We start from the raw sequence: 56,097 nt of genomic DNA on the forward strand, positions 1-56,097 counted from the left end.
TGCGTAACTCTCACTTAAAACACCCAGCCACATAAGCAACCGAGCATCCGCAAGAACAACGCCGTCCACGCTTCCCTTTCTTCAATATCATATTGTCAATGAACACTCAGATCAAAAAACCCGAGTTCCGGAGCAAATCAAACAACCCGAAAGCCATTCAATCCAACCCCTTGGCCCTCCGAAGAGGCCTGAAGTGGAGCGCCTTATCGTCGAACCAAAGCTCGATGTCAACACTCAATTTTCAGTAATTTTGGACGAACGATCCGTCCGCCAGCGACGTTGCCGCCGTCGATGAACGTGGTTATAGGGGCCACCCCCAAAACCGTCAACGGCTAAATCCAAAAAAACAAAACTAAAAACAAATCAAACAAACACACTGTGGACAAACAACAAAACAAAACTCAAAAAACAACCAAAAACATACAAAAAATCAAATGGTTAAACAAAATTCATAAATCCAAAAAATAAAGAAAAATCAAAAAAACGCAAAGCCAACTAAAAACCTAAGAACCCAAACATAAACAAACACCAATCCTCCACGCGCCTAGATTGGCCAGGGTTTCGACCAAGACATGCTCACGCAAAGATATACCTGCTATCGCAAGCGCCGGCCGCAGCGCAGAGCCGGATGCCTACGCCGGAAGAAGAACTCACCAGATTGAGCCGTGCAAGTGTCGATACGTCCATCGTCATTCCCAACCGGGCCGTTGTATGATGCGCCTCAACCAGGACATCGACAACCATCACCAGAGCAGCGTCCTATGGCTGCGGCATCGCCGGGGAGACGTCGAAGTTCGGTGGCTCACTCGGGATCGCGGAAGGGTCGATCAATGCCGGGGTGATCGGGCCGCAAGCGTTTTATTCAGATACCGCTGTGAGGCTAACGGCGAATAGGAGGAGTTTTACGGTAGGGGCAGTGAAGGTGGTGTTGCATTACATGCTGCCGGTGTTACCGCAGGAGTGAGGTGCCGCAGAAAGAAACTGATTGCGCGGGCAGAGGGACTGCAAGCAGAAATTCACGGCGCTCTATACATTGTTAAGAAATGGAATCGCTAGCAAGCTAACTGTTTGCTCAAAATGAAACTTAGGATGGGGTTGGTGCAATACTTTTGCATCCACATAAGCAAAAGGCAGCAAAGGTGTTTATAAGGCCTATCCTTGCTGACCCTCCTATCGCAAGCCCGCATAAGTCAGTACCGTGATATCACCAGTTTCGCATTGTTGAGAACAATGTCGTTCGTGTTTATGTTTGGACGACGAATCTCCGGCACATGGCATCTCATGACACTCGAGGAAATCACTGCCCAATTGAATGGCTCGACCTTCTGGAAAGAATTCACTTTCTCCCAGAACCAGTTCTCTCCTCGTTCAGGCCAAGAAGCCGAACTGGCCGATAATATCGTCTGGCTAGGCCAGACACTTTTCGTTATCCAAATGAAGGAACGAGAACAGCCAACTGGTGATTCTGAGGCAGAAGGTCGCTGGTTTAAAAACAAGATCCGCGGCAAGGCAGTTAGCCAAATCAAAGATTCTCTTCGTTTTCTTGCCGAACACGAAAGTATCTGCATTTCCAATGACCGTGGACACCGCTTTGAGATTAGTAGCAAAGACTTTCTGCAAATTGAAAAGATCATCCTCTATACTGATGCCCCGGCGCTTCCTGACGAATGCAGGGCCATGCTTTATCACATTAGTGAAACTGCGGGCTTCATCCATCTCTTCGAACAGGCCAACTACAGTCAGGTCGTTAAAACTCTAGCGGTTCCCGAAGAAGTGCGACGCTATCTAGGATACCGTCGGAATGCCCTAAACGCGTGCACGGATGCAAATATAAAGGTTGTTGAGGCCGACCTCCTCGCTGCCTACATGTCAGACGAGGTGGTACCAACGCCGACATCACATAGGTTGTTGGATCGTCTATTCGACGATTCTCATCAGACTGACTTGTCACCGATCATGAACCGTCTTGCCGACCACATACAGCACCCAGACAGCAGCGATGATTACACGCGCATCCTGCTCGAATTCGCCAAATTGCCGAGATCAGCCTGGCGGGCAGCCAAAGAACGACTGGACTTGGCTATAGCGCAAGCCCGAAACGGTGAATTCAAACGCCCTTACTATTTCGCATTTCCACCGACCGATTGCTGTTTCATGTTTTCACCGATCCCCTCAGAAAGGCCTAGTACCGGTCTCGAGGGCGAAAGAACCAGGGTCACTGGCCTTAGCAACCTGACTGCTATCGCCAAATACCTCCTGAAAACATCCAAGGGTGTTGGTGTCCTCGTCTCAAAAGATGGTGATCATTTCCATCTCGATTGGTGCCTGATCGATCAAGCTTGGGAATACGATCCCGATCTCGATGCTCATCTCGAAAAAAGCAATCCATTTGGCGCTGTTGGTGAAAAGAAAATTGACGGATTTTATTTTTTCGACAGTTAAACCGAAGCGGAAATTCACCAGGGTCCAATCAAATTTTGAATTCAACGGCGTTAAGCGACCATTGATGCTCGAACGGTGATTAACTTCTCTGGGACGAAACTAGTCGTGCAACGATATTCAACAAGATGACATGTAAAGTTGCGCGTTATGCCAAACGAAGTTGCGCGCTACAGAACCGCTTTTCAATCTAGCGCCAGATGAAGTTTACCGTTTTGCCAAGAGCACTTACGCCCTACAGCAACCGTATAAACATTATTCATAATACTATATTTAGGGGAATGGTGCACCGGGGAGGATTCGAACCCCCGACCCCCAGATTCGTAGTCTGGTGCTCTATCCAGCTGAGCTACCGGTGCATATTGCCTGTAATCTTGATCAAAACCCCACCAAAACGGCTTACAGAGTTTTCCTCAGATCCGGCTCAGTTCTAAAGAGGCGACGTTGGTATCGCTCCGAACTGGTGGGACTTCTACTTTGCCCATTGGCGCATTGCAAGCACCGTTTTGTTTTTTTTGAGCCTTTGGACAATGATTGGAAAAACTGGCCGAAAGTCGCTGTTTTTTGCCTGTGAAAAACTTCTTCGGCAAACAGTATTCATTGCGCTCCCTCCCCTCGCAGCAAAGTCAGGGAACCGAAAGTCGCGCTAGGCAGCCCGATCCGGCAGCTCAATCCGGAAGCAAGCCCCCTGAACCGTTTCATCAAGGCGTATGCGACCACCGTGTGCTTTCAGAAGTTCAGCTGCAATCGCAAGCCCCAGGCCAACTCCGCCTTGCTTGGAGCCGCTGTGAAACGCACGGAACAAGGAAGTCTTGATATTTTCCGGAATACCCGGACCCGTGTCCTCAACCGAAATATGAACACAGGTCTTGTCGCGATGTGCGTCCAGAACAATGCGCCGAACCAAATTCCCTTCCCGCTCGCTCTCCAGGACCTGCAAAGCATTACGACACAAGTTCAGCAACACCCGGAAAATCTGCTCCGGATCCGCATCAATCTCCAGGTCCTGCGGAACCTTGTTTTCAAAAGACACGCTGTCATGCTCCGGCAGACCCAAGACATCGGCGACATCATCGCCGACACGAGACAGTGCCAATAACCTGCGCTTGGGCGCCTCCTCTTGCGCCTTGCCATAAGACATGACGGCTTGCGTATAGGAGACGGCCCGATCCAGTGTCGCAAGAATCTTCGGAGCGAGCCGCGAAACTGTCGGGTCGGGCACATGCTCCAGTCGCTCGAGGAACAGTTGGGCGGACGCAAGAAGATTGCGAAGGTCATGATTGATCTTGGAGACAGCCAGCCCCAAATCGGCCAGACGCTGTTTCTGCTGCAAGGCCCGTGACAAGGCCTTCTGCATTGCAGCCAGCCGCACCTCTGCATCGCCCAGCTCATCGCTGCGCCCTGAAAGACGCATGGTGCGGGCAACATCATCCGGCATCTCGGCAAAATGATCCATAGACTGGGTCAGCCGTTGAAGAGGCCGGACCAGAAGTGCTCTCAGGCTGATGTAGACCAGGGTCGCAGTGAAAATGGAAATCATCAAAGACAACGCCAGAATACGGCCTGAGAAGGCAAGCATGTCTTTTTGCAAAAGCCCGATTGGCAGAACCACATCCACCCGCTTGACAGCCCCCATCTGCCCGGCGCCAACGACGCGCATGAGTCCATCGCCGCGATAAGCAAGCACCTTGAAGCTATCAAGCACCGACATAAGCGGGGACATCTCAGCCATATCAACGACAAACTCGACCTCGAACGGCATTTCGCTCATGGCGATCATGCTGCGCCGTGTGCCCATATCCAGCGATATGGCGATCGCTCCCGTGGTTTGCAAAAGCTGTTCCTGCAAACGTGGGGCAATGGTGTTTGTCTCGCTGAGAACGGCCGCAGCAACCCCTGCTGTGGTCAGCCTGTCATTCAACCAGTTATTACGAAAATTGACGACGGAGGGAACGTAGATAAAAACTTCCGCCAACATCACAAAGACACCGGTCAGAAGCAACAATTTGCCAGATAAACCACCAAGGCTATGATGCCCGCGGTCATCTGGTTCAGCAGCTTGTCCAATTTCCTGCTCAGCGCAGCCCGATAGTTGATCAACCCCACCCATGGAGGGATCAACGCGTCCCTCCGGCAAACCTTCGTGCTTCATTCAAGCGTCTCTCAAACATTTCACTCTAGGTCATCAAATGATCGGGGCAGGAGCAAGGCAGACCAAGCCTCATCTCAACCGAACTGCCTTAATAGATACAACAAACGACGCACCCATGTGTTTTTCGGTGCCTCTGCATAGTAAGAGACCGCAGCACGGCGCACCAATTCTCCCAACGTTGGGTAAGGTGCCACAAATCCGGCCAGATCGCCCATTGTCATTTTTTGCGATAGTGCGAGAGACAAAAGATTAAGCATCTCTCCAGCCTGAGCCCCCACGATATCGCCCCCCAGAAGACGACCGCGAGGGCCCACGACCAGTCTCAATTGGCCAACACTCGCATCTTCTGCGCGCGCCCTGTCATTATCCGCATAATCAGCGGTCAAAACCCTTACCTTGTTGCCGTGCCGATCCCGAGCTTGCTGTTCACTCAAACCAACATGGCCCAACTCCGGCGACGTGTAAGTCACCCAAGGTATGATTGTCCGGTCTTCATGAACCGGCAATCTAAAGAGAATAGAACGGATCACCAGCCCGGCATGGTAGCCAGCGGCATGGGTGAACTGCAAACCACCGATGACATCTCCGATTGCGTAGATTTTCCTGTTGGTTGTACGAAGGCCGGCGTCGACTTTAATGCCGCCACCCTCAACGTCTATTCCGGCGAGTTCAAGACCGAGACTTCCAAAGTTCGGCTTGCGGCCCGCAGCGACCAGCAAATGACTCCCATTGACCGATGAGGTGCCGTCTTCGGTTTCGAAATGAACCTGAATCCCTTCACCAGACGACTCAACCGCATTGACTGCCGCACCTTCCAGAATCCGGACCCCTTCTGCCCTCAAAGCATCCAAAACGACAACAGCAAATTCAGGAAGATCCTTGGCCAAAGCTTTTTGCGCTTCAATCACGGTCACTTTGCTGCCCAGCCTCCGATGCGCCTGCGCCATTTCCAGACCAATTGGGCCCCCACCGATGACAATCAGATGCTCCGGAGCCTCTCGCAACTCGAACAAGGTTTCATTCGTCAGGAAATCGACGCCTGCCAGGCCAGGGATAGGCGGCACTGCGGGCGACGACCCTGTCGCAATGACAAAGCGTCGGGCGCGGATCTCTGTTTCACCCGCCAACACGCAGTCTGATGAGACGAACCGTGCCTCGTCTTGCAAGACCTTGACCCCCAGCCCTTCAAACCTCTCGACAGAATCATGAGGGGCGATGGCGGCGATCACCGCTTGCACATGGTCATTGGCTTTTGCGAACTTGACACCTTCAAATACACCTTCAAAGCCGATCTTTAGATCCGCGCCATGGGCTTTTGCCGACTTGGCGGCAGACAGCAGCGCCTTGGACGGAACACAGCCATAGTTCAGGCAATCACCGCCCATTTTGGCTTTTTCAACAAGCACAACATCAACGCCAAAGGCTGCAGCAGCAGCAGCGACCGAAAGACCCCCGGAGCCAGCGCCAATCACACAAATATCCGGCGTCAATACGTCAGGCATCTGTATTACCCTTTCAGTCGATGACTTTACGCAAAACGTCTAACAACCTCAGCTCAAGAACTCGGCGGACGGTTTCGCATTTTTTTGACCACGACGGGAATCAGAGAGGCAAAACCAAGGGCGAAAAATGCAGCCAGGAGCTCCGGCGTTATCAATGCCCCTATGTCTATCTGGCAAGTCCCCGCTGTGGCGCAACCCGGATTGGCCATTTCCTGAGCTGCAATTACGCTGTCCAGCCCCGATCCAATAATAGCAAAAGCATATGTGCCCGGGATGATCCCGATAAAGGTAGCCAGAATATAGGTGGCCAGTGGTACGTGAAAAATCGCAGGAGCGATGTTTACCAGCCAAAACGGGAAGATTGGCGTCAATCGCAAGAAAAGAAGATAGCTGAAGGCATTTTCGCAAAACCCCTCCGACAGTGTGGAGATGAAAGGTCCGGCCTTGCGTGTAATCGAAACGCCAATAGACGAGCGAGCTGCCAGGTAAATGACTGTGGCCCCCAGGGTGGCGGCAATAATTGTGGCTGTTCCGCCAAGAAACCAGCCAAACAGAAGTCCGCCAGCTATCGTCAACAAAGATGCGCCGGGAAAGGACAGCGCCACGGCAACAGCATAGATCAGGACATATCCACCAAGAGACAAAAGCAAATTGGCCTCAACAAAGTCTGCCAAAGCAAAACGATTGCGTATGAGCGCGGACAAGGTCAGCTGCTCATGCAACCCAAGCCCCCAGGCAACCACCGAGGCAGCCAGAATAACGAACACAGGAAGCCAACGACGCAACACATGGGCAAGCGATGCCGAAGTTTGACGCTCTGCCTCCTGGTCAGTGTGTTCCTTGCGCATACCCACTCTCCAAGCACCTGTATGCTGCCTTGTCAGCATATGGTTCGTTATCATAAGGCAGAACACTTATGATACAGATGTGAATAGAAAGAACTATCTAGAACAACGTTTCACCGACAAGTGAGAGAGCAGTGAATATACTGGTCACGACCTCACGAAAGAGTGTTGCTCGCAAGAATTTTCACTTCTTTAGTAGAAATCAGGAGAGTGTCGCAATCTAGCAGCATGAGATGGCGTCGTTGGTGGCCTGGACATATCGCAACAGTTAAGAAGGGTCATCCATGATGAACCCATAAGTGCCACAAAGGCCATCATCGTTCATGGACACAGGTGGCTGGCTCCCGTTAAACACCCCAAGATTGAGCGACCACATGCCATAGCTTTTGAATTGGAACACGACCAGATACGTCGGTGCGCCTTCTGGACCGCATAGCGTGTTTCCGTTCATCAATTCACCGGGATTGGAGCCAATCGAGAAAATTTGTGCTGGCAGGCTTTGACCCGAGACACCCCAAGCGCCTGTTGTTTCACCGAGAAGGCGCAACTTCATCTGCGTTCCATTGCCAAAGATCAACAAGGACTGTGACGCAATGATTGGCCCTGTTATGGCCATGGACGTGTTACTTTCAGGGTTAAATGCGCTTGGCAAATCGTTAATAGGCGAGGTTTGAGCAGTGGCTGTGGTTTGCACCAAAGCCATGACCGCGCAAAAAACGGTGGGGATTGCAAACCTCAAGGCATTCGAAAGCGTCATAGTCAGCTCCTGCATTCCAAGTCAAAGACAGCTGAGCAATGATAACCGAAACCCGGCAATACGCTAACTGCTAAAACGCAAGATGCTGCGTCTCATCAAAGAATTGCATTTAGCCAAGATTGATAAATAGTATAAAAACGTTGCCCCGTCAGTAAGGCCCAAGTTGCAGTCAACCCAATGAAAGCGGTTGCGAGGCAGAGCTGCAATCGGGTTCTCTGATTATTATATCGTGGCAGTCCTGTTTCTGCCCTTGCGACGTTGGCGAAACCGAGATATTTGATCGTGAACGCGTTGACTTGGAGGCCTGTCCCCCGTATAAGCGCGCTCGACCGGGACATGCATTCGGATCACGGCTCATTTTATGGGCTCGCCTCTTGTAAGGCGCTTTGGATGCTTCCTCCAAGAATTTCGTAAAACAAGGGCCGCGCTGTTTGCGTGGAATTGAACAATGAAGCGTACGTATCAACCGAGCCGCATCGTCCGCAAGCGTCGCCACGGCTTCCGTTCGCGCATGGCAACGGCAAATGGTCGTCAGGTTATTGCGCGTCGCCGGGCCAAGGGCCGCAAGCGCCTTAGCGCCTAATCATCCGGCTTAACGCATGCGGCGTTGCCGGTGATGACTGGTTTTTGCAAACAAAGCCTACGCCGCCGCTGATGAAAACTCTTAAAAAGCGCTCCGAGTTCCTAGCTATCGCCAAAGGCGGACGGGTGGGTCGGCGCGCTTTTTTGCTTCAGGGACTGAAGCGCGATACGGACGACGCCCCACGCGTCGGCTATACCGTGACCAAGAAGACCGGCAATTCTGCCGTGCGCAGCCGTATCAAGCGTCGACTGCGGGCTGCAGTTGCGGCGCTTGAGAGTGCGGACATTCCGCAAAAGGCCGATTTTGTTCTTGTTGGACGCGAAGCCGCTCTCTCCCTTCCCTTTCAAAATCTGGTATCGGACCTTAAATCCGGACTGTCGCTTGCGCTGGATCCGAAGTCAGGTCAGCGTCGCAGGACACCGCGCAAGCCAAGTGGCAAGCCGGTTCCAGAGACCGCATCGAGTAGAAAACAGGGGTAATTCCAGTTGTTCTCGGAAAATAAAAATACGATTCTCGCAGTCGTTCTGTCTCTGGTCGTCCTGCTGGGTTGGCAATATTTTATTGCCCAGCCACAGCTTGAACGTCAGCAAGCAGAAATGCAGGCTCAGCAGGAAGCCCAACAGGCAACTGCTGCTGCAAACGGCGATCCGCTCAAGCCTTCGCCGAATGCGGTCCCTGGACAGGCTCCAGCGAGCACTTCCGCTGCACCTACTGTCACACGTGAACAGGCACTGGCTGCCTCAGAGCGCGTCAGGATCGAAACGCCGAAACTCTCCGGTTCAATCAATCTGACAGGTGCACGGCTCGATGATCTTCGCCTGAAAGATTATCACGAGACAGTCGACAAGAGCAGCCCCACCATTGTTCTGCTCTCGCCGAAAGGCAGCCCGAAGCCTTACTACTCCGACCATGGCTGGGTTGCCGATCCGGGCGCGAACATTACCTTGCCGGAAGCAGACACGCTCTGGACCGTAAATGGCAACAGCGAACTCAGCCCGGAGACACCGGTCACGTTGAGCTTCGACAATGGCGAAGGCATCGTCTTCAATCGTACGTTCTCGCTGGATGAGAACTACATGTTCACGATTGAACAATCGGTCGAGAACTCCACAGGCGAAGACCTCACGCTATACCCTTATGGTTTGATTGCCCGCACAGGACAGCCCAAGACATCCGGCTTCTACATTCTCCATGAAGGCCTCCTCGGCGTCTTCGGCGAGAAGGGGTTGCAGGAGGTTGATTACTCCGACCTCGAAGAAGAAGGTCCGGTTCGTCCGGAAGCAGTCGATCAGGGATGGCTTGGTATTACCGACAAGTACTGGGCCGCAACGCTGATCCCGACACCAGGCGAAACGTTCCAGCCAAGCTTCAGCTACGCACCAGGCTCGCAGAACTTCCAGGCAGACTTCCTTGGAGAAGGCGTGACCATCGCGGCTGGCAGCACAGCTGGAACAAGCTCGTACCTGTTTGCTGGTGCAAAGCAGAAAGGCCTCCTGGATGCCTATGAAGAAACCATTGGCGTTTCCAAGTTCAACCTGCTGATCGACTGGGGTTGGTTCTACTTCCTGACCAAACCGATGTTCTGGGCGATCGACCATCTCTATCACCTGGTCGGCAACTTCGGCGTCGCGATCCTTCTGGTCACAGTCGGCGTGAAGATCCTGTTCTTCCCACTGGCGAACAAGTCTTACGTTTCCATGAGTAAGATGAAGCTCGTACAGCCACAAATGACCGAAATTCGCGAACGCCATGCGGATGACAAGGCCAAACAGCAACAAGCGCTGATGGAGCTTTACAAGAAGGAAAAGATCAATCCACTGGCAGGGTGTCTTCCGGTGGTGATTCAGATCCCGGTTTTCTTCTCCCTCTACAAGGTTCTTTTCGTCACCATTGAAATGCGTCATGCGCCATTCTTTGGCTGGATTCACGATCTGTCAGCCCCTGATCCAACGACCCTCTTCAACCTGTTCGGACTGATCCCGTGGGATCCACCACAGATGCTCATGCTCGGCGTCTGGCCGATTATCATGGGCATCACCATGTTCGTTCAGATGAAGATGAACCCGGCCCCGCCGGACCCAACACAGCAGATGATTTTCACCTGGATGCCAGTGATCTTCACCTTCATGCTCGCCTCTTTCCCAGCTGGTCTCGTGATTTACTGGGCGTGGAACAACACACTTTCGATTTCCCAACAGTGGGTGATCATGCGTCGTCAAGGCGTGAAGGTGGAACTGTTTGACAATCTGAGGTCAACCTTCAAACGAAAGAAGCCAGAGACTGAAGACAAGAGCTGACCCTCTTGAAAAGATCTGCTAAATGATCAGGGCCCTGAAATTCAGGGCCCTTTTCTATGTTCATCATCTGCAAGGAACCGCCGGGCAATGATCCACTAATCCCAGACCCGAACCGCAAGGCGATATCGCCGGTCGACGGGTCGTGAACAGAAAGACTGTTCGCTCATCCTAATCCTTGCCAAAACGTCTGCAGATGGAACATCCCATGCACGGTCCTAACCCTTCCGCTCGCTTTCCTTTCCCGGATGCGACCCACACGGTTTTCCTGAAGAATGTCATTTCCGGTTCGAATATAGAGGCCGGAGACTACAGCTACTATAATGACCCTGACCAAGCTGAACGCTTTCAGGAAAAATGCGTCCGGTACCACTTTGAGTTCATGGGCGACCGATTAAGCATCGGCAAATTCTGCGCGCTGGCGACCGGCGTGGAATTCATCATGAATGGCGCAAATCATGTCCTTGGCGGGTTTTCCACCTTCCCTTTCAGTATCTTCCAGGGCGGATGGGAAAAGGATTTCGATCCCGCAGATTTTCTCGTAGGTTCGCGAGGCGATACGGTGATCGGAAACGACGTGTGGATCGGGACAGGCGCAACGATCCTTCCTGGCGTCAAGATCGGAGATGGAGCCATCATTGGCGCCAAGGCAATTGTCTCTCGGGATGTGCCCGCCTATGCAATTGCAGTCGGAAACCCTGCCCAGGAAGTTAAATCACGCTACCCTGCCGAAGTGGTTGAAGAGCTGCTGCACATCGCCTGGTGGAATTGGCCAGTCGAAAAAATTACACAACACCTTAATGCCATCAGAGGCGGCGACCTCACCGCACTGCACGCTGCGGCCATTGAAGATTAACGAAACTCAAGCCGATCCAAAGCATCGTCTCACTCGACGCGGAGGGATTTGCCCGATAGAAGACATCTCATGAGCGACGAACCAAAATTCACCGAAGACCAGATTGAAGCCGGACGCCTGTTGTTCGCCAAACCCTGGGACTTCCGGACCAGCGTAACGGACATGGCAAACCTGCCGGACATCGGCGGTATTGAAATTGCCTTTGCCGGTCGGTCCAACGTTGGCAAATCAAGCCTGATCAATGCCCTGACTGGACGTAACGGCCTGGCCAGAACCTCCCGGACCCCCGGTCGGACACAGATGCTAAACTTCTTTTCGGCTGATGATGCGCCTTTGGCTATTGTCGATATGCCGGGCTATGGCTATGCGCAGGCGCCCAAAGATCTCGTCGACGCCTGGACAAAACTTGTCTTTTCCTATTTGCGTGGCCGTCCGACCCTGCGTCGCGTGTTCCTGCTGATTGACAGTCGGCATGGCATCAAGCCAATCGACACCCAGGCCATGGGACTGCTAGACAAGGCAGCTGTCACCTATCAGGTGGTGCTGACGAAGTCCGACAAGATCAAACCGCCTCAGCTCGAACGGCTGATGGAAGAGACGCTTGTGGCATTGGCGAAACGCCCCGCGGCATTTCCTGAAATCGTCGCGACCTCATCAGAAAAAGGCAAAGGCCTTGCCGAACTGCGCGCAGAGATCCTCCAGCTGGTGTTAAACTGAGTTTGGCGGACTGATTGAGCATCTCATCGAAAACAGCTATCAAGCGTATTCACGCATCGTGAATTAAAAGCGAGACTTCCCAGCCCATGGCCTCTTCGGAACAGCATAACCACGCTCATGTTATTGCCCAGGCACTGCCCTACATGCAGCGCTATGACGGCCGTACAGTTGTTGTTAAATACGGCGGTCATGCAATGGGAGACGCGGACTTGGGTCGTGCCTTTGCACGCGACATCACGCTTATGCGGCAGTCTGGCGTGCATCCCGTCGTGGTTCATGGCGGTGGGCCGCAAATCGGCAAGATGCTGACGCGGCTCGGGATTGTCAGCGAGTTCAAGGAAGGCCTGCGCGTCACCGACAAGGCGACTGTAGAGATCGTCGAGATGGTTCTTGCAGGCTCGATCAACAAGGAAATCGTTCAGGCCATCAATGCTGAGGGCGGGCGCGCTGTCGGCCTTTGCGGCAAGGACGGCAACATGGTGACGGCAGAAAAACTTCGCCGAACCATTGTTGATCCAGACTCCAACATTGAAAGCGTTTTGGACCTTGGCTTCGTTGGCGAACCGGCTGACGTCAATCCGACGGTCCTCAAGCTGGTGTTGAAAGAAGACCTGATCCCTGTAATCGCACCCGTCGCTCCTGGCCCCGATGGCGAGACCTATAATATCAATGCCGATACATTCGCAGGTGCCATTGCGGGCTCTTTGAATGCCAAACGGCTGTTGTTCCTGACTGACGTGCCTGGTGTTCTCGATAAAGAGGGCAATCTGATCAAGCAATTGACCGTTGCCAAGGCACGCGAATTGATTGCCAATGGCACGATCTCAGGCGGGATGATCCCAAAGGTAGAGACCTGCATCGAAGCGCTTGATCAGGGCGTCGAAGGCGTCGTCATTCTGGACGGTAAAGTCGCCCACGCTGTTCTTCTTGAGCTCTTCACCGACCATGGCGTCGGCACGCTGATCCGCCCGTGACCGGTAAGAGAACGACCTCCGAAGAAGGCCGTCACCTTCATGCGCAAGACCTGCGTGTGTTTCAGGGAGTCCAAGCTTGGGTTTTCGATCTCGACAACACGCTCTACCCTGCCGAGACCGACCTTTTCAGTCAAATCAACGAGCAAATTTCAAGCTATGTTGCCCGCCTGCTCAGCATCGGTAAGAAAGAAGCCCAAGTACAACAGAAAGCCTACTACCGTCAGTATGGTACGACCCTGCGCGGCCTGATGCTCGAGCATAAAATCAATCCGGATGACTTTCTAAAGCACGCGCATGACATTGATTATTCCACTGTGAAACCCAATCCGGCACTCGGAACATCGATTTCTGCACTGCCTGGCAAGAAGTACATTTTTACCAACGGTGACAAACCACATGCCGAGCGCACGGCTGCAGCTCTGGGAATTTCCGACCATTTCGAAGACATTTTCGACATTGTCGCCGCCGACCTGATCCCAAAACCCAGCCGTGAAACCTACGACATGTTCCTGAAACAGACCGGTGTTTCGCCGGTTAGGGCCGCCATGTTCGAGGATCTCCAGCGCAATCTCGACGTCCCGCGCAAACTGGGCATGCGTACAGTGTTGATCGTACCGTCAGGCACACGGGATGTATTCCGTGAAGACTGGGATCTTGAAGGTGGAGACCTGAAAGGCGGACAAAAGAGCTCCGTTGATTTTGTCACCGACGATCTGACAGGATTTCTAAAGGCCGTAAATGGTGCACTCAAGCCGCTATAAAATCAATCTCTGGCACCGTTTCCAATCCTCGCCTATATTGAGTTTAACTCAAACAACGGACTCGCGGGCCAGTGGCTTCCCTTCGCGCACTTCATGCATTTTCCCTTTTGGCCCGCTATGGCCGCGCTGCCCAGGCTGCTGAGCAATTGGGCGTTTCACCCTCGGCTTTGTCGCATCTCATGCGCAAGTTGGAGGGAGAGCTCGGCACGACGCTTGTTCTGCGTGATGGGCGCGGGTTGACGCTTACCGAAGAAGGCCAACGGCTGGCGCTGGGGATCGGCGATGCTTTTGAGCGCATCGATGGGGCCGTTGACAGTTTCAAGCGACGCAGCCGGACTGAATTGCGTATCAGCACCGTTTCCACATTCGCAACGCGCTGGCTCATTCCCCGACTTCCGGAGTTTCAGGCGATACAGCCGGACGTCGAAATCCTGCTGTCTGCCTCGACCCGCGTCATTGACCTGGAACGAGAGAACTATGACTGCACCATCCGGCTCGGAAAAGGCATCTGGCAAGGCGTTGACGCCTCTTTGCTCTGGCAGGAGCACCTGGCCGTAGCAATGGCCCCGGGACTGCTGCCAGCGGGTGGAGGTTTGACACAGGAAGCGCTGTCCAGCCTGCGCCTCCTCCACAGCACAAGCCGCAGAAACGACTGGCCACACTGGCTTGAGACTGTTGAGCTCAACCATGGCGATGCGAACTCCGGGACATTACTGGAAAGTCGCGACCTCGCCATACAGGCAGCCATTGCCGGAATGGGCGCACTGGTCATCGACCGCAGATTTGTTGATCAGGAAATCAAGGCAGGTCATCTCGTGATGCCGGATTGGCCCATCGTGGAACTGGAGACCGGATATTGGTTTGCCCGCTCGCCAAACCGACCTCTGTCACGACCTGTTGCTGCCTTCAGAGACTGGCTGCTAAGCGCTGCCAACTAAGGTCAGGTGCTCAATTCGAGAACAGGATAATCCCGATGACCGCAAGGATGATCAGGCAACAGCCGGTCACCTCAAAACGGTTCATGCGTTCCTTGAACACCAGCCAAGACACGGCGAACGTAAAAATCAGTTCAATTTGCGCCAAGGCACGCACGTAGGCGACCTGCTGCAAGGTCATGGCCGTAAACCAGCCAATGGAACCAAGCACACCAGCCAGCCCAACCCAGACAGATATCCGCCAATGACGAACCACCAATTCCAATTGCGCGGGTTCTTTGAAAGCCATCCAGCTGCCCATGACTATGGTCTGGAAGAATGTCACGCAGGCCAATGAAAACCCGGCTTGCATCAGGAAGCCAGGACCATCCAGTGACAGGGAGGCAGATCGATAAAAGGCTGCCGATGCGCCAAATAGCGCAGCGGACGCCAGTCCAATCAACGCCGGCTTTCCTATCAAGGCTGCGATGATCGCCTGCTTCGTTAGGGCTGAGCGTGCCAGCGAGATCACGATGACTCCAAACACCCCTAGTAAAATGCACAAGACTGCGAAGACCGTAAGCCCTTCGCCCAGAATAACGAGCCCAAACAAAGCCGCCTGAATTGGCTCCGTCTTGGAATAAGCCGTGCCCACTGCGAAGTTACGATATGAGAACAAATGCACCAGCAGGAACGTTGCCCCAATCTGGGCCAACCCTCCAATCGCCCCGGAGAGCAGGAACGTAGGGTTTATCGATGGCAGCGGCGCGCCGGTCATCAAGTGGATTCCTGCCACATAAAGAACCGCAAACGGAAAGCCATAGCCAAAGCGCACGAAGGTCGCTGCGGTCGTGCCGAACTTGCCCTTCATGTGCTTTTGCAAAGCCGAGCGCAGGTTCTGGCAAAACGCTGCAAAAATCGTGATCGGAATCCACAGTTCCATACTTATCTTTCCAGTCATGGAGTGCCCAAGCCAAGTGTTTAGTCTCGGGACTAAATTAAACAACACTCAAACACGGGTGACGGAGGGAGATAAACTCAACCATAATTGAGCCACCCTATCGAAGTCACGCTGGCGATGCCTTGAGGCAAGAGCTTTCACAAAGCTCCATCTTGACATCCTGAAGCCTGAAGGCTTAGGTCCGGCAACTGTTTTAACCTTGCCTTTCCGGAGACCATGAGCCTGATGACCCCTGATCTTGCCAAACTTGCCGAAACCATCGACGCAGCATTTGAGGATCGCGCAAATATCGACACACACACCACAGGTGATGTTCGTAATGCTGTCGAAACGACGCTGAACCTGCTCGACCGCGGCCAGCTGCGCGTTGCAGAAAAGAAAGATGGCGACTGGGTTGTGAACCAGTGGACCAAAAAGGCTGTTCTTCTGTCCTTCCGCCTGAATGCTATGGAAGTGATCAAGGGCGGTCCAGGCGATGCAACATGGTGGGACAAGGTTCCCTCCAAGTTCAATGGCTGGAGCGGCATCGATTTTGAAGAAGCTGGCTTCCGGGCGGTTCCGAACTGTATTGTGCGTCGCTCCGCATTCATCGGCAAAAACGCTGTGTTGATGCCCTCATTCGTCAACCTGGGTGCCTATGTCGATGAAGGCACGATGGTCGACACATGGGTGACCGTGGGCTCCTGTGCCCAGATCGGCAAGAATGTGCATCTGTCCGGCGGCGTCGGCATTGGCGGTGTTCTTGAGCCGCTCCAGGCTGGCCCGGTCATCATCGAAGACAATTGCTTCATCGGCGCACGGTCAGAAGTCGTTGAAGGCGTCATCGTCCGTGAAGGGGCCGTTCTGTCCATGGGCGTCTTCATCAGCGCGTCCACGAAGATCATCGACCGCAACACCGGCGAAATCTTCATCGGTGAAGTTCCAGCCTATTCTGTGGTCGTTCCAGGCAACATGCCCGGCAAGCCACTCCCGGACGGAACGCCCGGACCGAGCCTCTATTGCGCGGTTATCGTCAAGCGCGTAGATGCGCAGACGCGCTCCAAGACATCAATTAACGACCTGTTGCGCGACTAATAATACGCGCCTTGAAACATCGCTTATAGCCCCGCGCAGTTTAACTGCGCGGGGCTTTTTGTTGGTTTCAGATGAAACTCACATCTGGTAGCATAGCTGAAAACCGGTCCGCCAGCGCGGCCATGGCAACCTTGTGAACCATCTCGCCGGACAGGACACCACCGATCGGCGCTGGAAGAACCCGACTGGCGCAGGCGGACGCAATCACTGTTGCAGAAAACCCCAGATCCAAGCTTGCCCGAACCGGGCTCGACACACACATGTGGCTCATGAAACCACCAACGATAAGATTCTTCACTGAGTGCTGTTCCAGATCGGCAGTTTCTTGGAGATAACCAACTCACCACCAGCCGGTTTTCCCTCGACGCAAAACTGCCCATTGCCAGCCTCATCAATGATGACCCAGACCTTCAAATTCTTGATGAGGATTGTACCGCTACACGCTCGCTCTGGATCGTTTTTCACGAAAGTCACAGAGACCGAAAGGCCATCAGGATCGCAGCGGACTGGCTGGCCAAAATCCTGTCAAATGGGAGCTCAGAGGCCCCACATCCGACCAACCAGCTCACCAATCAAAAGTGATAAAACAATATCCAGGATGACAATCCCAATTGTCATGCTGAGATTGGCCTGAAGGGAAATTCGTGTCACCAAAAACCTGAACCAGATCACAACGATCAGCGACATCAAGGACAAAAGAACCATGATGCCTGGTGCAATGACGCCCATGAGATACAACAGCGACACACAGACATAGGGAACAGCCGCCAGAAGGCTGGTCCAGTTTCGCGCCACGATGAATGGAACATAGCCCTGGGCAATGCCCAACGGCCGCGCAAGGACAGCCAAAAGCAACGGCAAGGCCAGCCAATCCAGGCCAAGGCTGGTGAATTGCGCCAGCCAATAAGTGCCAACTGGAAACGTTTCCGAAATGAAATCAGTCTCATCCAGGAGAAGTTTTTTCTCAGCCAGTGAACTGATCACAAACAGTGGCACGAGAAGCAGGACCACCGCAAACGAGCGCCAAAACCCATTGATGGAGACGTCGAAGGCCCGCATCCCTTCCGGACGATTTCGGAACAGATACCAACTGCCTTGCAGGGCGCGCGCGATCTCCTGGCTGCTCAACATTTTTAAGCGCCTTTCGCAGCCTTGAAATAATCATCCAGAAAAACGCGATATATAGCGGCCAGACCATCGACATCCGACAGCGCCACGCATTCATCAACCTTGTGCATTGTCTTGCCAACGAGACCAAACTCGACAACGGGGCAATAGTTCTTGATGAAGCGCGCATCAGACGTCCCACCACCTGTGGTGAGCTCAGGCACACGGCCCATTTTGGCCTCCACCGCTGCACTCAGAGTTTTGATCAAGGCATCGTCGCGCGTCAGGAATGACTCGCTGGCATCCCGCCGATATTCGACCTCCCAATTCAGCGTTTTTGGCGCGGCATCTTCCAATGTACTGGTAATCTTGGCTTTCAACGTCTCTAACGTCCACTCGTCATTGTAGCGGATGTTGAAGCGGGCCTCTGCACGCGCGGGAATTATATTGAATGCAGGATTGCCAACATCAATGGTCACGATTTCCAGATTGCTCGGTTGAAAGCGATCATTGCCTTCATCAAATCTGACCGCATCAAGCTCACTCATCAACGCCATCAAACCAGGTACAGGATTGTTCGCATGTTCCGGATAGGCCACATGTCCCTGCATGCCGGTCACTGTCACAGTGCCGGACAGGGATCCCCTGCGTCCGACCTTGATCTGATCTCCAAGAGCTGCCGGATTGGTCGGCTCTCCGACGATGCAGGCATCGAACTTATGGCCCTGCCCTTCAGCCCATTCCAAAAGCTTTACCGTTCCGTTGACAGCAGGACCTTCTTCGTCCCCGGTAATCAGAAGAGAAATCGTGCCGCCAAACTCATCACCGCGAGATTTCAGGAAGTCCAGAGCTGCGGCTGCAAAACAGGCAATGCCTCCCTTCATGTCAACGGCACCACGACCGAACAAAATGCCCTCTGCAATGTCCCCCGAGAAAGGCCCATGGCTCCAGTCTGTTTCATTTCCAGGAGGCACGACATCTGTATGACCTGCGAAGACGAAATGCGGACTACCGGAACCGATGGAGGCAAACAGGTTCTCTACATCGGGCGTATCGTCATCGGAAAATGTCACCCGATCAACTGTAAAACCAGCGCCGCTCAGCAGTTCCTCCAAAAAGCCTAATGCCCCGCCTTCAGACGGTGTCACCGAAGGGCAGCGAATGAGATCGCGAGCAATCTGGATTGCGGAAGAATAGGTTTCAGACATGAGGCTTCTGGTCTTTCAGGCAGTGAAATCGATAAAACGCCAACCTGATCAGGTCTTGCGTCGATAGTAGCTGTTTGGGAACGGACCGAAACGATTGGGCCCTTGTTCGCTGGGCATGAAGCCCAATACGAACACAACGATAATATTGATCCCGGGGATAAAAATCAAAAGCGCCGTGAAGCCACTGATCCCGATATCCTGACATCGCTTGATCACCAGGGCCAATTCAACCCATTGAAGCACAAAGAAAAGAATTGGAAAAAGGGGATTGGATTCCACGAAGCCCTGAAGATTCAGATCATCAATGGCAACATCGGAATCCATCGACCCAAACCAAATGTTGATCGCAATTCCGATTACGATCCAGACGAGAAACAATACAAGCCAATAAGGCTCGCGCCCAACCCGTCCGATCGGGCTGGCAAGCAGCCATCCCAAGCCGGGTGTCACGTTTGCCTGGCTGTCATTTGAAGACATGAAAAATCCGTTCTCGGGTCGAAATGCAAAGCTCCTCCAGCAGTTAGTCACATGCGGCCATGGGATCAAGGTTTGAACAGCCCGAAAGAGCGTAGCTTTCCCGGAAATCCGCATTTCTTGCCTCAACATACCGGAAACTACGAATGCTCAAGCTCAACTGACCTGCCATGATGTTTCTTTTGTTCCCGTCGGGGTGAGGAAATCGGAGACATCAAATGGCTGAAGATAACGATAATACGAACGCTACAAGCCTTATTAAGCCAGCGGCGCCTCGCAAAGCACCGATAGTCCTGGAAATAACTTTGAATGATGTAATTGATGCCCTGTCTGCAGGCTTGCAGGACTTCCGCAAAGCCCCAGTCTACGGTCTGGCCTTCGGAGCGTTCTTCGCCATTGGCGGTATTCTGATTGTCCTGACCGCCGCAGCTTTCAACATGAGTTATCTCAGTTACCCACTGGCGGCCGGTTTCGTTCTTATAGGCCCGTTCGCAGCAGTCGGGATTTATGAGGTCAGCCGCCGCCTTGAGCGTAACGAAGCGCTCAGCTGGGGCACGATCTTTCGGACAATGTGGGACCAAAAAGGCCGCGAGCTGTCATGGATGGCCTTCGTGGTGCTCTTCATCCAAATCATGTGGATGTATCAGGTTCGGTTGCTGCTCGCTATTTTCATGGGGTTCCGGTCTTTCGCATCCTTTGGCGAGTTCATTTCCGAGATCGTCAACACACCGGAAGGCCTGATGTTCCTCGCAATCGGCCATGTGGTCGGGGCAATCCTATCGCTGATCTTGCTCTCTTTGACAGTCATCTCCTTCCCGCTTCTCCTGGAAGAAGACCGGGACTTCATCACCGCCATGATCACCAGCGTAAAGGCCGTTGTTGTCTCCCCCGTACCCATGATCAGTTGGGCCATCGTGGTCACGATCACATTGATCGTCTCGATCGCTCCCGCCTTTATCGGCCTTGTCGTAACACTGCCTGTTCTGGGCCACACAACATGGCACCTCTATCGTAAATGCGTGGTGCCGGAAGATGCAGGTTAGCCTTGTTCCTGGGCGGCCTTTAGGGCTTTTTCCGCCTGCTTTGCCAGATGATTTTCAGTGTCTTTGGCCTTGGACCGATAATCAACGGCGGTCAGATAAAGTCCATCAGCAGGCGCGACCGGACCACAGGCCTTGCGATCTCGTGCAGCCAAGGCATCGCGCACATCTTGCGGTGTCCATTTCCCTTCACCGACCAGTTTCAACGATCCGACCATGGACCGCACCTGATTGTGCAAGAAAGAGCGCGAAGAACACTCGGCGATCACGACCTGTCCCTCTCTTCGCACCGAGAAACTTTCCAACGTCTTTTCCGGGCTTTTTGCCTGACATTTGGTATGGCGAAACGTCGTAAAATCATGATGACCGATGAACTCTTGTGCAGCAATATGCATCGCCTCGGCATCCAGATCTGCCTTCACGTGCCAGGCGAGGCCCTTTTCAAAGGTCAGCTGCGCCCCGCGATTGAAAATCCGATAGCGGTAAGAGCGGCGTATGGCGGAGAAGCGGGCATCGAAGCCTTCATGCATCTTCTCACAATCCAGCAGAACGACCGGGTCAGGCTGAATGTGGAAATTCATCGCCTTCATGACCGTTTCTGCGGGCCAATCCTTTTCAAGGTCAGCGTGCCCGACCTGTCCTGTGGCATGTACGCCAGTATCAGTCCGGCCTGCCCCACCAACAGCAACAGCTTCACCGGTGAAGCCCTTGATTGCGCGTTCCAGGGCAGCCTGCACAGAAGGTCCATTTGACTGACGTTGCCAACCACAATAGGGCCTGCCGTCATATTCCACAGTGAACTTATAACGCGGCATATCGTGCCTTATTCGAATTCCTGAAACGGTGTCGCAAAGCCCACCTCGACCGGCAGGTCATTTTCGCCTGCATCGGTTAGCGCCAGTGCCATGAATGCATCGCCTGCATAGGGTGCCTTGACCTTCCGTGCCAGAGCAGGATCAAAACCGAACCTGGGATAATAGGCTGGCGGCCCCAGAACCAGAACAAGATCCTCACCCAGCCCCTTCAATGCTTCCAGTCCTGCCTTGATCATCGCCGACCCAACGCCTTGGCGCTGGAACTCAGGCAAGACCGAGATCGGCGCAAGGCAGCAAATGATCAAACCTTGCCCAGGACCAACATCGGCGGGTGTGACACGGCTGAAGGCCACATGCCCAACCACCTGCCCGTCTTTGCTCACCGCAACCAGCTCCAGAACAAGGGCCCCGCAATGACGAAGACGATACACAAGCCGCGCTTCAATCTCCTGGCCAAAAGCGACTGTGACAAGGCCTTTCACATCGGCTTCATCTGAAGAAACGAAAGCCCGAACCGTGAGCGTGCTCGCATCAATGATATTGTCCATGGCCTCGCCCCTCAGCCTCATATGAGGCAACATGTTCAGATCAGGATATCACCTGAAGACAGTTTCGCGCCGCGCAGGAAGTCCTGACCGCCAACCGGTTTCTTGCCAGCGCGCTGAACCTGAACAAGCTGGACCGAACCATCGCCGCAGGCAACGACTGGCCCGTTTCCATCGACAGTCAACACTTCGCCAACAGATCCGGCCTCGGTCGTCAGTTGACTGCGCAGAACCTTGACCCGCTCAGTCTTTCCGCCAAGTGTCATCTCGCACCATGCACCCGGAAAAGGTGACAGACCGCGAATATGATCATGCACCGCTTTAGCACTCTGCGACCAGTCAATACGTGTTTCAGCTTTTGTGAGTTTGCGGGCGTATGTGACGCCATCGTCTGTTTGAGGCGTTGCATTGAGTGACCCGCGGGACAAACCGGCCAGGGCGCGGATCATCAAATCACTGCCCAGCCCGGATAGCTGGTCATGAAGTTCCCCCGCAGTCATGTTTTCGCCAATCGACAAGGTTTCCGACATACAGACAGGGCCAGTGTCTAGGCCCTCTTCCATCTTCATCACCTGCACGGCGGTCTCAGCATCCCCTGCCATGATTGCGCGATTGATCGGAGCTGCTCCACGCCAGCGCGGCAAAAGCGATGCATGAAGGTTGAGGCATCCATCTGTCGGCGCTTCTAGCACCGCTTTGGGTAAGAGCAGACCATAAGCCACCACGACTGCGACATCAGCCTCCAGATCAGCAAATTTCTGCTGTTCCTCAGGGTCTTTCAAAGAGACCGGTGTGAAGACGGGGATTCCAAAAGACTCTGCCGCCCCGTGAACGGGAGTTTTTTTCAAATCCATGCCACGGCCAGCCGGGCGCGGTGGCTGAGAATAGCAAGCAACCACCTCGTAGCCATGGCCAACGATTTCCATCAAGGTGGGAACGGAGAACTCTGGAGTTCCCATGAAGACAATGCGTAGGGTCATGATGCTTCCGGCTGTCTTTAACTGAAGTGCGCCCTTATTGCGCGATCAGGCCAATCCGGGCAACAGGGCTTTAAGGCTTGAGACCATCATTTCCATGGCAATCGCGGCTAGAATCATCCCCATCAGCCGACTCATGACGCTGGTTGCGGTCTGACCGAGCAAGCGTTGTAGCAAGGGAGCCGCCAGAAACGTCACGCCAAGAAGGGCTATTGCAGCAGCAATAGCCGCGCCATATGCGATTTCCTGCGAAACAGACGTCGCCTGACCGCGAAAGATGATCAGTGTCGAAATCGTTCCTGGACCCAACAGAATAGGAACCGTCAATGGATAGATCGCCGGGTTATCCTGTGTCGCACTATGGGCCTTTTCAGCATCCGTGCCATGATGCGCCGCGCTCTGCTCACCGGAAATCAAATGCAAGGCAATCAGCAGGATCAAAAACCCGCCAGCAAGCCGGAAAGCACTAAGGGAAATACCGAAAACAGCCAGAATCTCATTGCCAACCAACGCGATGATCCCGCTACCAACGATCAAAGCAATGATGACGGTGATTGCCACAGCCCTTTGGCTGGCGGGTGTTCTACTCGAAGTCAGTGACAAAAACACGGGCAGGTTGGCAACCGGGTTCATGATTGCAAACAGAGCTGCAAACATCTTCAGGAAAAATGCCTGATCCATTCCGAGTTTCTCCTTGATGGCGCGTTGCGCCTAAACGGTGCCAGCCATTTTGGCCTGTTTCATAAATTTCTTCATCACCCTATCGCGCTTCAACTTGGACAGGTAATCAATAAACAGCTTGCCATCGAGATGATCCAACTCGTGCTGGATACATGTCGCCAGAAGGCCATCAGCTTCAAGCTTCTGCGCCGCACCGTGCTGATCCGTGAATTCGACATTAACCGCTTTCGGGCGCTCAACATCCTCAAAAAACTCCGGGATAGACAAACATCCTTCCTGATAGACGGATAATTCGTCGCTCCTCCAGGTAATCACCGGATTTATGAAGACCATTGGGTCATTGGCGTCTTCGTCCTGAGCCACATCAAGAACAAAGATACGCTTCAAAACCCCGATCTGGCTGGCTGCCAGGCCAATGCCCGGTGCTTCGTACATTGTCTCCAACATATCGTCGGCAAGACTACGAATACTAGCATCAACTGAAGCGATAGGTTTGCAAACCTCGCGCAGTTGCTGATTGGGTATGATGATGATGTCACGTTTCGTCATGGCAACGACATATGCAAAGCTGCGGCGAGGGTCAACGCGGATTAATGCAGTTCGACACTGTTTATTGGCCAATCAGACCAAGATTAACGGTAAATACTCCCTGACTGCCGCCAAATGCCTGTTCGCCCCCCGAGAAGCAAACTGCATCCAGGTCCGAATCGTTCTATGTTTGTTTCATGTACAGTGTCCTCTTCATTTTCAGTGGTCATGCCGTGACTGTTCTGGAAGCCTCCATCGCTGGCGGCCTCTTTCTCCTGGTTATGATCGCATGGCTTGTTCTGCGCACATTGGGTCAGATGCGCATTAGCGCCCGGGCTGACAAAGCAGCGACCAAGCGTATTTATGAGCTGGAAAGCCACCTGTCGATGTTGCTCAAATCCCAAGGCGAAATGACAGGGCGCATGCAAACAATGGCAGAGGTTTTTGGCTCCCGCCAATCGGACATGATGCGCGCTGTCAACGACCGGCTTGATGGCATGGGACACAAGCTGGGCACGTCCATGGCCAACACCACAAAACAAACCCACGACGGCTTGCGCCAATTGCATGAGCGACTTGCTGTCATCGACAGGGCCCAGCGCACGATTACTGACTTGTCCACTCAAGTGGTGGAGCTGCAATCAATCCTGTCCAACAAGCAGACACGCGGTGCATTTGGTCAGGGACGGATGGAGGCCATCATCCAGGATCAATTACCCCCCAGCGGTTATGACTTTCAGGCAACTCTTTCGACCGGCACACGCCCTGACTGCCTGGTTCACATGCCCAATGGCGCGCCATCACTTGCTATCGATGCAAAATTTCCGCTTGAAGGTTTCAATCTGCTGCGCAATGCCAAGACTGACGAACAACTAAAGTCGGCACAGGCTCAATTTCGCCGGGATTTTACAAAGCATATCCAAGACATTCGAGACAAATATCTGATCCCCGGCGAGACCCAGGACACAGCCTTTCTTTTCGTTCCGTCCGAAAGTGTATTTGCCGAACTGAATGAAGGTTTCGAAGACCTTGTTCAAAAGGCCCACAGAGCCCGCGTCGTGATCGTTTCGCCAACCCTCTTAATGCTCTCGATCCAGGTGATTCAGGCCGTTTTGCGTGATGCCCGCATGCGCGAACAAGCTCATCTCATTCAGGCAGAAGTCGCCCATCTCACAGCAGATGTCGGGCGTCTCAACGACCGTGTACTCAAGTTACAGACCCATTTCGGCCAAGCGAACAGGGACATCGACCAGATCCTTGTTTCGACCGACAAGATCAGTAAGCGCAGCGCCAGAATTGAAGATCTCGATCTGGGGCAAATTGCGGGAGAAACAGCCCCAACTGAAACACTGCCACCCAGTGCTTGAAGTCCGAAGCGAGCTCAAGGTGTAGTGGTGTTGTCACATTAACTGCGCCGGGTCGCATGAAGGCGATTGTGTTCGCCGTTTAAGCGATGCTCGCATCGACCTTCCACGCGTCGAAAGCCTCCAGGCGGTGGTATCTGATCTGAACTGCGGAGCGGCGGCGGGCGGGAACGGGGAAGCGGTTGCGTACGGCTGAGTGGCAGGACACGTATCGTTGCAAGCCTTCCGGAGATCGGAATCCCTGCATGCATCGCTCTCGCTTTGTGAACGGCAAATGGCTGTTTTCGGAACGATTGTTCAGACCTTTGTGGGACCGGTGCTTGAGGCCGGGCGCCACCTCGCGTTTCGCCGCGCCGTACGATCTCAATTTGTCCGTCACGATCCGCCGGGGAATTCCGTGGCGCTTGATCAGCGACTTCAGAAGCCGTTTCGCAGCCCGTTTGTCACGTCTGGATTGCAAGATCTCGTCCAGAACCATCCCATCCTGATCCACAGCTCGCCAGAGCCAGAACACACGACCTGAGATCTCCACCCGGACTTCGTCCAGATGCCAAATGTCGCCGGGGTGCGCCGGGCGGCGGCGTAGATTTCGGGCGATGCCGGGACCGAACTTCACCATCCAGCGTCGAACGGTCTCGTATGAGACGTCGATCCCGCGCTCGAGCATCATCTCCTCGACTTCGCGCAGGCTCAGATTGAAACGGACGTAGAGCCAGACCGCGTGGGCGATAATTTCGGGCGGAAAGCGGTGGCGTTTGTAGCTGATAGGCGATGTCGACAGCCGGGTCACTATGCCGATTTCGGCAAGTTTGCAAATCTGCAACTGTTAACGTGACAACACCGATGTACCCGCGCCACGCCGTGCCGAACATGATCAGACTGGCCGAAGGTGGATTACTTCCCCTCGACGAGTTCGCCTTCGATACTTTCCGGCTCGAGGACGTGAACGCGGCGGTTGCCTGTGCGCGGCAAAATGCAGGCCCGTTCCGCATGACGGCCATTCACCCGACGTGAGCCCCAAGACCAACGTGCGATTCCCAACCGATTGGTGGCACCGTATTTGCCCCCTGTTCGTCACCAGGGCAGACGCCCTCCGGTGGCGAAGTACCCGCCGGTTTCGTCATCGTCATCCGATAGGGCCAGCCGGACGGCTTCGGCCGCGCCTTGCGGAATGGTCTGCCGTCCCCGGTGACCGTTGAGATCGGTTGCGGTAAAGCCGGGGTCAGCGGCGTTTACCCGGACACCGCTTTGCCGAAGTTCGGCTGCAAGCTGCACGGTAAGCATGTTCACTGCAGCCTTCGAGGCGTTGTAGCCGATCAGCTTGTAAGCGGAATATTCCCAGGACGGATCCGCGTTGAGCGTCAAGGAGCCAAGACCGCTGGAGAGGTTGATGATCCGCGCCGGGCGCGCCTTCTGCAAGAGCGGTAGCATGGCCTGGGTGACGGATAGGGTGCCCAGAAAGTTCGTTTCGAAAACGCGCCTGACCGCGTCGAGGTTGGCCTGTGCTGGGCTTGCGTCGCGGGGATCGGTGATACCGGCATTGTTGACCAGAATATTCAGCGATCCCTCGCGCGCGCCTATGTCCGCGGCGGCGCGTTGTGCCGATGCCGGGTCGGTCAGGTCGAGGTGCAGGTATCGCGCGACGATCCCCTCGGTCGCAAGGGTTCTGGCGGCCTTCTCCCCGCGTTCCGCGTCCCGGGCGCCGATGATGATCCGCAGCCCCGCTTGTCCGAGCTGGCGGGCGATTTCGAGCCCGATTCCCTTGTTGGCCCCGGTGACGAGGGCGCATAGTTCGGCAGATGATCGCATGACATTTCCTATCAAAGCGTGGTTGAAGTGCAAGTGCATGCGGGTATTATATGAACCATTCTTCAGGTTTGGAATTCGCATATGACGAGACCCTCCGGTGGCGCTCTAAGCGCCCGTAAACAGCCGCGTCAGGCGCGCGCGCACCTCACCGTTGACGCGATATTCGAGGCAACCATTCAGGTTTTGTTGTCGGAAGGTCTGTCGGCCCTGACAACCACCCGGGTGGCGGCAAGGGCCGGCGTCTCCGTAGGAAGCCTGTATCAGTATTTTCCGCAAAAGCAGGCTTTGCTGTTCGCCTTGCTGCAACGCCATCTCGAAGCCGTCTCTGACGCGGTTTGCGCGACCTGCGCGCAGTGTCGCGCCATGCCCCTTGACCAAATGTCAGACGCGCTGGTCCATGCCTATCTCGACGCGAAGACCAGGGATATCGCCGCCACGCGCGCGCTTTATGTTGTCGCGGCAGAGCTTGATACGGACGACCTTCTTGGCGCGGTTGCCCGGCGCAATCATTCCGCGATCCGCGATCTTCTGCTGAGCGCCGGAGACCGCCGCGTCCACCAACCTGACGCCGTCGCTTTCGCCCTTAGCGCGACACTCGCCGGGACGACGCGCGCGGTGTTGGCGCGTGACGCCACGCAGGGCGATCTTGCCGCGTTACGTGCGGAATTGCCCGTGCTGTGCCGGGCTTACCTGGTCGCACGGTCCGGTCCTCTTTGACGGGTGTAGTCTCTAATCTGGCAGGCTTACTCTGCGGACACTGCTCACTGCACCCCACTCATTTTTTGATATTCGATCAACTGCAATATCCAAGGGTTCAATTGCCACCGTCATCGTGTGGCCGTTGGCATGAAGAAGGCTGTTCTCCGCATTTATGATTCCGACATGCCCCTTCCAGAATACAAGATCTCCACGTTGAAGTTCTGCCAATGCATCAAACGACACCGCCTCCCCGACATCGACCTCCATGACATCACTGTCACGCTGAAGAGATATTCTGGCGACCTGCGCCGAAATCTGGACCAAGGCCGAACAATCAAGGCCAAGACTCGTGCGACCGCCCCACAGATATGGCGTCCCGATAAACTCTTCCGCAACAGACACCCAATCGCTTTCAGTTTGATCCATCAGAACCAGATGGCCCTTTACGACTGCAGATCCATCACTCAACAACGCATAGTCCAACCCACGGGTCGTCGCCTCGCCAACAACGACAACAGCCGACCCCATTGAGATTAAGCCGACCGGAGGGCGTTTGAGATCAGGCCCTGGATAGCGATAAGTTCTTAACGCTCGCACCCGGTGAGTCCCGTTGCGATGAGGAGCAAGGCAATCACTTCGAAACCAGCCAACATATCCATCTGTTTCCAGTTGCCCCCAAGCCCAGCCTTCGGCGGTCTCATCAAACACTTTAACAGTTTCTCCGTGGAGTGCCTGTGTATCAATGGCAACCTCCAGGTCAGGTTTTGGCCTTATGTCGATAAAATCCGCATGAATGGTTCTTAAGCTGCCCTCCACGAACCGGTCAGCGACAACCTTTCCCTCATAATCGATTGAGGCGAGATCAGGACGCACAGGATGGAAGCGTCGATCAAATATGTCAGCCATGGTTTGTCTGTTCCATTCAAAAACCGGTCGCGACCAGGTCAAAATCCCCAGTGCGGAAATCTATCGGGGCAATTCTTGAGCTTTTTCGACGACCAGATCGCCAAGCTGCTCCAAATATAATGCGCCGTCGACTGTCCGCGTAATGATCACATTGCGTTTGTCCGCCTCATCCCTCTTGCGAGACAGAAGGCGCATGCTTCCGAGCGTATCAAGTGCCCGCGTAATCGCGGGTTTAGTCACGTTCAGTTTAGCCGCCAAGCCTCTAACCGTATGAGGCGGCGGCTCAAGGTAGACTGACAACAGTATGGTCAGCTGACGAGCCGACAGATCCTGCTCGCTGTCCCGCACCAGAGTCAGGTTCACCTCGTGCAAAAGCTTCAATGCCTGGGAGGCGCGAATCTCAACCGCCATATCGAATACGTACCCCATCTGGTTTCATGGTTGCCATTCAACCATGAAACCGTTTCGGAGCCGTTATACTCAAGAAGAATATTTTTCAGCAATTACATCAAAGAGGCACCGGATGCCCTGTGCCTCTCCGCCCGAAGGCTTTCCTGGCCTCTCCGTCGGGGTCCATCCATAGATATCAAAATGCACCCAAGCTGTCGTGTTTTCAATAAAACGCGACAAGAAGAGAGCTGCTGTAATTGATCCGGCAAAACCTGCGCCTGACGTGTTGATGTGATTGATATCAGCGACCTTGCTATCAAGGTACTTCATGTAGGGCTGCCACAACGGCAAACGCCAAAGCGGATCGGCGCTTGCCTCAGACATCAACGCAATCTCATCTGCAAGCTCTTCATGATACGTATAGAACGGCGGCAAATCTGGCCCTAGGGCAACGCGTGCAGCCCCCGTCAAAGTTGCCATATCGACCAAAAGGTCTGGAGCTTCTTCATCCGCCAGTGACAATGCATCCGCAAGAACAAGCCGCCCTTCAGCATCCGTATTGCCAATCTCAACGGTCAAGCCTTTGCGGCTTGCCAGAATATCACTTGGACGGAATGCGGAGCCAGAAATGGAGTTTTCAACGCAGGGCACAATCACGCGCAAACGCACCGGCAAATTGGCTGCCATGATCATGGACGCAAGCCCCAGTACATTCGCAGCGCCGCCCATGTCTTTTTTCATCAAGCCCATGCCGTTGGACGGTTTGATGTTCAGGCCCCCCGTATCGAAAATAACGCCCTTGCCAACCAGCGTTACCTTAGGTGCATTTTCATCGCCCCACGAAAAATCAGCCAACCTCGGAGCCCGACTGCTTGCACGTCCGACCGCATGAACCATCGGAAAATCGCGCTCAAGAAGATCATCTCCAACAATAATCTCACCGGAACCATCATATGTGACGAACAACTCTTCAATGGCTGCGGCAAGTTCTTCGGGGCCAAGATCATTAGCGGGCGTGTTGATGAGATCGCGCGCCAATTCGACACCGTCCAGAATGAAATGCATTCGCTCAAGATCAACACTCTCTGGCGCAGCGAGCCGCGGCAAAGGTCTAGCTGGCTTTGTGTAACGGTCAAATCGATAGGAGCTAAGAGCAAAACCCAAAAGGCCTTGCTCAACATCAGGGAAGCCTGCGGCAAGGTGATAATCCGCTGCTGGCAGCGCACTCACGATCCCTCCGAGAGCAAAAGACGAGGGCAGTTCCTCTACAGGGGTACCATAAAGAACAGCTTGTCCCTGTTCACCCTCAACAGGAACCAACAGCACACTGCCAACCGCAGCGGAGAACCCATTCAGCGTTGCCCAATGCCGCGCGGTTGGCCCAAGGGCCTCCAACAAACTGTCCAAATTGGTTTCACTCGCAGCATAAATCGGAGTGGAAGATACTGCTTCATTCTGCCGGATGATCGACTGACGCACGGATGGCTCCTTCGGGAATTTATTAGACTTTACAGTTAAGCGCCTGTCTCTGACTTGGCAAGCAAGCCGCACTCCAAAGACAATTAACCTGACCCAATCGTAGCTGCAAAATGCAACTTTTAACAAAGCATTAGGGTTAACAAGCTATTTCATAAGAATAGATTTCAACGTCGCCCTCTTGCCTGGATTAGAGTCATGGCCCATCGCGCATCCAATCTGAAGCATAGGACCGCTCGGTTCATTCCGATCGCAGCCGCATTAAGTGTCCTCATGCTTGCGACTGGTTGCTCCTCTACAAAACAGGGAGCCATTGGAACTCATGCCTCGGCAACAGGGCAAGCTTATGCTGCACCAGGTTCATCTGAAGCACGGCGAGCCGTTTCCAGCTGGGGTGCACGATATGAAAAGAATCGACAGGATAAAAATGCAATCCTGGGATACGCAAGTGCCTTGCGCCAAAACGAACAAACGCCGCAGGCGATGGCTGTGCTCAGAAGCGGGGTCATCTCGCACCCGAGAGACCGCCAAATAGCCTCAGCCTACGGCAAGATACTCGCCATTGGCGGAAAGTTTGGCGAGGCCCTTAATGTGCTGCAGGGCGCGCAAAATCCGCAAACCCCGGATTGGAAACTCATGTCCGCAGAAGCAGCGGTCTATGATCAGATGGGCAATCACAAACGAGCTCAAGCCTTGTACAATCAGGCACTCAAGATCGAGCCAAACGAACCATCCATCTTGAACAACCTCGGGCTTTCGCACCTGCTGTCCAATCAACTGCCTGAAGCAGAATATACGCTTCGCAAAGCGGCTTCCCTGCCCGGCGCAGACAGCCGAGTTCGGCAGAACCTGGTTCTGGCCTTGGGTGTCCAAGGAAAATTTGCCGAAGCCGAGCAAATTGCCCGCAGTGAAATGGACCCAAGGCAAGCGGAAGCGAATATCGCCTACCTACGCCAGATGATGTCCAGCACACACGGTTGATTCAGACGCGCCTGCACCTAAAACAAGGAACGTACGGCCGAACTCCTGCTAGCCCTGTTTTCTGCCAGAATTTTCGATATTTTTCTACTGGAATGCATCCATGACCTGCATAACGGCAGGGCCAAGGATGACGAAGAACAGAACCGGCAGGAAGAATATAATCATAGGAACGGTCAACTTAGGCGGCAAAGAAGCTGCCTTCTTTTCAGCCTCCTGCATCCTCTGCTCTCGCGTATCATCCGACATCACACGAATAGCATTACCGACAGGTGTTCCGTAGCGTTCAGCCTGAATAAGAGCCATCGTGACGTTTCTCACCCCATCAACGCCTGTTCGAGTGCCTAGATTCTCATAGGCCAAACGCCGTTCGCCAAGATACGATAGCTCGGCATTCGTCAGTGTCAATTCTTCTGCAAGCGCAATAGACTGAACGCCAATTTCCTCGGCCACGCGAGCGAATGCTGCTTCAATCGACATGCCGGACTCGACACATATCAGCATGAGATCAAGTGCATCCGGCCAAGCCTGTTTGATTGACTGCTGACGATTTGTAATCTTGTTTTGCACATAGACGTTTGGCCCGAAGACACCGATCCCCCCGATGAACAAACATCCACATATCTTAGTTATAACCGGTATCGTGTCTGGCAAAATCAAGAAAGCGTAAAACAAACTGAAAAACAGAAGAATGACAGGAACTACAATACGTGCAAACAGAAAAGTATAAAGTGGACCTGTGCCCCTATATCCTGCCATGCGCAGCTTTTTCTTTGTATCACCGTCTGACAGCATTTCTATCAGATTTAACCGATCAACAATATTTTTGACATTTTCCTTTGGCTTTGCTCTCAAAGAACTACGCGGATCCTGCTTTTCCGTTGCAAGGCGCGCACGCTCACGCGCCCGTATTTTGTCCCGCTCCAAGGCTACCGTTTTCATACGCGATTTAAGACTGTCACGCTCGAAGAAAGGCATAATGATTGTGTAGAGCGTACCAGTGACCGCGACCACAGCTAGGACCGCTATCAGAAATTGGCTATCAACAAGAGCTTCCAGGTTCATTCCTCAATATCCCAACGATCACAGCCTAGAAGTCAAAATTTATCATCTTGCGCATGACCATGACGCCGCAAAACATCCAGAACAGCCCTCCGGCGATGATGATGTTCCCCGCCGTCCGAGTGAACAACAGGCTAATATAATCAGGCGCAATCGCGTACATAATGCCTGTAATAATAAACGGCAGAGATCCGATTATGGCTGCTGAAGACTTCGCTTCAGAGCTCAGAGCTTGAACTTTCCGTTTCAAGGTCTTTCGCCCACGCAACACCTTTGAAAGATTGCCCAGCGCTTCTGACAAACCACCGCCAGCCTTCTGCTGAATGGCAACGACAATGGCGAAGAAGTTGGCTTCGGCGACCGGCATCCGTTCAGGCATTCGTGCCACGGCATCTGTCAGACTGACGCCCATAACCTGTGTTTCAACAATCTTGCGAAACTCCGTGGAAACTGGCTCCGGGGCCTCCTTGGCAACGATCTTGATGCAATCACCCAGTGGCAGACCTGCTTTCACCCCACGAACGATGACATCAACAGCACCGGGCAATTCGTCAAGAAAAGCGGCAAAGCGTTTCTTACGTTTGTAATTGACGAACCAACGCGGAAAACCAAGTCCACCAGCAAATCCCAACGCCAATGCCACAATAAGGTTTTTGCTGAAGATAAGGCCAAGAAGTAGAAACACAATACCGCAGGCAATGCTAAAGAAAATGAAATGCTTGCGTTCCCAGTTGAGGCCAGCCTGTTCCATTCGAACATTTAAAGTAACATGGGTCTGCTTTTGGCTTTTTTTCTTCTGCCGTTCTTCAAATTCTTTCAACTGGTCTTGAACCGACCGCCGTCGCTTGTCCCCATCACGAACCTGGGTGCGAGCCTCAACTGACTGCGAACGAGTAGTGATCACAGTCATACGTTCATCGCGGCGCTTTGTTCCAGACAGTGCCGGTTGGAAAACGGCGTAAATTATGCCGCCAATACAAAGTGTCACCAACACGGCAACACCGACCGTCGCGGCTTCTGGTCCCTGTAAAAACTGCAGATCAAACATTGGAAAACTCACTCATCAGCATACTCAGGCATTTCTGATGCGTCTAAAGCTTGGGCAAGCCGGTTCTCTTCACCAAAATAACGCGCGCGCTCCCAAAACCGGGGGCGCCCAATTCCGGTTGATCTATGACGACCAATGATGCGTCCACTCGCGTCCTCTCCCATCATCTCGTAGAGGAAGACATCCTGAGTAATAATCACGTCCCCCTCCATTCCCATGACTTCGGTTACATGAGTGATCCGGCGAGACCCGTCTCTAAGCCGGGCAGCTTGAACCACCACATCAATGGAGGATACGATCATCTCTCTCAAGGTTCGCGATGGCAGCGAAAAACCACCCATAGTGATCATCGATTCAAGCCGCGACAAAGCCTCACGAGGCGAGTTCGCATGCAAAGTGCCCATGGAGCCATCATGACCGGTGTTCATGGCTTGCAGAAGGTCGAAAGCTTCTGGTCCACGCACCTCACCTACAATGATACGCTCCGGACGCATACGTAGACAGTTCTTAACGAGATCTCGCATTGTGATCTCACCTTCACCCTCAAGATTGGGCGGTCTCGTTTCCAACCGAACCACATGAGGCTGTTGAAGTTGAAGCTCGGCAGAATCCTCGCACGTTATGATACGCTCGGTGCTCTCAATATAAGCTGTCAGGCAATTAAGCAGCGTTGTCTTACCTGATCCTGTGCCACCCGAAATAAGAACATTGCAACGGGATCGTCCGATGATCTGCAAGATCGTCGAGCCTTCCGGAGTTATCGAGCCAAATTTGGTCAGCTGTTCTAGGGTAAGTTTGTCTTTCTTAAACTTACGAATCGTCAAAGCCGGACCATCGATGGCAAGCGGCGGCGCGATGACGTTTACACGAGACCCGTCTGGCAAACGGGCGTCACAAATCGGGCTTGAATCATCGACACGACGTCCCACCTGGCTGACGATTCGTTGGCAAATATTCATCAGCTGAGCGTTGTCGCGGAAATGAATTCCGGTCTGCTGCATCTTGCCCTCGGTCTCAATATATACCGTTTGAGAACCGTTCACCATGATGTCCGCAATGTCATCTCGTGCCAAGAGCGGCTCAAGAGGACCGTAACCCAAAACGTCGTTACAGATATCATCCAACAGGTCTTCCTGTTCGGAGATAGACATGACAACATTTTTAAGCGCAATGATATCGTTGACGACATCTCGGATTTCATCGCGAGCATCTTCAGGCCCTAGCCTGCTCAGTTGAGATAAATCAATCGCCTCGACAAGGGCGCCGAAAATTTGCCCCTTGGTTTCATAATAATCTTTGGACTTCCGGCGCTTGATCTCTTCCGGTGTTGCTTTTGGCGGTGCGGGCTTTTCTTCGACAGCAATAGTTGGGGCGTTCGACTTGACCTCGGGCTCAACTGATTGTGAGTCAGCCATTGACGGAACCGGCCCTAAAGGCTTTGCCGACGTCGCTCCAGAAGGCGATGTACCGCGTCTACCGAACATGGCGAACTGTTTCTCCGTTATGGAGTCGGCCTCAGGCCGACTTCCCAATCAACTTTGACAGAAGGGAATTCAAACCAGTGCGTTTCACCTTGTTTGCATCGCTCCGGCCCGACACTTGTTGTGCCAGTTCTGAAAACATCCCGCTGATTGCATGTTTTGAATCAAGTTCAGCAATCATCTGACCATTGTTGGCGGCGGTTCCGAAAAGTTGCGGGTCAAAAGGTATTATTATCGGCGCAGGCAGCCCGAGTGCTGTTGCGAATTCATCAGGCTTGATTTCAGGTCGCTTTGGCACATTAACCCGGTTCATCACCAATTGCGGCAAACGGTCATTTGGCCGCAACTGTTTCAGCATATCGACCACGTTCTTGGCATTACGCAAGTTGGCCAAGTCCGGCTCTGCAACGATGACAACCTCATCCGCGCTGACCAGAACATTTCTGGTCCAACCGTTCCAAGCGTGAGGTACATCCAGCACAATATAGGGGGTCGAGCTGCGCATCGTATCGACGAGGCCATCAAAAGCGCTTTCTTCATAATCATATGTGCGCTCAAGGGTCGCTGGCGCTGCCAGAAGGCTCAAGTTCTCAGTGCATTTAGATAAAATACGGTCGAGAAAGGTCTCATCCAGGCGCTCAGGTGCAGAAACCGCTTCATATACCCCCTGAAGAGGGTCCTGATTGAAATCAAGCCCTGCAGTTCCAAAAGGAAGATCCAAATCAGCAACAGCAACTTCATTCTCAAAGCTGTGGGCGAGGGCCCAAGCACTGTTATGTGCAACGGTTGACGCCCCACACCCGCCCTTTACGCCAAAAAACGCAATTGTCCGGCCAAGCGGTTCTTTTTCCGGCGAGCCATAGAGCTCACCGGCAGCAGCAATCAGCTGATACACATCAATAGGTGCAACGAGATATTCGCTAACCCCCTTTTGGATTAAATCACGATAGAGCGATACATCGTTGATCATGCCAATCACGATGACCTTCGTTCCCGCATCACAATATTCTGCAAGTTGCTCCAGCTCAGACGAGAGCTTTTCCTTGTCGGGCCCCGCTTCTACAACGATCAAGTTTGGCGTTGGAGCTTGAGCGTAGAATTCGACCGCGGCCGGAATACCGCCCATATGCACTTTAACATGAGCCTTCGCCATTCGACGATCTTCAGCTGCCATCTCAATTGTGCGAACCGTTTCGTCAGTCAGGCAGAAGCTCTGAATGGATATACGCGGGACTGGCCGAATGCCGATGCCAGCTTCAGGCGCAGCTTTTAATTGTTCCTGCGGAATGACGCCATGTTCTGCATCTTCCTCAAGCCCGGACATGTTTAGCTCGATGCTCATAAGCAATCCTATTCGGCGATTTCGGCGCCTACGCCTTCTTTGTATTGACTGGCCGTCGTATCGCCGGCCCTGTATTTCTCAAACGTCACAACCCGGCGCATCTGGTCAGGAGGTGTGCTCGCCCGCGGCGTGATCAAATCGGTAGGATTGCTCACCATCGCAGCGAGATTGGCTTGGGACGCACAGCCGAAATTCTCGTAATCCCGATTGACATTAAAGCCACCACCGATGTCCCTTGGCCATTCTCCGCACGTTCCAGCGGTTGCCATGACCCTTGCATATGATAGCCTAATAGGTGCCTGCGCCGATGCATCTTCGACCGCATAACTTCTGGTGGTAATGTAACGACCCAAAACGCCGCCTCTTTTCAAGGCACTGCGGATCTTTGGGGTCACCGCATGAACAGCTGACTCGTTGCCCGCTCCTGCAGGCACCAGAATTTCGACCGCGCCATCGCCATTTTGCAAGGACTGTGAACCGAAAGCGGCCACCGAATCTGACAGGTCTCGGTTCAGCGAGCGCGTGTTGTAGCCGATTGGCAAATCGAGCGTTTCCGGTTGCTCTGTGATGACAATCGGATGCCGAAGACGATAGTCATTCGCGGCCAGCGCCGACGTCTGGCTATCTCCAGTGTTCGTCTGGCATCCGGCAAGCACACCAAAACAGGCCAGACTGATCCCAATACGCAAGGTCCTCGGGAACAGAGTGTTTGCAGAGAAGCTCATTGTCTGTTCCTTACTTGTAGATAAAGCCGACTTGGCCTTGATAACTGCCTTCAGCCACCTGCCCCGGTGCTCGAAAGATCTTGTTGATCCGATTAAGGAAAATCGTGGCGCTATCCGTGGGCGGCTGAAGGTTTTTGTCAGGCCGTGTGAGCTTGCTCTGCGCAACCGGAGTAACAATGTAGGGCGTGACAAACACTGCCAGCTCAGTCTGCTGACGCAGAAAATCGCGGCTTTTGAAAAGCGCGCCCAAGATGGGCAACTGCATCAATCCAGGGACGCCATTGATAGACTGCCGATAACTTTCCCTCAGCAAACCAGCCATCACCAAGGTTCCGCCCGACGGCAACTCCAAAGTGGATTCAGCTCGCCTCACTTTCAAAGCAGAGATTGTTATGTTGCTAGCTGTTACTGCGCCATCATTAGTAAGCTCACTGACTTCTGTCTTGACCCGCAAGCTGATACGGCCGCCAGAAAGAACGACCGGCGTAAAGTCCAAGCCGACACCAAATTTCTTGAACTCTACCGAGACAGTATTATCGTCCTGCGCAACCGGGATTGGAAACTCCCCACCTGCGAGGAAACTCGCATTTTCGCCAGAGATCGCTGTCAGCGTCGGCTCTGCCAGTGTACGAATGACACCATCACGTTGCAGGGCCTTCAAATCGGCCTGGAGAGATGTATTTCCAGCCAGAAAAGAAGTTCCAAGATTTGCCTGATTCACAACACTGGAATTCACATTGAAGGACGTGGAGTTATTGAAAGACGTCGTATAGTTGCCAATTCCAACGGAACCGCCCAACTGCACGCCAAGCTGTTTAATAATGGACCGTTCAACTTCGGCAACGGTGACCTTCAATTGCACCTGATCTTTGCCATCTACCGAAATCAGGTTGAGAATCTGAGAAGCAGTTACGCCTTCCCCGGCGAAACGCGCCGCCAAGTCTCCTGCTCGCTGTGCGTCACCGGTGCTGATGGCTGTACCCGTCAGGATAATGTTTCCATTTAAAGATTCAGCCATGACATTGGCACGGGGAATCGCGCGGCGGATCAAGGCCGTCAAATCGGACGTATCCGGCTCTACTCTCAGATTAAAACTGGCCAACTCCCGACCTGAACGGCTGAATAGAACGAGGCTCGCCTGACCAGCCTTATTGCCCAGTATGAACACCCTGTGCTTTGTCTTGACTACGGCATCTGCAATATCAGGATTGGACACCAAAACATCGGCAACAGGATCGGCAAGATTAACAACCACGGACCTATTAACGCCGATGGTCAAGATCCGGGATTTGACACGTTCGCCAGACGCAACGTGTACTTGCGTGGGGAAGCCGTCGGCGGCACGTGCCTCTTGTTGGAAACCTGCCAGAAAGGTCATTATCCAGCACAAAGCAAACACTTTTGCCAAATCAGATCCACGGCGAACCCACATTTCTCTTCCAACCATTTTTTTCAATAAAAGCATGTTCAACGTCCCCCTGCTTGACTGGAAACGCCATATTTCACGAAGCTCACACCACCTCGTTTGCGTACGATTTCTTCATTGTCATCGGAGGAATCCTGAGCGCTCCGGAGTGCAAGGGAAATTGTTCCCGATTGTTGAGCTTGGGCTACGATCTCGGCCTGTGACAATGCAAGCTCCAATGTTGCAGTCCGCTTTGGCGACAAGTTCTTCTGATCTTTTTCGCCAGCTGTTGTGGTATCAATTGCAAGAACACGCACATTTTCGAGAATGGTTTCACTTGTCGCTGAATTGTCACGACCAGAGCGAGTCAGAATGAGATCAACCTTGTCACCAGGCAAAATAAACCCGCCAGCACTGGTTTCAGCTTCCACACTGACAGCAATTGCCCGCTGCCCCTTTGGTAGCATTGCCGCCATGAACCCTCGGTCAGTATCAATTAATCGCTGTGGTCGGATAGGTTCACCGCCGTAGATAGGCGCCTTTGCGATCTGACCGGTATAAGTTTCCTCGGCTTCAGGAACCTTCGACTTGGTAATTGCGCCTTTCGGAAGGGAATTTTCTGGCCAAGGTGCCCATTCAAGATCTTTAGCTGTAAGCTTTTCACCAAGTCTAATATCCTTGGATGCGACCAATACCTGCTCACTTGGAGAGACGAGTTCAGGCTGATCAACCAAAGACATCGGCTCAGGTTCGTTTGATTTCATCACCATGCGCGCTGCAAGCAACCCGGCACCCAATGCCACTCCAAGAACAACCAGTCGAGCGTACTTCATCACTAAATTCCACAGGTCCAGACGCGCTAAGCCGCATCACTTGTCCTAGTGTGGAACGCAAATCGTCAAAACATGGTTAACTTGGTGTAATCAAACTAAGTTAATGATTTTTAATATGAATTAATAGTTATTTAAATATTCGCAAAATTGAAGTAATTTACAATTAATTAAACATAAAACTCAAAATTAAACACAGGCAGATACATTAACCTCGCTAGCCAATCAAAATGAACCACTCAGATGATGCGTAAACTTGTAAAGCGGCAATAGAAATTGCTATGCCATAAGGAATTCCTGTTTCTTTGTCGTGAAGCCGGGAAACCCACTCCAAACGACTGAGGAACAGCGGCAAAATTGGCCATTTTCTAAACAATAACAGGCCAATGGTGAGGAACATTCCGTAAATTGCAGTCAGAAGTACAAAATCAAGTAGGCTACTGGTAAAACCAAACCAAAGGGCTATCGCACTGGCAATTTTAGCGTCGCCGCCCCCCATCCACCCAAAGGCGAACATGCAGAAACAAGCCACAAATACAATTGCACCACCTAGAAAATGCATACCCCAGTCTTGCCCCGATAATCCGGTTAACAGACCCACAAACAAAAATGCGCTCGCCAAAAGAATCGATACCCGATTGGGTATGGTCATAGTGAAAAGATCGGAAGCGCCCGCGTAGGCAACAAGAACTGGAAATACGGTCAGTAACACTGCATCAAACATAAAAATTCACACCGTTGTGTCTGGTGAAAACTTCATAAACACATCAGATGGCCAAACCGTTAACCAACGCAAAAACGGGCGATAAATCGCCCGCTTAAATTGCATAATAAATTATATTTCCATTTTGAATAACTTATTATGATGCTGGCACAGCTTTTTTAAGCTCAGTGCTAACATTCGTGAAGACCGCACCAAGGTCAGTGCCTATTGTCACGAGAGTCGCAACGATTACAACAGAAATAAGACCAGCAATCATTCCGTATTCGATTGCTGTTGCACCTGATTCATCATTTGCGAAACGTGCGAAAAGATTTTTCATAAGTCTACTCCAATACTACCACTTGATATGACGGTTCCATCGTTCGACGCGCCTGTTTACCGACCGTTCGAACTTGAGGGTAATTTACGAGCCTCATGTTTCCAAGGAGTTAAATTCAACACTCAATAGACCTAGTTTTTCGTAAAAATTACCTATAGTTAATGAAACATTAAATTCCATAAGACTTAACCTTCACTTACTCCATCAGAAACCAGCGGAATATTTTACTTAGTTCAAGCCACCCCTAGGCAAGGCGCCCTCTCAGGAAATTCATGTCTTTCTTTAACAATCAATCATCTCAATTATGACCTATCCATTTCGGTTCCCAGTTAACTATCTGCCCACCTTCTGCGTTCAGTGGCGGCTTCAGGCCGATCATTAACTTCTTTTCGATGAAGTCTGTTTCTTTCCACTAGAGCGTTAGGGCTTCCTTCACCTAGTTCTTGGTAAATGATCGTAAAGAATTTTCGATCTGGAGTACGGTCATGGGCGTTGGTAATTTCTGGTTTCAAAAATTTGGCATCGCCATCATGCTTATGCTCACCTCCCTTTCTGCCCTCGCAGAAGAAACAGAAACCTCTGCAACAGCGGTCACGGTAACGGTTGATCGCGCAAAAGTTTTTCGGATAGAAGAAGCGGCCAGCACCGTGATTGTCGGAAATCCGTTCATTGCAGATGTCTCCATGCATGACCGCTATACCGTCGTCGTTACGGGAAAAGCCTATGGCAGCACGAATCTTGTAATCCTTGATGATGCAAACGAGCCCATCATCGACGAAATCATTACCGTTAAAGCCCAAGATGAAAACACTGTCTCCGTATTCCGCAATGTTGCAAGAACGACTTATTCCTGCTCTCCCGGATGCGAGCCAACACTGCGGCTAGGAGACAATCAGGCCGCTTTTGCCTCGGCGGCAGAACAATCTTCAACCCGTAGTGAGTTGGCCGTTAAAGCGGCCGGGGCCGGAAACTAGAGCATTGCAGATATGGCCGTTCAAAATAACCATCCAGACTCGTGTGCGACGCCAAGAAAACCAAAGCTCAACCAATATTTTTTAGGTCGAATGCTTAGGCGGTGCATAAAGAATAAAGAAGGTGTCACGGCAATCGAATTCGCCGCTGTTGGCTTGCCCTTCTTTATGCTTGTTCTTGGAATTATGGAACTCGGATTGGCGTTTTTCGTCAATCGGGTTTTGGACAATGCAACCCTTGAATCTGCTCGTTTGATTAGAACCGGGCAGGCACAGCATAGCAATTTTAACGCCGTTGATTTTAAAAAAGACGTTTGCGCAAGGTTAACAGCCGTTTTCTGCAGCCCTGTTAGATTAATTGTTGATGTAAGGAAATATGACAGCTTCACAGGCATAACGACCCCACCTGATCTGTTGAATGATAAAGGTGAACCGAATGATGAGAATGACTTTTCGATCGGTGAGGGCAACGACATCATCGTTGTTCGCACGCTCTATCGTTGGCCCATGTTCACATCATTCCTCCATTCGAACCCTGGCGACACAGGTGATGGGGACCGCCTCATCTACTCAACGGCTGTGTTCAGAAACGAGCCTTTTCCTTCTCCATGAGAGCCAACATGCTGCGCAAAATATTCAACAGAAGAATTCATAGGTTTGCTGTCGATAAGACCGCTGTAGCCGCCGTCGAATTTGCCTTGATATTGCCGTTCCTTCTTCTCCTTTTAATCGGTATGGCCGAAACAACATCCGCCCTGAATCAGGACCGTAGGGTCAGTCAGGTTGCCAGTAGCGTCACGGACCTTGTGGCGCAGAGTAAAAGCATGTCATCAAATGACATGACAGACATCATGAAGGCCGTTGGAGCCATCATGGCGCCCTATAACTCTGCGGCACTTGAAGTCATTGTTGCGAGTGTTACTTTCGATGATGAAGGTGAGCCTAAAGTCGACTGGAGTGTAAACAAGGATGGGAATACGCCGGACACATGGATAAAAGGTCAAAAGCCTCCAATCGATATTCCGGAAACGATTTCGATTGCAGGCACCTCGCTCGTATTTGGCTCGGCCTCTTATAAATTCATTCCGAAATTTGCCGGCCTTTCCGACAGTATATTTCCGGGTGCTGCGCTTATTCAAATGGGAGATCACTATTTTCTCAAGCCACGCATAACGGCAACAGTAACGTTCAACTAACCGCACAAAGAGCCATGTTCTTTCGTTACTCTTTAACAAAAACTGTTTGAAAATCAGGTTCATAAGATCGAAGCACCGCCCGGTAATCGGCGTGCACGACAGGTTCCAACCCTCCAGGAAAATCTGGTTCCCTGGAAAAATATGCCAGGGGATCCGCCTCGAGCAAATCGAGCAGAGCACCGCGTAACTGCCGTTTCGTATGATCAGGTAACCCTGACCTCACAGCATGCGCGTTATATGGAATTGGCTGAGACCTCCAGACAATCTGAAGTTTATCGAACCCGGCTGCCCCCCTCAGGAAGAAGTCATTCAAAGAGCCAGCGGTGTATCCTGTGTTCGGTGCACCAGCGAGGCTTGACCAACCCAAAGAGGCTTCAATCCGACCGTCCAGAACCGCCTGAAGCCCCTCAATCTCCCCCTTGACTTGAACCATCGTGCGAAAGTGCTTGCGTGGATCGATCCCTTCAGCAAGTAAATTGGACAGCGGCACCCGGTAGCTCGCAATAGACAAATGGTCACCAACCCCAAGGCGTCCACCTTTCAAATCAGCGATTGTCTTGCGTGGTTTGGCCGTTTTGGCAATCAACACCGAATAAAACCGTGCCGGAAAACCATCCGGCCGAACAGTTGCCAGCGGTTCGATACACTCACACTCAGAGTAAACCGCCGCATAGGATGATGAAGAAAGCCTGGCATAATCAATATCACCATTTGCCAAGGCCTCAGCCAATTGCCCCAAAGTGTCGATCAGAAACAAATCCACCGGCACATCCAGCTTCTCTTCCAGATACAGTCTGAATGGTTCAATGCGCTCACGAATTGCCTCATCTGGGCTCAATGAAACACCCAAACGCAAGCGTTGAAAATCATCCTGCCCAGCTGCAGGTGAATTTGCTGCCAAGGCCAGCAAAATTGCCGAAAACACAAGCTGAAGACGTTTGAATGTCATAGATTCGCCGCGGGTTAATGGTTGGGTCCGGAAATCAAAGTGGCTATAATTAAATCCTGATACTGCATTTCCAGACAATCACTTAGGAGATTTGATGACCACGCCTGTCACAACAGTTGTCTTTGATGTAGGCAACGTTCTCATTGAATGGGGCCCGGAGCACCTTTACCGTGAACTTATCCCGGATACTGTGGAACGCACGAGTTTTCTAACCCACATTTGTTCCATGGAGTGGAACCTGCAGCAAGACCTCGGACGTAATTGGAGCGAGGCTATCGCGCTGTTGTCCAGCGAATATCCTGAGCATGCTGATTTGATTGCCGCTTATTCATCCCGCTGGCATGATATGGTTCCGGGAGAAATCAGTGGCAGCGTGCGCATTCTTGAAGATTTGAAACGATCCAAGACCCCGCTGTATGCGATCACAAACTTCTCGTCAGAGAAGTTCAACGAAGCCCAGGAACGCTTTTCGTTTCTAAAAACGTCCTTCAGCGACATTGTCGTATCAGCCGAAGAGGGCCTGCTAAAGCCAGATGTCAGGATCTATGAAGTTTTGTTTTCCAGAAACAAACTTGATCCGTCAGCTTGCGTCTTCATTGATGATTCAGAGAAGAACGTCTTGGGAGCCCGGGAGGCCGGAATGCAGGCCCTGCATTTCACTAGCGCGGAAAAATTGCGTGCCGACCTTATCGACATGGACTTTCCGCTTTAGGGTTCGCACTCATTACAAAAAGTTAGAACATTTCCCGGTCAAGCAGTTCGCATCTTGGTTCAGACCAACCGGGAAATACACCGCTCATAAGCTGGCAACGCAACTGCTTTATGCTCCTGCCTCAAATCCCCGGAGCACATTCACGCAATTAGTGCCAAGGGCATCAACTGCATACCCCCCTTCCATCAGAAAAACGGTCGGCAGTCCGATAGCCGCAAGTCGGTTTCCCAATGCCGTGAAATCATCGCTCTTGAACTTAAAGCCGGAAATAGGATCATTCTCGAAACAGTCGAGGCCTAGAGAAATGATCAGATAATCCGGCTTGAATGCGACCACCTTGTTGCAAGCTTCTTCAAGGGCCCTTGCGTATTCTCGCCAATGCGTTCCAAGCGGCAAAGGCCAGTTCTGATTAAAGCCTGCTCCCTCGTTCTCACCGGTCTCATCTGCATGGCCGAGGAAAAACGGGTATTCTACTTTCGGGTCAGCATGAATTGACAAGAAGAGGACATCGGATCGATCATAAAAAATCGACTGCGTGCCATTGCCGTGGTGATAGTCCACATCCAGAATGGCAACACGTTCTGCGCCTTGATCCCTGAACCATTGCGCGGCAATAGCTGCATTATTCAGGAAACAATAGCCGCCGAAAAAATCGGGGCCGCTGTGGTGTCCTGGTGGACGGCAGAGGCCAAAGGCTGCCTTTTCTCCCTGTTTCACGAGTCTGGCTGCCGTAAGTGCCGTGTTGGCGGAAGCCTTGGCGGCTTCAAAGGTGAACTCACCCACAGGTGTTCCTGAATCCATGGAATAACGTCCAAGCAAACCATCGATATGCTCGGGAACGGGGTCTTCTCGAAGGGTCCTGACAGGCCACACGAACGGAAAGGCTTCAGAGCTACGACCTTCCGCAATCCATCGTGCCCAAAAGCTCTCCATAAAAGCCAGATAGTCCGCAGAATGGACCCGACGTAGCGGATCAACTCCGAAATCATCCGGCTCCATCACCTCACCGAGGCCGCAATCGCGGATGGTCCCCAGCACGATTTCAGCACGTTGTGGAATCTCAACGGCAGGTTTTAACTCTCCGTCAGAAATCTCATTCTTTGGATCGTGGCCCAGCTGTGTTTTGGAAAAAATAGTCTTCAACAGAATTTGCCTTTTAAGTCCTATTTAGGAGAAACGAAACTCGGTCACATGCGTATAGGTCTCGCCGGGACGCAGGAGAACATCCGGAAAAGTCTCCTGGTTGACACTGTCCGGATAGGCTTGTGTCTCAAGGCAGAGACCTGAGTACGCTCCATATGATGCACCATCCAGACCTGCTACAGGAACCTGAACTTTGTAGCCGTCATAAAGTTGGAGCCCAGGTTCAGAGGTCCAGACTTCCATCCGGCATTCTCCTTGGCTGTCTTCCAACGCCGCAGCAAAGGCGATGTCACCAAGCGGTTTTTCTCCAAGACAGAAGTTATGATCGAATATCACATCCTTCTCAGTGGCCTTTCGGCGAAGCTTGCGACCGCTTCGGAAATCATACGACGTCCATTCCACGCTCCGGATTTCACCAGTTGGCAGAAACTCTTCGCTCACAGGCAGATAAGCGTCTGCCGCAATCTCCAGCGTATGATCCAGGATCGTTGGACTGCCATCAAGATTGAAATAGCTGTGCTGGGTGACATTCAAGATAGTCGTCTTGTCCGTGGTTGCTGTGAACTTCACCCGCAATGCCCCTGCTCCGGTCAGGGTATAGCGGCACAAGACTTCAACACAGCCAGGATATCCCTCCTCACCGTCTTCGGACACATACTTCAGTAGAACGCTGGCCTTATCCCGCTGCTCAAGGGACCAAACCCGGCTGGAAAAGCCCGTTGCTCCGCCATGGAGTTGATGTTTTCCATCCTCATTAATGCCCAATTGATAGGACGTTCCATCAATTTCACAACGCGCGTTGGCAATCCGGTTGGCACAGCGCCCGGGAACAGCTCCAAAATACGGAGAATGATCCAGATAGCCTTGCAGATCCTCAAAACCAAGAACAACGCTTTTGCCGTTGAACTTAAAGTCCCGAATGATGGCGCCATACGTCAGGATCTTGGCCTCCAAGGGGCCCTTCTTCAGCGTGATCTCATCAATTTTTGTGCCATCGGCAAGCAAGCCGAAATCCCGGATCATTTTCTGCATCCCCAGTCATCAGACATTTTGAAAATTCTCATGAGAATTTGTAGTGCGCATTGATCACCCGTTGCAGGCTTTCCAGATCATAGCTCAAGTTATCAACCACTCGCCAAATTCAGGGGCAATAATAGCTTCGCAATGACCGCGACCTACGTCCTTATGGCTTAAGGCGTAGGTCGCATTTCAAATCAGATCTTCTGATTGTACTCACCGACTTCCGGGTTTTCCCGCAAGACAGCGTCCACGGCGTGGAACATGGAATGAAGCCGTTCTTCAGAGGCAGGGCTCTCTACGACCACAACCAGCTCCGGCTTGTTGGACGATGCACGCACCAGCCCCCAAGTACCATCTTCCGTTACCACTCGCACGCCATTGACCAGGATCAGATCTGTGATCGGAGATCCTGCTATCTTTTCGCCCTTAGCCTGCATGTCCTTGAAGCGCGCCACGACACGATCAACCACATCATATTTAATTTCATCGGCGCAATGCGGCGACATCGTTGGAGAACCCCAGGTCTTGGGCAGGTCACGGCGCAAATCTGCCATGGTCTTGCCCGGGTTGCGGTCCAGCATGTCGAGGATCGCAATCGCCGAGACCAAACCGTCATCATATCCACGGCCAATCGGCGCGTTGAAGAAATAGTGGCCTGACTTTTCAAAGCCGACAATCGCGCCAAGCTCGGCAACCCGGCGTTTGATGTAGGAATGACCTGTCTTGTAGTAGTCGGTCTTTGCGCCGTTGGCTTTAAGAACCGGATCCGTGTTGAAAAGGCCGGTTGATTTCACATCGACCACAAACTGGGAATCTGGATGCAATGCCGAGATATCACGAGCCAGCATCACACCGACTTTATCGGCGAAAATCTCTTCGCCTTCATTGTCGACAACACCACAGCGATCACCATCACCGTCAAACCCAAGTCCAACTTCAGCACCGGTTTCCATAACTTTGTCGCGAATGGCATGAAGCATTTTCATATCTTCCGGATTTGGATTGTAGTTCGGGAAACTATGATCGAGTTCCGTATCTAGCGGAATAACTTCAGCTCCCAGAGCCTCAAGAATTCTAGGTGCAAAGGCGCCGGCAGTTCCATTGCCACAGGCGGCAACGATCTTGATTGGGCGTTTTAGTTTCGCGCGGTTTGTCAGGTCTTCGAAATAGACATCCTCAAAACGCTCGATATAACGATAGCTGCCGCTGCCCTTAGAAATGAACGCAGCTTCCAGAACAATATCTTTCAAGCGTCCCATTTCATCCGGACCGAAAGTCAGTGGGCGATTAATGCCCATCTTAACGCCCGTCCAGCCATTGTCGTTGTGAGAAGCGGTGATCATCGCAACTGCGGGCACATCAAGCGCAAACTGGGCGAAATAGGCCATCGGTGACAAGGCAAGCCCAATGTCGTGCACGTTGATCCCGGCGGCCATCAGACCATTGATGACGGCCATCTTGATGGAAGCGGAATAACCGCGAAAATCATGGCCCACCACAATGTCAGGGCGAATGCCACGTTCATGCATCAGGGTTCCAATGCCGAGGCCCAACGCCTGCATGCCCATCAAATTGATTTCTTTTTCAAACAACCAGCGGGCGTCATATTCACGGAAGCCGGTTGGCTTCACCATTGGCTGGGTTTCGTAGGCATGTGTATTTGGCTTTAGGGATGCCTGCGGTTTCGGGAACATATTTTACCTCACAAGATGGAATTTGGTCAGTGCCAGAATTTTAGAAAAGGTCCCTGTTCAAAACAGCAAGAGCTTATTGAATGAGGACCATGGTGTCATTGGATATGTCAAATCGTTTCAGTTGGCTTAGGGCTGACATGCCGAGCAGGGGCTGAGACAATGCGTTATCCCGTAACACCAGCACATCAACATTCTTGAGCCGTACTCGGCCCATTTTTAGCTCGCGCAAATTCGATCTGGCCCCATAAGTCATGCCATTTGCAGTCTTGACTGGAACATTAAAGTCGGAATGTTTCAGGAAGATGCCAGCAGATCGTGCAGCTTTTTCCGGCAAAGCGACTGAGGAAGCTCCGGTGTCGATTAACATCTCAACAAACCGTCCATTGATCCGGGCTTCCGTTACAAAACTGCCGTTGCGCGATACGTCCACCTTATGAACACGGCGTCCCCCAGCATCACTCGCTTGTTCGGTCTGTTCATCATCGGCATATCCTACCATTTCCATAACTTTGGAAGCAGACAGGTCGCCCTCCAGCAACTTTGGAACCAAAGACAGGGCTGCGACAACGAACAAGAATACCAAGGCATAGTGCCACATGACCGGGAACACCGCATAAGGAATATTACCTAACGATAGCAGGACCAGGTTAGCAGTCAGTGAAGCAAACCTCAGAGCTCGTTTTTAAGATTGACTGCCATCCGAATGATTTCATCACGATCTGGAGCGCTGGACTGCGCACCTGTCGCAAGACAGGCCAGACTTCCAGCCGCGACCGCCTCCTTTAGAGCAAGTTCTGTCTCGGCACCTCGATCAACTGCGGCACTCAGAGCTCCGCAGAAAGCATCGCCTGCTCCGGTCGTGTCCATGACTGTGATCTTGGGCGATAGGATTCGGTAGCGCGTTGTTCCCTTGCCTGCAATCACGCCATTGCCGCCAAGCGTGACAACTACAAGCTCGCACTCTGTTGCCATGGCATCAATGAAGCTTTCTGGAGAAGACGGAAGGCCCAGCAACTCGGCAAGCTCCTTGGCCTCACCTTCATTCACCACCAGGATATCAACCCCGCGAACAAGGCTGGCGTTTGTGGCCGAGGGCACAGGCGCGGGATTCCAGATCATTGTCGCACCGGCCTTGCGCCCGATCTCCAAGGCTTTGACGATTTCGGCTTCAGGCACCTCACCTTGCATCAGCAGGGTATCTTGATCTGATGTCAGTAGCGGCTCGAGCCAACTGGCTGCAACCTGCCGATTTGCGCCACTCGCGACAATAATCTGGTTCTCACCACTGCCTTCCACGCCAATGAACGCGAGACCCGTTGCACCGCCCAATCGGCGAACCGTTTCGAGATCCACACCGGCACTCTTCAGGTTTTCAAGAGCCCCATCTGCAAAGGCATCCGTGCCGACGGCCCCAACCATGCGAACGCTGCCCCCTGCCCGTCGGGCCGCAAGAGCCTGATTGCTGCCTTTGCCACCTGCAAATGCCTGATGCTCGGACCCGATGACAGTTTCACCACGCGTCGGCAGCCTTTGAACAGCAACCACCAAGTCGAGATTGATCGAGCCGAATACTGTAATCATGGATCCCTCCGAAAAAAAGAAAGCTACCGAGCAGCGCGCGCGTCGAATAAGCAAAAGGCGCCCGACACAAATCGGACGCCTGAAACCATCATGCCTGACGGCCAAATTATTTCGTGCCGTACATCCGGTCGCCCGCATCGCCCAAGCCCGGAACGATGTAGCCATGGTCATTCAATTTCTGATCCACAGAAGCCGTGAAAATTGGCACATCAGGATGCGCTTCGTTAAACTTGGCAACGCCTTCAGGTGCAGCAAGCAGGCACAGGAAACGAATGTTGTTTGCGCCGCGCTCTTTCAATTTATCAACTGCCGCGATCGCTGAATTTGCGGTTGCCAGCATCGGGTCAACCACAATGACCAAACGCTCGTTCAGGTCTTCAGGTGCTTTGAAATAATATTCGACCGGCTTAAGTGTCTTAGGGTCTCGGTAGAGACCGATATGAGCGACACGCGCGGATGGAACCAGATCCAACATGCCTTCCAACAGGCCATTCCCAGCGCGCAGCACGGATGCGAACACCAGCTTCTTGCCAGCAAGCGTAGGAGATTCCATCTCGCAGATCGGAGTCTCGATTGTCTGCTGAGTAACCGGCAAGTCCCGGGTCACTTCGTAGCAAAGCAGAAGCGAAATCTCACGCAGCAAGCGCCGGAAGCCTTGGGTCGACGTTGCCTTGTCGCGCATGATCGTCAGCTTGTGCTGGACGAGCGGGTGATGGACGATTGTCGCTCCGGACATGCTTGCCTCTTTCATTTGGGCCCAAGTCGCGAAGGGCCTGTCTCTTGGAATATGCTATATTGTGCTATGCCCTGAAAGGTAGCCAAAAAACACCCCCGCCGCCGAGGATTTTTGCCGCTTTTTCGCTGGTCAGAGGATTTTCCCTTAGAATCTTACGCCCGGCCCGGCTTGATCCGGCCTCAAGCACACAGGTCAGAGGGAGCGTTTCCCGATCAACATCGAGTTCAGAACGTAACTCATCAGCCAACTCGGCTGACAGGCCCAAGCAAACAGCCCTGAGCTCAATAGCTCCATCCAGCGGCAACCAGGCCTTCTCAAGACGCGGCTTTATAGCACCACAGGCAATAAACAGCGCCGCATGGTCAATGTCAGCAAGCCCCGGCAACTCTTCCAGCCCGCTGATCCCAATCCCGGCCAAGGCGAATGGCTCAATAAGGCTGTAGACGACTTCCAAGGCAGGGAGATGAAAAGGCATAACTCCTGCCGCCGGAAGGTCAGCAAAAAGGCTCGAATGCTGCCAAGCATCTCCAAGGATAACATCATCCAGAACCGCCCCACCCTGCCAAAGCGGCGTTAGCCCCTCCAGAACAGCATCGAGGACTGCAGATGCATCCAATTGCCCATCGAGTGCATTCTCCGCCAAACAGGCCATTAGACAGCCCGGCCGGATTTCGTCATTCCGCTCAAACAGATCTGGCCGCAGCCCGATTGCTTCGCCAAGCCGCTTGAGGAGATGGGACAGCTTCGTAATGTCTTCCAAGTCATCGTCGGCATCAAGTTGAAGCCCTGCGGCAATCTCTGCGCTTTCCAGGCGGATCAACGCATGAGCATCAACACGGAGCGGATCTTCCGGCATGGCGGAAAACGTTCCAGCTGCAAACATGGACAGCACGGCAAGCGCCCGACCCTGCTGATCAGAGTAGGCGTTTCCGGAAACAGCTTCCGAATAACTCCATGAAGGCCTCAGAGCCACATTCATAACCGCGGTTACAACGGCCAGATCTCCTGCGGACTTCAGCATATCTTCGGCAGTTTCAAATTCCCTTGCGCCTGCCAGCATTGACCATCGATCCATTCCGCCTGTCTCAAAAGACCTCCAGCAGCCATGGGGCGGGATCTGGTAATCAGGGTAATTGTGCTCGCATTCGTCCAGAACCCAGCGGACCGCTTGTTCCATACACCCGGGGATGACCTCAAGACTGGCCAACTCGCCTGCCCGCCCCTTTGTCATCACCAATTCCACTCTTTCTCTGACGGCTTTTGCATTGAGCAGAGAGATCGCTGCAGATGGAGAAGGCGATAATGTTGTCATAGGTCAGTTTTGCTTTCAATCAGCCCTAGCACTATCGAGCCGCACCAGCAGGCGCTGTTTCGTTGAGTGATCGCAAAAAGCAGCTTCAATCGCAGTGCGCGTAATGCTGATCTGATCCGCGAAGGTCCATCCGAAGGTCTTGGAGACACTAGAATATTCCCTGCCGAGCGTCGTGTCAAAGAAGGGTGGATCATCCGAATTCAGGGTCATGCGAACGCCTTGCCGACGCAGCAGGTTGATGGGATGGAATCGCAGCACGGAACAGACACCCAGCTTAACGTTTGATGCCGGGCAAACCTCCAGAACAACCCGCTCATCCACCAGGCGCTTGATCAGGTCCTTATCTTCAATTGCCCGAACCCCGTGCCCGATGCGTTTCACACGGAGAAATTCCAACGCTGCCAGAATGCTGTCAGCGCCAGAGAACTCTCCAGCATGCGCCGTCAAACCGAGTCCCGCATCGCCAGCCATCCTGAAGGCCTTTGCGAAATTCGCAGCATGGCCTTCACGTTCATCTCCTGCAAGGCCAAATCCTGTGACCAAGGGATGAGGATTTCCGACCACTTCCTTTGCCACACGCTCAACCGCAGCTGCACCGAAATGACGAACGCCAACTGCAATCATCCGCCCTTCAATGCCTGTTTCATCTTTTGCACGTTCAATGCCTGCCGCAAGCCCTTCGATATAAGATCGATAGGACAGGCCAGCGGCCTGAGCGTGATCCGGAGACACAAATATTTCGCCATAAATCGCGCCTTCAGCGGCAAGCATCCGGAAATATGTCTCACTCAACAGCGCATAGTCGCCCGGCGTCTTGAAGACTGAACTTGCAAGATCGTAGGCCTGCAGAAAGCTGGTAAAATCAGACCAGACGTACTTCCCCTTGGCGTCGATGATCGACGACACATCAACATTGTGTTTTTCCGCTAGACGCATGACCAGCGATGGCGGTGCAGCGCCTTCGATATGGCAGTGAAGTTCAGCCTTCGGTACAGCTGTATGTGTTGTCATGATCTGCCTTCATCCATGCGCTGGCGGCCCGTTGCCGTTTTACAGGAAGCTCACACCATGAGATCCGGGCGCAACACCCAGATGATGCGCAATGGTTTCGCCAATGTCAGCAAATGTCTTGCGAATTCCAACGGAATGTCCTGCCAAACCTGGTCCAGTCGCCAAAACGGGCACATGTTCACGCGTGTGGTCTGTCCCTTTCCAGGTTGGATCGCAGCCATGATCAGCCGTCAGAATCAGCAGATCTCCCTCTTTCAATGCGGAGATCATATCCGGTAATCGCTCATCAAAGCGTTCTAACGCTGCTGCATAACCTGGCACATCACGGCGATGGCCGAATAAAGAATCGAAATCGATGAAATTGGCAAAGACGAGATCTCCGTCACCTGCAATCTCGATTGCTTCCATCGTCTTGTCGAAAAGCTCGTCGTTGCCAACACCCTTGAGGACTTTCGTGACGCCCTGATGTGCAAAGATGTCGGAAATCTTGCCAACACCAAAAACGGATTTTCCATTTGCCGTGATCCGGTCGAGCAAAGTCGGTTCAGGCGGCAGGACCGAATAATCACGCCGGTTTGACGTTCGTGCAAAATCAGCTGCCCCCGTGCCGTCAAACGGACGCGCGATCACGCGGCCAATATTGTAGGGGCCGACCAGTTCACGCACGGTCTCGCAAAGCGCATAGAGCCGTTCCAATCCAAAATGCCCTTCATGGGCTGCAATCTGAACGACGGAATCTGCAGACGTGTAGAAAATGGGCTTCCCGGTACGAAGATGCTCTTCTCCGAGTTCCTCGATAATCACGGTACCGGAGGCATGCTTGTTACCAAGAATCCCTGGAATGCTGGCCGCTTGGACAACCGCTCCAATCAAGTCGTCCGGGAATGTCGGAATGGTTTCAGGGAAATAGCCCCAGTCGAAAAGAACAGGAACGCCTGCGATTTCCCAATGACCGGAAGGTGTGTCCTTGCCGTGCGAGGTTTCTGCAGCGCAGCCCCAAATTCCTTCAGGCTCACCATCGAAATCAAGGCCCGGAGCTGCTTTTCCATTCGACAAAAGAGAGGCACGACCAAGCCCGAGCCGATCCATATTCGGCACATGCAAAGGACCGGACCGCAATCCGACGCGGTCGGCTTTGCCGGTAGCGCAAGCTTCCGCTATGTGGCCGAGTGTATCTGAACCGGCGTCTCCGAAGCTGCTTGCGTCGGCGGCACCACCAATCCCGAAACTGTCCAATACGCATAGTATTGCACGAGCCATGAGGGTTTCCTCTTGTTATCCCGGCCAGCTTTTCGCCAGCACTTTTTGCGGCCATTCCCCAGTGCGAGCCCGGAGCTGTGCCTTGTTCAGCAGCGCCCGTTTATTAGGGCGCAATGCGATCCACAACGCTTGGATGATCCACCACATCCATGACACTGCCGATGCTGTAGGCTTGGCGTATTGCATTGGCGGCCGCATACGCGGCCTCTTCGCTGACTGCGTGTACCAATGCAATTGGCGCATCTGCATCAACGCGATGGCCAACACCGGCCAGCTCCGTCAGACCAACAGCCGGGTCAATCACGTCAGCAGCGGCCTTGCGTCCACCGCCAAGTTCCACGACGGCCACTCCAACAGCTCTTGCATTGACCCCGGTCACGACACCTTCGCGATCAGAATAAATCGGTGCGACAACTGGCGCTTTAGGCAAATAAAGCTCTGACTTTTCCATGAAGTCGGCCGGTCCACCGAGCGCCGTCACCATCTTTGCGAAAACTTCAGCCGCTCTGCCGCTCTCAAAGGCCTGGCGCATTTGGTCCGCACCCTGCTCAGCAGTGGCTGCGAGACCGCCCGTTGCGAGCAACTCACCGCCTTGGGCCACTGTCACATCCCACAGACGATTGTCGATGGCTGTCCCTTTCAGGAAATCAACCGCGTTTTGAACTTCCACAGCGTTGCCCGCAGCAGATGCCAGAGGCTCATTCATATCCGTCAACAAGGCAGTTGTTTTCAATCCTGCGCCATTGGCAACTAGAACAAGGCTCTCGGCCAAAGCACGGGCTTCTTCAAGCGTCGCCATGAAGGCACCTGTGCCCCATTTCACATCGAGTACCAGCCCCTGCAGACCAGCAGCCAGCTTTTTAGACAAGATCGAAGCTGTGATCAGATCCAGGCTTTCCACCGTCCCGGTCACATCGCGGATCGAGTAAAAGCGTTTATCTGCAGGCGCAAGATTGCCAGTCTGACCAATAACAGCACAGCCGACTTCCTTGACAACCTTGTGAAACAGGCTGTTGTCCGGCTGCGTCTGATAACCTGGGATGCTGTCGAACTTATCGAGCGTGCCGCCAGTATGTCCGAGCCCACGGCCAGAAATCATCGGAACGGCAGCGCCGCAAGCCGCAAGAGCTGGCGCGAGCATCAACGAGACATTGTCGCCAACACCGCCTGTTGAATGCTTGTCGAGAACCGGAGCCTCGATGTCTGACCAATCCATGACATCGCCGCTGTCGCGCATTTCAAGGGTCAGGGCAACGCGCTCATCAACGCTCAAGCCTTTGAAGAAAACAGCCATTGCGAGAGCCGCGACTTGACCTTCTGTGACGGAACCATCGGCCAATCCACGGACAAAAAACGCGATCTCTTCGTGATTCAAAACGCCGCCATCGCGCTTCTTACGGACAAGTTCCTGGGGCAGCATGATTAATATCCTTCACCGGCTGTAGCACCGGTGCCTTCAAGTGCACCCACAAGAGCATCCAGCAGGCCACTGGCCCCAAACCGGAACGTTGCCGCCGAGACCCAATTGTGACCAAGGATCTTGTCGGCCAACGCCAAATAGGCAGCCGCATCATCAACTGTTCGAATACCGCCTGCAGGCTTAAACCCGATCTCTTTGAACTGATCACGACGGGTTTCATCAATCACCGTCAGCATCACCTCAGCGGCTTCCAAAGTGGCATTGACCTTGACCTTGCCGGTTGAGGTCTTGATAAAATCCGCCCCGGCGGAAATCGCAATTTCCGAAGCA

60 protein-coding genes and 1 tRNA gene (1 of these 61 only partly in view) are annotated in these 56,097 nt (G+C 52.9%); 19 read left to right on the top strand and 42 right to left on the bottom strand.

All coding sequences use genetic code 11. The features are described from left to right. Positions 1–1,281: 1,281 nt before the first annotated feature. Positions 1,282–2,442: a hypothetical protein gene (locus V6575_RS18870; RefSeq protein ID WP_340276548.1), complete on the top strand. Its 1,161-nt coding sequence runs from the start codon at positions 1,282–1,284 to the stop codon at positions 2,440–2,442. 279 nt (positions 2,443–2,721) lie between these two features. On the opposite strand, the gene V6575_RS18875 is transcribed toward V6575_RS18870, so the two are convergent. The 5 genes from V6575_RS18875 to V6575_RS18895 form a co-directional block, all read right to left on the bottom strand. Further along, positions 2,722–2,798 (bottom strand) — tRNA-Arg (locus V6575_RS18875). A 287-nt stretch (positions 2,799–3,085) separates the two neighbouring features. Further along, positions 3,086–4,591 (bottom strand): sensor histidine kinase, encoded by a 1,506-nt coding sequence (locus V6575_RS18880; protein ID WP_340276551.1) that lies wholly within the window; start codon positions 4,589–4,591, stop codon positions 3,086–3,088. A gap of 74 nt (positions 4,592–4,665) precedes the next feature. Then, on the bottom strand, positions 4,666–6,093 hold the full coding sequence (locus tag V6575_RS18885) for a dihydrolipoyl dehydrogenase family protein (RefSeq protein WP_340276553.1): 1,428 nt from the start codon (positions 6,091–6,093) through the stop codon (positions 4,666–4,668). A gap of 53 nt (positions 6,094–6,146) precedes the next feature. Further along, a complete protein-coding gene (locus tag V6575_RS18890; protein ID WP_340276554.1) occupies positions 6,147–6,941 on the bottom strand; it encodes a TVP38/TMEM64 family protein in 795 nt (264 codons plus the stop codon). A 265-nt stretch (positions 6,942–7,206) separates the two neighbouring features. Beyond that, on the bottom strand, positions 7,207–7,695 hold the full coding sequence (locus V6575_RS18895) for a hypothetical protein (RefSeq protein WP_340276556.1): 489 nt from the start codon (positions 7,693–7,695) through the stop codon (positions 7,207–7,209). 448 nt (positions 7,696–8,143) lie between these two features. Between V6575_RS18895 and rpmH the strand changes: the two genes are divergently transcribed. From rpmH to V6575_RS18935, 8 genes are all read left to right on the top strand, one after another. Next, a complete protein-coding gene (gene rpmH, locus V6575_RS18900) occupies positions 8,144–8,278 on the top strand; it encodes a 50S ribosomal protein L34 (protein ID WP_340276558.1) in 135 nt (44 codons plus the stop codon). A 71-nt stretch (positions 8,279–8,349) separates the two neighbouring features. Then, complete coding sequence (gene rnpA / locus V6575_RS18905) at positions 8,350–8,757, top strand: ribonuclease P protein component (RefSeq protein WP_340276559.1); 408 nt, start codon at positions 8,350–8,352, stop codon at positions 8,755–8,757. Positions 8,758–8,763: 6 nt separating this feature from the next. After that, on the top strand, positions 8,764–10,575 hold the full coding sequence (gene yidC, locus V6575_RS18910; protein ID WP_340276560.1) for a membrane protein insertase YidC: 1,812 nt from the start codon (positions 8,764–8,766) through the stop codon (positions 10,573–10,575). A gap of 193 nt (positions 10,576–10,768) precedes the next feature. After that, a complete protein-coding gene (locus V6575_RS18915; protein ID WP_422785606.1) occupies positions 10,769–11,428 on the top strand; it encodes a CatB-related O-acetyltransferase in 660 nt (219 codons plus the stop codon). 69 nt (positions 11,429–11,497) lie between these two features. Beyond that, entirely contained in the window at positions 11,498–12,145 is a 648-nt protein-coding gene (gene yihA, locus V6575_RS18920) for a ribosome biogenesis GTP-binding protein YihA/YsxC (protein WP_340276563.1), read from the top strand. A gap of 86 nt (positions 12,146–12,231) precedes the next feature. Further along, positions 12,232–13,119: an acetylglutamate kinase gene (gene argB / locus V6575_RS18925; RefSeq protein WP_340276565.1), complete on the top strand. Its 888-nt coding sequence runs from the start codon at positions 12,232–12,234 to the stop codon at positions 13,117–13,119. Next, positions 13,116–13,880 (top strand): pyrimidine 5'-nucleotidase, encoded by a 765-nt coding sequence (locus V6575_RS18930; protein WP_340276567.1) that lies wholly within the window; start codon positions 13,116–13,118, stop codon positions 13,878–13,880. Before argB ends, V6575_RS18930 begins: the two co-directional genes overlap by 4 nt. Before the next feature lie 71 nt (positions 13,881–13,951). Next, a complete protein-coding gene (locus V6575_RS18935) occupies positions 13,952–14,818 on the top strand; it encodes a LysR substrate-binding domain-containing protein (RefSeq protein ID WP_340276569.1) in 867 nt (288 codons plus the stop codon). Positions 14,819–14,828: 10 nt separating this feature from the next. On the opposite strand, the gene V6575_RS18940 is transcribed toward V6575_RS18935, so the two are convergent. Then, a complete protein-coding gene (locus V6575_RS18940) occupies positions 14,829–15,737 on the bottom strand; it encodes a DMT family transporter (protein ID WP_340276570.1) in 909 nt (302 codons plus the stop codon). A gap of 243 nt (positions 15,738–15,980) precedes the next feature. On the opposite strand from V6575_RS18940, the gene dapD reads away from it, so the two are divergent. Then, complete coding sequence (gene dapD, locus V6575_RS18945; RefSeq protein WP_340276744.1) at positions 15,981–16,829, top strand: 2,3,4,5-tetrahydropyridine-2,6-dicarboxylate N-succinyltransferase; 849 nt, start codon at positions 15,981–15,983, stop codon at positions 16,827–16,829. Positions 16,830–16,896: 67 nt separating this feature from the next. Here the strand turns inward: dapD and V6575_RS18950 are convergent, their stop codons facing one another. The 5 genes from V6575_RS18950 to V6575_RS18970 form a co-directional block, all read right to left on the bottom strand. Continuing rightward, positions 16,897–17,127, bottom strand: a complete 231-nt coding sequence (locus V6575_RS18950; protein WP_340276571.1) for an isochorismatase family protein — start codon at positions 17,125–17,127, stop codon at positions 16,897–16,899. Beyond that, positions 17,124–17,294: a hypothetical protein gene (locus V6575_RS18955; RefSeq protein WP_340276572.1), complete on the bottom strand. Its 171-nt coding sequence runs from the start codon at positions 17,292–17,294 to the stop codon at positions 17,124–17,126. Before V6575_RS18955 ends, V6575_RS18950 begins: the two co-directional genes overlap by 4 nt. Positions 17,295–17,366: 72 nt before the next feature. Continuing rightward, entirely contained in the window at positions 17,367–17,960 is a 594-nt protein-coding gene (locus V6575_RS18960) for a hypothetical protein (RefSeq protein ID WP_340276573.1), read from the bottom strand. A gap of 2 nt (positions 17,961–17,962) precedes the next feature. Beyond that, positions 17,963–19,144: a succinyl-diaminopimelate desuccinylase gene (gene dapE, locus V6575_RS18965; RefSeq protein WP_340276574.1), complete on the bottom strand. Its 1,182-nt coding sequence runs from the start codon at positions 19,142–19,144 to the stop codon at positions 17,963–17,965. Between the two features lie 48 nt (positions 19,145–19,192). Next, a complete protein-coding gene (locus tag V6575_RS18970) occupies positions 19,193–19,621 on the bottom strand; it encodes a DUF805 domain-containing protein (protein ID WP_340276575.1) in 429 nt (142 codons plus the stop codon). Between the two features lie 215 nt (positions 19,622–19,836). Between V6575_RS18970 and V6575_RS18975 the strand changes: the two genes are divergently transcribed. Beyond that, positions 19,837–20,661: a DUF2189 domain-containing protein gene (locus V6575_RS18975; RefSeq protein ID WP_340276577.1), complete on the top strand. Its 825-nt coding sequence runs from the start codon at positions 19,837–19,839 to the stop codon at positions 20,659–20,661. On the opposite strand, the gene truA is transcribed toward V6575_RS18975, so the two are convergent. Genes truA through def form a run of 5 tightly spaced genes read right to left on the bottom strand, consistent with a single transcriptional unit; the run spans position 20,658 to position 24,225 of the window. Further along, the gene (gene truA / locus V6575_RS18980) at positions 20,658–21,473 is read right to left on the bottom strand and encodes a tRNA pseudouridine(38-40) synthase TruA (RefSeq protein WP_340276578.1); all 816 of its coding nucleotides are present in this window, start codon (positions 21,471–21,473) and stop codon (positions 20,658–20,660) included. The genes V6575_RS18975 and truA overlap by 4 nt on opposite strands. Before the next feature lie 8 nt (positions 21,474–21,481). Then, entirely contained in the window at positions 21,482–22,021 is a 540-nt protein-coding gene (locus V6575_RS18985; RefSeq protein ID WP_340276580.1) for a GNAT family N-acetyltransferase, read from the bottom strand. Between the two features lie 35 nt (positions 22,022–22,056). After that, a complete protein-coding gene (fmt, locus tag V6575_RS18990) occupies positions 22,057–22,998 on the bottom strand; it encodes a methionyl-tRNA formyltransferase (protein ID WP_340276582.1) in 942 nt (313 codons plus the stop codon). A 45-nt stretch (positions 22,999–23,043) separates the two neighbouring features. After that, positions 23,044–23,676 carry a MarC family protein gene (locus V6575_RS18995; RefSeq protein WP_340276584.1) on the bottom strand — a complete coding sequence of 211 codons (633 nt, stop codon included), beginning with the start codon at positions 23,674–23,676 and terminating at the stop codon, positions 23,044–23,046. Between the two features lie 30 nt (positions 23,677–23,706). Continuing rightward, a complete protein-coding gene (gene def, locus V6575_RS19000) occupies positions 23,707–24,225 on the bottom strand; it encodes a peptide deformylase (protein WP_340276586.1) in 519 nt (172 codons plus the stop codon). A gap of 176 nt (positions 24,226–24,401) precedes the next feature. Between def and V6575_RS19005 the strand changes: the two genes are divergently transcribed. Next, positions 24,402–25,571 carry a DNA recombination protein RmuC gene (locus tag V6575_RS19005; protein ID WP_340276588.1) on the top strand — a complete coding sequence of 390 codons (1,170 nt, stop codon included), beginning with the start codon at positions 24,402–24,404 and terminating at the stop codon, positions 25,569–25,571. A 79-nt stretch (positions 25,572–25,650) separates the two neighbouring features. Here V6575_RS19005 and V6575_RS19010 read toward each other — a convergent pair whose 3' ends face one another. After that, positions 25,651–26,349: an IS6 family transposase gene (locus V6575_RS19010; RefSeq protein WP_340276746.1), complete on the bottom strand. Its 699-nt coding sequence runs from the start codon at positions 26,347–26,349 to the stop codon at positions 25,651–25,653. A gap of 62 nt (positions 26,350–26,411) precedes the next feature. Between V6575_RS19010 and V6575_RS19015 the strand changes: the two genes are divergently transcribed. After that, positions 26,412–26,582 carry a hypothetical protein gene (locus V6575_RS19015; protein WP_340276590.1) on the top strand — a complete coding sequence of 57 codons (171 nt, stop codon included), beginning with the start codon at positions 26,412–26,414 and terminating at the stop codon, positions 26,580–26,582. A gap of 60 nt (positions 26,583–26,642) precedes the next feature. On the opposite strand, the gene V6575_RS19020 is transcribed toward V6575_RS19015, so the two are convergent. Beyond that, the gene (locus tag V6575_RS19020; RefSeq protein WP_340276591.1) at positions 26,643–27,377 is read right to left on the bottom strand and encodes an SDR family oxidoreductase; all 735 of its coding nucleotides are present in this window, start codon (positions 27,375–27,377) and stop codon (positions 26,643–26,645) included. A gap of 81 nt (positions 27,378–27,458) precedes the next feature. On the opposite strand from V6575_RS19020, the gene V6575_RS19025 reads away from it, so the two are divergent. Then, on the top strand, positions 27,459–28,094 hold the full coding sequence (locus tag V6575_RS19025) for a TetR/AcrR family transcriptional regulator (protein WP_340276592.1): 636 nt from the start codon (positions 27,459–27,461) through the stop codon (positions 28,092–28,094). A 12-nt stretch (positions 28,095–28,106) separates the two neighbouring features. Here V6575_RS19025 and V6575_RS19030 read toward each other — a convergent pair whose 3' ends face one another. From V6575_RS19030 to V6575_RS19040, 3 genes are all read right to left on the bottom strand, one after another. After that, the gene (locus V6575_RS19030; protein ID WP_340276593.1) at positions 28,107–28,982 is read right to left on the bottom strand and encodes a C40 family peptidase; all 876 of its coding nucleotides are present in this window, start codon (positions 28,980–28,982) and stop codon (positions 28,107–28,109) included. 60 nt (positions 28,983–29,042) lie between these two features. Continuing rightward, complete coding sequence (locus V6575_RS19035) at positions 29,043–29,393, bottom strand: MarR family transcriptional regulator (RefSeq protein ID WP_340276747.1); 351 nt, start codon at positions 29,391–29,393, stop codon at positions 29,043–29,045. 69 nt (positions 29,394–29,462) lie between these two features. After that, on the bottom strand, positions 29,463–30,851 hold the full coding sequence (locus V6575_RS19040; protein ID WP_340276595.1) for a leucyl aminopeptidase family protein: 1,389 nt from the start codon (positions 30,849–30,851) through the stop codon (positions 29,463–29,465). 195 nt (positions 30,852–31,046) lie between these two features. On the opposite strand from V6575_RS19040, the gene V6575_RS19045 reads away from it, so the two are divergent. Continuing rightward, positions 31,047–31,829 carry a tetratricopeptide repeat protein gene (locus tag V6575_RS19045; RefSeq protein ID WP_340276596.1) on the top strand — a complete coding sequence of 261 codons (783 nt, stop codon included), beginning with the start codon at positions 31,047–31,049 and terminating at the stop codon, positions 31,827–31,829. Between the two features lie 84 nt (positions 31,830–31,913). Here V6575_RS19045 and V6575_RS19050 read toward each other — a convergent pair whose 3' ends face one another. From V6575_RS19050 to V6575_RS19090, 9 genes are all read right to left on the bottom strand, one after another. Then, complete coding sequence (locus tag V6575_RS19050) at positions 31,914–32,891, bottom strand: type II secretion system F family protein (protein WP_340276597.1); 978 nt, start codon at positions 32,889–32,891, stop codon at positions 31,914–31,916. A gap of 25 nt (positions 32,892–32,916) precedes the next feature. Continuing rightward, the gene (locus V6575_RS19055; RefSeq protein WP_340276598.1) at positions 32,917–33,936 is read right to left on the bottom strand and encodes a type II secretion system F family protein; all 1,020 of its coding nucleotides are present in this window, start codon (positions 33,934–33,936) and stop codon (positions 32,917–32,919) included. 8 nt (positions 33,937–33,944) lie between these two features. Next, positions 33,945–35,351, bottom strand: coding sequence for a TadA family conjugal transfer-associated ATPase (locus V6575_RS19060; protein WP_340276599.1), 1,407 nt, complete (start codon positions 35,349–35,351; stop codon positions 33,945–33,947). A 100-nt stretch (positions 35,352–35,451) separates the two neighbouring features. Continuing rightward, positions 35,452–36,759, bottom strand: a complete 1,308-nt coding sequence (locus V6575_RS19065) for a CpaE/TadZ family protein (RefSeq protein ID WP_422785607.1) — start codon at positions 36,757–36,759, stop codon at positions 35,452–35,454. Between the two features lie 8 nt (positions 36,760–36,767). After that, positions 36,768–37,484 (bottom strand): CpaD family pilus assembly protein, encoded by a 717-nt coding sequence (locus V6575_RS19070; RefSeq protein ID WP_340276600.1) that lies wholly within the window; start codon positions 37,482–37,484, stop codon positions 36,768–36,770. Positions 37,485–37,494: 10 nt separating this feature from the next. Next, a complete protein-coding gene (locus tag V6575_RS19075) occupies positions 37,495–38,862 on the bottom strand; it encodes a type II and III secretion system protein family protein (protein ID WP_340276601.1) in 1,368 nt (455 codons plus the stop codon). A gap of 89 nt (positions 38,863–38,951) precedes the next feature. Then, complete coding sequence (gene cpaB / locus V6575_RS19080) at positions 38,952–39,722, bottom strand: Flp pilus assembly protein CpaB (protein WP_340276602.1); 771 nt, start codon at positions 39,720–39,722, stop codon at positions 38,952–38,954. A gap of 214 nt (positions 39,723–39,936) precedes the next feature. Then, on the bottom strand, positions 39,937–40,443 hold the full coding sequence (locus V6575_RS19085) for an A24 family peptidase (RefSeq protein WP_340276603.1): 507 nt from the start codon (positions 40,441–40,443) through the stop codon (positions 39,937–39,939). A 136-nt stretch (positions 40,444–40,579) separates the two neighbouring features. After that, positions 40,580–40,762, bottom strand: coding sequence for a Flp family type IVb pilin (locus V6575_RS19090; RefSeq protein ID WP_340276606.1), 183 nt, complete (start codon positions 40,760–40,762; stop codon positions 40,580–40,582). A gap of 485 nt (positions 40,763–41,247) precedes the next feature. On the opposite strand from V6575_RS19090, the gene V6575_RS19095 reads away from it, so the two are divergent. From V6575_RS19095 to V6575_RS19105, 3 genes are read left to right on the top strand one after another with little or no spacing between them, the layout of a single operon-like run. Next, on the top strand, positions 41,248–41,736 hold the full coding sequence (locus V6575_RS19095; protein ID WP_340276608.1) for a pilus assembly protein N-terminal domain-containing protein: 489 nt from the start codon (positions 41,248–41,250) through the stop codon (positions 41,734–41,736). A 12-nt stretch (positions 41,737–41,748) separates the two neighbouring features. Beyond that, a complete protein-coding gene (locus V6575_RS19100) occupies positions 41,749–42,345 on the top strand; it encodes a TadE/TadG family type IV pilus assembly protein (protein ID WP_340276610.1) in 597 nt (198 codons plus the stop codon). An 8-nt stretch (positions 42,346–42,353) separates the two neighbouring features. Continuing rightward, complete coding sequence (locus V6575_RS19105; protein ID WP_340276612.1) at positions 42,354–42,929, top strand: TadE/TadG family type IV pilus assembly protein; 576 nt, start codon at positions 42,354–42,356, stop codon at positions 42,927–42,929. A gap of 25 nt (positions 42,930–42,954) precedes the next feature. Here V6575_RS19105 and V6575_RS19110 read toward each other — a convergent pair whose 3' ends face one another. Then, positions 42,955–43,878 (bottom strand): phosphate/phosphite/phosphonate ABC transporter substrate-binding protein, encoded by a 924-nt coding sequence (locus V6575_RS19110; RefSeq protein WP_340276613.1) that lies wholly within the window; start codon positions 43,876–43,878, stop codon positions 42,955–42,957. Between the two features lie 94 nt (positions 43,879–43,972). On the opposite strand from V6575_RS19110, the gene V6575_RS19115 reads away from it, so the two are divergent. Next, a complete protein-coding gene (locus tag V6575_RS19115) occupies positions 43,973–44,590 on the top strand; it encodes an HAD family hydrolase (RefSeq protein WP_340276615.1) in 618 nt (205 codons plus the stop codon). A gap of 108 nt (positions 44,591–44,698) precedes the next feature. Here the strand turns inward: V6575_RS19115 and V6575_RS19120 are convergent, their stop codons facing one another. From V6575_RS19120 to deoC, 11 genes are all read right to left on the bottom strand, one after another. Next, positions 44,699–45,733 carry a histone deacetylase family protein gene (locus V6575_RS19120; protein ID WP_340276616.1) on the bottom strand — a complete coding sequence of 345 codons (1,035 nt, stop codon included), beginning with the start codon at positions 45,731–45,733 and terminating at the stop codon, positions 44,699–44,701. Positions 45,734–45,757: 24 nt separating this feature from the next. After that, on the bottom strand, positions 45,758–46,756 hold the full coding sequence (locus tag V6575_RS19125; protein ID WP_340276617.1) for an aldose epimerase family protein: 999 nt from the start codon (positions 46,754–46,756) through the stop codon (positions 45,758–45,760). Positions 46,757–46,947: 191 nt separating this feature from the next. Next, positions 46,948–48,447, bottom strand: a complete 1,500-nt coding sequence (locus V6575_RS19130; RefSeq protein WP_340276618.1) for a phosphomannomutase/phosphoglucomutase — start codon at positions 48,445–48,447, stop codon at positions 46,948–46,950. Between the two features lie 73 nt (positions 48,448–48,520). Continuing rightward, a complete protein-coding gene (locus V6575_RS19135; protein ID WP_340276619.1) occupies positions 48,521–49,045 on the bottom strand; it encodes a retropepsin-like aspartic protease family protein in 525 nt (174 codons plus the stop codon). Positions 49,046–49,116: 71 nt separating this feature from the next. Next, complete coding sequence (locus V6575_RS19140; RefSeq protein WP_340276620.1) at positions 49,117–50,028, bottom strand: ribokinase; 912 nt, start codon at positions 50,026–50,028, stop codon at positions 49,117–49,119. Between the two features lie 106 nt (positions 50,029–50,134). Further along, complete coding sequence (upp, locus tag V6575_RS19145; RefSeq protein WP_340276622.1) at positions 50,135–50,764, bottom strand: uracil phosphoribosyltransferase; 630 nt, start codon at positions 50,762–50,764, stop codon at positions 50,135–50,137. 64 nt (positions 50,765–50,828) lie between these two features. Next, on the bottom strand, positions 50,829–52,076 hold the full coding sequence (locus V6575_RS19150) for a DUF1688 family protein (protein ID WP_340276623.1): 1,248 nt from the start codon (positions 52,074–52,076) through the stop codon (positions 50,829–50,831). 15 nt (positions 52,077–52,091) lie between these two features. Then, positions 52,092–53,087: an adenosine deaminase gene (locus tag V6575_RS19155; RefSeq protein WP_340276624.1), complete on the bottom strand. Its 996-nt coding sequence runs from the start codon at positions 53,085–53,087 to the stop codon at positions 52,092–52,094. 39 nt (positions 53,088–53,126) lie between these two features. Continuing rightward, positions 53,127–54,347 carry a phosphopentomutase gene (locus V6575_RS19160; protein WP_340276625.1) on the bottom strand — a complete coding sequence of 407 codons (1,221 nt, stop codon included), beginning with the start codon at positions 54,345–54,347 and terminating at the stop codon, positions 53,127–53,129. Positions 54,348–54,450: 103 nt separating this feature from the next. Further along, entirely contained in the window at positions 54,451–55,767 is a 1,317-nt protein-coding gene (deoA, locus tag V6575_RS19165; protein ID WP_340276627.1) for a thymidine phosphorylase, read from the bottom strand. A gap of 2 nt (positions 55,768–55,769) precedes the next feature. After that, positions 55,770–56,097 carry the 3' end of a deoxyribose-phosphate aldolase gene (deoC, locus tag V6575_RS19170; RefSeq protein ID WP_340276628.1) on the bottom strand. It continues 452 nt past the right edge of the window, so only the last 328 of its 780 coding nucleotides appear in the window; its start codon lies beyond the right edge, outside the window; its stop codon occupies positions 55,770–55,772.

Source organism: Roseibium algae (genome assembly GCF_037783265.1).
GTDB classification, from domain to species: Bacteria; Pseudomonadota; Alphaproteobacteria; order Rhizobiales; family Stappiaceae; genus Roseibium; species Roseibium algae.

Excerpts from the sequence above, each read along its gene's own strand:
- V6575_RS18885 (WP_340276553.1), bottom strand. The coding sequence starts at position 6,093 with ATGCCTGACGTATTGACGCCGGATATTTGTGTGATTGGCGCTGGCTCC.
- V6575_RS19035 (WP_340276747.1), bottom strand. The coding sequence starts at position 29,393 with ATGGCGGTTGAGATTCGCGCCTCCCAGGCATTGAAGCTTTTGCACGAG.
- V6575_RS19110 (WP_340276613.1), bottom strand. The coding sequence starts at position 43,878 with ATGACATTCAAACGTCTTCAGCTTGTGTTTTCGGCAATTTTGCTGGCC.
- dapD (WP_340276744.1), top strand. The coding sequence starts at position 15,981 with ATGACCCCTGATCTTGCCAAACTTGCCGAAACCATCGACGCAGCATTT.
- V6575_RS18895 (WP_340276556.1), bottom strand. The coding sequence starts at position 7,695 with ATGACGCTTTCGAATGCCTTGAGGTTTGCAATCCCCACCGTTTTTTGC.
- fmt (WP_340276582.1), bottom strand. The coding sequence starts at position 22,998 with ATGACCCTACGCATTGTCTTCATGGGAACTCCAGAGTTCTCCGTTCCC.
- V6575_RS19055 (WP_340276598.1), bottom strand. The coding sequence starts at position 33,936 with ATGTTTGATCTGCAGTTTTTACAGGGACCAGAAGCCGCGACGGTCGGT.
- V6575_RS19020 (WP_340276591.1), bottom strand. The coding sequence starts at position 27,377 with ATGCGATCATCTGCCGAACTATGCGCCCTCGTCACCGGGGCCAACAAG.
- V6575_RS19085 (WP_340276603.1), bottom strand. The coding sequence starts at position 40,443 with ATGTTTGATGCAGTGTTACTGACCGTATTTCCAGTTCTTGTTGCCTAC.
- cpaB (WP_340276602.1), bottom strand. The coding sequence starts at position 39,722 with ATGAAGTACGCTCGACTGGTTGTTCTTGGAGTGGCATTGGGTGCCGGG.
- V6575_RS19005 (WP_340276588.1), top strand. The coding sequence starts at position 24,402 with ATGTACAGTGTCCTCTTCATTTTCAGTGGTCATGCCGTGACTGTTCTG.
- V6575_RS18975 (WP_340276577.1), top strand. The coding sequence starts at position 19,837 with ATGGCTGAAGATAACGATAATACGAACGCTACAAGCCTTATTAAGCCA.
- V6575_RS19025 (WP_340276592.1), top strand. The coding sequence starts at position 27,459 with ATGACGAGACCCTCCGGTGGCGCTCTAAGCGCCCGTAAACAGCCGCGT.
- V6575_RS19030 (WP_340276593.1), bottom strand. The coding sequence starts at position 28,982 with ATGGCTGACATATTTGATCGACGCTTCCATCCTGTGCGTCCTGATCTC.
- V6575_RS19135 (WP_340276619.1), bottom strand. The coding sequence starts at position 49,045 with ATGTGGCACTATGCCTTGGTATTCTTGTTCGTTGTCGCAGCCCTGTCT.
- V6575_RS19090 (WP_340276606.1), bottom strand. The coding sequence starts at position 40,762 with ATGAAAAATCTTTTCGCACGTTTCGCAAATGATGAATCAGGTGCAACA.
- V6575_RS19125 (WP_340276617.1), bottom strand. The coding sequence starts at position 46,756 with ATGATCCGGGATTTCGGCTTGCTTGCCGATGGCACAAAAATTGATGAG.
- V6575_RS19130 (WP_340276618.1), bottom strand. The coding sequence starts at position 48,447 with ATGTTCCCGAAACCGCAGGCATCCCTAAAGCCAAATACACATGCCTAC.
- V6575_RS19155 (WP_340276624.1), bottom strand. The coding sequence starts at position 53,087 with ATGACAACACATACAGCTGTACCGAAGGCTGAACTTCACTGCCATATC.
- V6575_RS18995 (WP_340276584.1), bottom strand. The coding sequence starts at position 23,676 with ATGGATCAGGCATTTTTCCTGAAGATGTTTGCAGCTCTGTTTGCAATC.
- deoA (WP_340276627.1), bottom strand. The coding sequence starts at position 55,767 with ATGCTGCCCCAGGAACTTGTCCGTAAGAAGCGCGATGGCGGCGTTTTG.
- V6575_RS19140 (WP_340276620.1), bottom strand. The coding sequence starts at position 50,028 with ATGATTACAGTATTCGGCTCGATCAATCTCGACTTGGTGGTTGCTGTT.
- V6575_RS19045 (WP_340276596.1), top strand. The coding sequence starts at position 31,047 with ATGGCCCATCGCGCATCCAATCTGAAGCATAGGACCGCTCGGTTCATT.
- argB (WP_340276565.1), top strand. The coding sequence starts at position 12,232 with ATGGCCTCTTCGGAACAGCATAACCACGCTCATGTTATTGCCCAGGCA.
- V6575_RS18890 (WP_340276554.1), bottom strand. The coding sequence starts at position 6,941 with ATGCGCAAGGAACACACTGACCAGGAGGCAGAGCGTCAAACTTCGGCA.
- dapE (WP_340276574.1), bottom strand. The coding sequence starts at position 19,144 with ATGTCTGAAACCTATTCTTCCGCAATCCAGATTGCTCGCGATCTCATT.
- V6575_RS18870 (WP_340276548.1), top strand. The coding sequence starts at position 1,282 with ATGACACTCGAGGAAATCACTGCCCAATTGAATGGCTCGACCTTCTGG.
- V6575_RS19070 (WP_340276600.1), bottom strand. The coding sequence starts at position 37,484 with ATGAGCTTCTCTGCAAACACTCTGTTCCCGAGGACCTTGCGTATTGGG.
- truA (WP_340276578.1), bottom strand. The coding sequence starts at position 21,473 with ATGCCGCGTTATAAGTTCACTGTGGAATATGACGGCAGGCCCTATTGT.
- V6575_RS18880 (WP_340276551.1), bottom strand. The coding sequence starts at position 4,591 with ATGAAGCACGAAGGTTTGCCGGAGGGACGCGTTGATCCCTCCATGGGT.
- V6575_RS18985 (WP_340276580.1), bottom strand. The coding sequence starts at position 22,021 with ATGGACAATATCATTGATGCGAGCACGCTCACGGTTCGGGCTTTCGTT.
- V6575_RS19095 (WP_340276608.1), top strand. The coding sequence starts at position 41,248 with ATGGGCGTTGGTAATTTCTGGTTTCAAAAATTTGGCATCGCCATCATG.
- V6575_RS19105 (WP_340276612.1), top strand. The coding sequence starts at position 42,354 with ATGCTGCGCAAAATATTCAACAGAAGAATTCATAGGTTTGCTGTCGAT.
- rnpA (WP_340276559.1), top strand. The coding sequence starts at position 8,350 with ATGAAAACTCTTAAAAAGCGCTCCGAGTTCCTAGCTATCGCCAAAGGC.
- V6575_RS18970 (WP_340276575.1), bottom strand. The coding sequence starts at position 19,621 with ATGTCTTCAAATGACAGCCAGGCAAACGTGACACCCGGCTTGGGATGG.
- V6575_RS18960 (WP_340276573.1), bottom strand. The coding sequence starts at position 17,960 with ATGTTGAGCAGCCAGGAGATCGCGCGCGCCCTGCAAGGCAGTTGGTAT.
- V6575_RS19075 (WP_340276601.1), bottom strand. The coding sequence starts at position 38,862 with ATGACCTTTCTGGCAGGTTTCCAACAAGAGGCACGTGCCGCCGACGGC.
- rpmH (WP_340276558.1), top strand. The coding sequence starts at position 8,144 with ATGAAGCGTACGTATCAACCGAGCCGCATCGTCCGCAAGCGTCGCCAC.
- V6575_RS18940 (WP_340276570.1), bottom strand. The coding sequence starts at position 15,737 with ATGGAACTGTGGATTCCGATCACGATTTTTGCAGCGTTTTGCCAGAAC.
- V6575_RS19015 (WP_340276590.1), top strand. The coding sequence starts at position 26,412 with ATGTACCCGCGCCACGCCGTGCCGAACATGATCAGACTGGCCGAAGGT.
- V6575_RS19150 (WP_340276623.1), bottom strand. The coding sequence starts at position 52,076 with ATGACAACATTATCGCCTTCTCCATCTGCAGCGATCTCTCTGCTCAAT.
- V6575_RS19115 (WP_340276615.1), top strand. The coding sequence starts at position 43,973 with ATGACCACGCCTGTCACAACAGTTGTCTTTGATGTAGGCAACGTTCTC.
- V6575_RS19060 (WP_340276599.1), bottom strand. The coding sequence starts at position 35,351 with ATGGCTGACTCACAATCAGTTGAGCCCGAGGTCAAGTCGAACGCCCCA.
- V6575_RS18915 (WP_422785606.1), top strand. The coding sequence starts at position 10,769 with ATGGAACATCCCATGCACGGTCCTAACCCTTCCGCTCGCTTTCCTTTC.
- V6575_RS19065 (WP_422785607.1), bottom strand. The coding sequence starts at position 36,759 with ATGAGCATCGAGCTAAACATGTCCGGGCTTGAGGAAGATGCAGAACAT.
- def (WP_340276586.1), bottom strand. The coding sequence starts at position 24,225 with ATGACGAAACGTGACATCATCATCATACCCAATCAGCAACTGCGCGAG.
- V6575_RS19050 (WP_340276597.1), bottom strand. The coding sequence starts at position 32,891 with ATGAACCTGGAAGCTCTTGTTGATAGCCAATTTCTGATAGCGGTCCTA.
- V6575_RS19160 (WP_340276625.1), bottom strand. The coding sequence starts at position 54,347 with ATGGCTCGTGCAATACTATGCGTATTGGACAGTTTCGGGATTGGTGGT.
- upp (WP_340276622.1), bottom strand. The coding sequence starts at position 50,764 with ATGTCCGGAGCGACAATCGTCCATCACCCGCTCGTCCAGCACAAGCTG.
- yihA (WP_340276563.1), top strand. The coding sequence starts at position 11,498 with ATGAGCGACGAACCAAAATTCACCGAAGACCAGATTGAAGCCGGACGC.
- V6575_RS19100 (WP_340276610.1), top strand. The coding sequence starts at position 41,749 with ATGGCCGTTCAAAATAACCATCCAGACTCGTGTGCGACGCCAAGAAAA.